The sequence below is a fragment of the Bradyrhizobium paxllaeri genome (assembly GCF_001693515.2).
Lineage (GTDB): Bacteria > Pseudomonadota > Alphaproteobacteria > Rhizobiales > Xanthobacteraceae > Bradyrhizobium > Bradyrhizobium paxllaeri.
Genome location: NZ_CP042968.1, coordinates 4,421,224 through 4,477,380, shown reverse-complemented (window position 1 = coordinate 4,477,380; position 56,157 = coordinate 4,421,224). Strand labels below are relative to the sequence as shown.

Annotated in this window: 50 protein-coding genes and 1 tRNA gene (2 of these 51 cut by a window edge); 24 read left to right on the top strand and 27 right to left on the bottom strand. The window is 62.9% G+C overall.

Going from position 1 to position 56,157, the window contains the following annotated elements; all coding sequences use genetic code 11:
* Positions 1 to 1,038, bottom strand: partial view of a 3-carboxy-cis,cis-muconate cycloisomerase gene (gene pcaB / locus LMTR21_RS21380; RefSeq protein WP_246175716.1) — the 5' portion only. Its footprint begins 333 nt before the window's first position; 1,038 of the gene's 1,371 nt are visible here — the first part of the coding sequence; it begins with the start codon at positions 1,036 to 1,038; the stop codon falls past the left edge of the window.
* 138 nt (positions 1,039 to 1,176) lie between these two features.
* Between pcaB and LMTR21_RS21375 the strand changes: the two genes are divergently transcribed.
* A complete protein-coding gene (locus tag LMTR21_RS21375) occupies positions 1,177 to 1,950 on the top strand; it encodes a GntR family transcriptional regulator (protein ID WP_065753871.1) in 774 nt (257 codons plus the stop codon).
* A 27-nt stretch (positions 1,951 to 1,977) separates the two neighbouring features.
* Here the strand turns inward: LMTR21_RS21375 and LMTR21_RS21370 are convergent, their stop codons facing one another.
* A complete protein-coding gene (locus LMTR21_RS21370; RefSeq protein WP_187399157.1) occupies positions 1,978 to 5,202 on the bottom strand; it encodes an alpha/beta fold hydrolase in 3,225 nt (1,074 codons plus the stop codon).
* 245 nt (positions 5,203 to 5,447) lie between these two features.
* Positions 5,448 to 5,705, bottom strand: coding sequence for a hypothetical protein (locus LMTR21_RS21365; RefSeq protein WP_065753872.1), 258 nt, complete (start codon positions 5,703 to 5,705; stop codon positions 5,448 to 5,450).
* A 278-nt stretch (positions 5,706 to 5,983) separates the two neighbouring features.
* Between LMTR21_RS21365 and coaD the strand changes: the two genes are divergently transcribed.
* The 6 genes from coaD to LMTR21_RS21335 all read left to right on the top strand — a co-directional run bounded on the left by coaD (position 5,984) and on the right by LMTR21_RS21335 (position 10,744).
* Positions 5,984 to 6,481 carry a pantetheine-phosphate adenylyltransferase gene (gene coaD / locus LMTR21_RS21360; RefSeq protein ID WP_065753836.1) on the top strand — a complete coding sequence of 166 codons (498 nt, stop codon included), beginning with the start codon at positions 5,984 to 5,986 and terminating at the stop codon, positions 6,479 to 6,481.
* A 43-nt stretch (positions 6,482 to 6,524) separates the two neighbouring features.
* On the top strand, positions 6,525 to 7,067 hold the full coding sequence (locus tag LMTR21_RS21355) for a peptidylprolyl isomerase (RefSeq protein WP_065753837.1): 543 nt from the start codon (positions 6,525 to 6,527) through the stop codon (positions 7,065 to 7,067).
* Between the two features lie 4 nt (positions 7,068 to 7,071).
* On the top strand, positions 7,072 to 7,512 hold the full coding sequence (locus LMTR21_RS21350; protein ID WP_148635992.1) for a hypothetical protein: 441 nt from the start codon (positions 7,072 to 7,074) through the stop codon (positions 7,510 to 7,512).
* Positions 7,488 to 7,949 (top strand): peptidylprolyl isomerase, encoded by a 462-nt coding sequence (locus LMTR21_RS21345; RefSeq protein ID WP_065753838.1) that lies wholly within the window; start codon positions 7,488 to 7,490, stop codon positions 7,947 to 7,949. Before LMTR21_RS21350 ends, LMTR21_RS21345 begins: the two co-directional genes overlap by 25 nt.
* 132 nt (positions 7,950 to 8,081) lie before the next feature.
* A complete protein-coding gene (gene queA / locus LMTR21_RS21340) occupies positions 8,082 to 9,158 on the top strand; it encodes a tRNA preQ1(34) S-adenosylmethionine ribosyltransferase-isomerase QueA (RefSeq protein ID WP_065753839.1) in 1,077 nt (358 codons plus the stop codon).
* Between the two features lie 284 nt (positions 9,159 to 9,442).
* On the top strand, positions 9,443 to 10,744 hold the full coding sequence (locus LMTR21_RS21335) for a PQQ-dependent sugar dehydrogenase (protein WP_065753840.1): 1,302 nt from the start codon (positions 9,443 to 9,445) through the stop codon (positions 10,742 to 10,744).
* 110 nt (positions 10,745 to 10,854) lie between these two features.
* Here the strand turns inward: LMTR21_RS21335 and LMTR21_RS21330 are convergent, their stop codons facing one another.
* The 4 genes from LMTR21_RS21330 to LMTR21_RS21315 all read right to left on the bottom strand — a co-directional run bounded on the left by LMTR21_RS21330 (position 10,855) and on the right by LMTR21_RS21315 (position 15,040).
* A complete protein-coding gene (locus LMTR21_RS21330) occupies positions 10,855 to 11,880 on the bottom strand; it encodes an aspartate-semialdehyde dehydrogenase (protein ID WP_065753841.1) in 1,026 nt (341 codons plus the stop codon).
* A 225-nt stretch (positions 11,881 to 12,105) separates the two neighbouring features.
* Positions 12,106 to 12,633, bottom strand: coding sequence for a PepSY domain-containing protein (locus LMTR21_RS21325; protein ID WP_084030683.1), 528 nt, complete (start codon positions 12,631 to 12,633; stop codon positions 12,106 to 12,108).
* 357 nt (positions 12,634 to 12,990) lie between these two features.
* Positions 12,991 to 13,731, bottom strand: a complete 741-nt coding sequence (locus tag LMTR21_RS21320; protein WP_065753874.1) for a TetR/AcrR family transcriptional regulator — start codon at positions 13,729 to 13,731, stop codon at positions 12,991 to 12,993.
* A 130-nt stretch (positions 13,732 to 13,861) separates the two neighbouring features.
* A complete protein-coding gene (locus tag LMTR21_RS21315; protein ID WP_065753843.1) occupies positions 13,862 to 15,040 on the bottom strand; it encodes a patatin-like phospholipase family protein in 1,179 nt (392 codons plus the stop codon).
* Between the two features lie 218 nt (positions 15,041 to 15,258).
* Here LMTR21_RS21315 and tgt point away from each other — a divergent pair, with 218 nt between their 5' ends.
* Positions 15,259 to 16,392 carry a tRNA guanosine(34) transglycosylase Tgt gene (gene tgt / locus LMTR21_RS21310; protein WP_065753844.1) on the top strand — a complete coding sequence of 378 codons (1,134 nt, stop codon included), beginning with the start codon at positions 15,259 to 15,261 and terminating at the stop codon, positions 16,390 to 16,392.
* Positions 16,393 to 16,398: 6 nt separating this feature from the next.
* Here tgt and LMTR21_RS21305 read toward each other — a convergent pair whose 3' ends face one another.
* Positions 16,399 to 16,614 (bottom strand): hypothetical protein, encoded by a 216-nt coding sequence (locus LMTR21_RS21305; protein ID WP_057840786.1) that lies wholly within the window; start codon positions 16,612 to 16,614, stop codon positions 16,399 to 16,401.
* Positions 16,615 to 16,849: 235 nt separating this feature from the next.
* Here LMTR21_RS21305 and cysK point away from each other — a divergent pair, with 235 nt between their 5' ends.
* Entirely contained in the window at positions 16,850 to 17,827 is a 978-nt protein-coding gene (gene cysK / locus LMTR21_RS21300) for a cysteine synthase A (protein WP_065753845.1), read from the top strand.
* Positions 17,828 to 17,829: 2 nt separating this feature from the next.
* On the top strand, positions 17,830 to 18,069 hold the full coding sequence (locus LMTR21_RS21295; RefSeq protein ID WP_057840788.1) for a BrnA antitoxin family protein: 240 nt from the start codon (positions 17,830 to 17,832) through the stop codon (positions 18,067 to 18,069).
* A gap of 87 nt (positions 18,070 to 18,156) precedes the next feature.
* On the opposite strand, the gene LMTR21_RS21290 is transcribed toward LMTR21_RS21295, so the two are convergent.
* Both LMTR21_RS21290 and LMTR21_RS21285 read right to left on the bottom strand, forming a co-directional pair.
* Positions 18,157 to 19,590, bottom strand: coding sequence for a caspase family protein (locus LMTR21_RS21290; protein ID WP_065753846.1), 1,434 nt, complete (start codon positions 19,588 to 19,590; stop codon positions 18,157 to 18,159).
* Positions 19,591 to 19,773: 183 nt separating this feature from the next.
* Entirely contained in the window at positions 19,774 to 20,646 is an 873-nt protein-coding gene (locus tag LMTR21_RS21285; protein WP_065753875.1) for a DMT family transporter, read from the bottom strand.
* 270 nt (positions 20,647 to 20,916) lie between these two features.
* Between LMTR21_RS21285 and LMTR21_RS21280 the strand changes: the two genes are divergently transcribed.
* Together LMTR21_RS21280 and LMTR21_RS21275 are read left to right on the top strand one after the other, a co-directional pair.
* Positions 20,917 to 21,315, top strand: coding sequence for a RidA family protein (locus LMTR21_RS21280; RefSeq protein ID WP_065753847.1), 399 nt, complete (start codon positions 20,917 to 20,919; stop codon positions 21,313 to 21,315).
* Between the two features lie 68 nt (positions 21,316 to 21,383).
* Entirely contained in the window at positions 21,384 to 21,584 is a 201-nt protein-coding gene (locus tag LMTR21_RS21275) for a hypothetical protein (RefSeq protein WP_057863096.1), read from the top strand.
* Between the two features lie 130 nt (positions 21,585 to 21,714).
* Here LMTR21_RS21275 and LMTR21_RS21270 read toward each other — a convergent pair whose 3' ends face one another.
* The 4 genes from LMTR21_RS21270 to LMTR21_RS21255 all read right to left on the bottom strand — a co-directional run bounded on the left by LMTR21_RS21270 (position 21,715) and on the right by LMTR21_RS21255 (position 23,737).
* Positions 21,715 to 22,269, bottom strand: coding sequence for a hypothetical protein (locus tag LMTR21_RS21270; protein ID WP_065753848.1), 555 nt, complete (start codon positions 22,267 to 22,269; stop codon positions 21,715 to 21,717).
* Positions 22,214 to 22,567 carry a hypothetical protein gene (locus LMTR21_RS21265; RefSeq protein WP_084030679.1) on the bottom strand — a complete coding sequence of 118 codons (354 nt, stop codon included), beginning with the start codon at positions 22,565 to 22,567 and terminating at the stop codon, positions 22,214 to 22,216. The genes LMTR21_RS21270 and LMTR21_RS21265 overlap by 56 nt, the downstream gene beginning before the upstream one ends.
* Positions 22,568 to 22,771: 204 nt before the next feature.
* Complete coding sequence (locus tag LMTR21_RS21260; protein ID WP_065753876.1) at positions 22,772 to 23,371, bottom strand: formyltransferase family protein; 600 nt, start codon at positions 23,369 to 23,371, stop codon at positions 22,772 to 22,774.
* Between the two features lie 120 nt (positions 23,372 to 23,491).
* On the bottom strand, positions 23,492 to 23,737 hold the full coding sequence (locus LMTR21_RS21255) for a hypothetical protein (protein WP_065753849.1): 246 nt from the start codon (positions 23,735 to 23,737) through the stop codon (positions 23,492 to 23,494).
* Between the two features lie 153 nt (positions 23,738 to 23,890).
* On the opposite strand from LMTR21_RS21255, the gene LMTR21_RS21250 reads away from it, so the two are divergent.
* From LMTR21_RS21250 to LMTR21_RS21240, 3 genes are all read left to right on the top strand, one after another.
* Positions 23,891 to 24,292 carry a hypothetical protein gene (locus tag LMTR21_RS21250; RefSeq protein WP_065753850.1) on the top strand — a complete coding sequence of 134 codons (402 nt, stop codon included), beginning with the start codon at positions 23,891 to 23,893 and terminating at the stop codon, positions 24,290 to 24,292.
* A gap of 192 nt (positions 24,293 to 24,484) precedes the next feature.
* Positions 24,485 to 26,818: a PAS domain S-box protein gene (locus LMTR21_RS21245; RefSeq protein WP_065753851.1), complete on the top strand. Its 2,334-nt coding sequence runs from the start codon at positions 24,485 to 24,487 to the stop codon at positions 26,816 to 26,818.
* Between the two features lie 11 nt (positions 26,819 to 26,829).
* Positions 26,830 to 27,306: a response regulator gene (locus tag LMTR21_RS21240; protein WP_141688366.1), complete on the top strand. Its 477-nt coding sequence runs from the start codon at positions 26,830 to 26,832 to the stop codon at positions 27,304 to 27,306.
* Between the two features lie 27 nt (positions 27,307 to 27,333).
* Here the strand turns inward: LMTR21_RS21240 and LMTR21_RS21235 are convergent, their stop codons facing one another.
* Positions 27,334 to 27,720 (bottom strand): hypothetical protein, encoded by a 387-nt coding sequence (locus LMTR21_RS21235; RefSeq protein WP_141688367.1) that lies wholly within the window; start codon positions 27,718 to 27,720, stop codon positions 27,334 to 27,336.
* 213 nt (positions 27,721 to 27,933) lie between these two features.
* A complete protein-coding gene (locus LMTR21_RS21230; RefSeq protein WP_065753853.1) occupies positions 27,934 to 28,311 on the bottom strand; it encodes a hypothetical protein in 378 nt (125 codons plus the stop codon).
* Between the two features lie 392 nt (positions 28,312 to 28,703).
* Between LMTR21_RS21230 and LMTR21_RS21225 the strand changes: the two genes are divergently transcribed.
* Complete coding sequence (locus LMTR21_RS21225) at positions 28,704 to 28,925, top strand: hypothetical protein (RefSeq protein ID WP_065753854.1); 222 nt, start codon at positions 28,704 to 28,706, stop codon at positions 28,923 to 28,925.
* A 2,341-nt stretch (positions 28,926 to 31,266) separates the two neighbouring features.
* Positions 31,267 to 31,524: a hypothetical protein gene (locus LMTR21_RS21220; RefSeq protein WP_141688368.1), complete on the top strand. Its 258-nt coding sequence runs from the start codon at positions 31,267 to 31,269 to the stop codon at positions 31,522 to 31,524.
* A gap of 883 nt (positions 31,525 to 32,407) precedes the next feature.
* Here LMTR21_RS21220 and LMTR21_RS21215 read toward each other — a convergent pair.
* The 4 genes from LMTR21_RS21215 to LMTR21_RS21200 form a co-directional block, all read right to left on the bottom strand.
* The gene (locus LMTR21_RS21215; RefSeq protein ID WP_347339183.1) at positions 32,408 to 32,653 is read right to left on the bottom strand and encodes a DUF3551 domain-containing protein; all 246 of its coding nucleotides are present in this window, start codon (positions 32,651 to 32,653) and stop codon (positions 32,408 to 32,410) included.
* A 1,459-nt stretch (positions 32,654 to 34,112) separates the two neighbouring features.
* Positions 34,113 to 34,188: transfer RNA gene (locus LMTR21_RS21210), tRNA-Lys, on the bottom strand.
* A gap of 144 nt (positions 34,189 to 34,332) precedes the next feature.
* Entirely contained in the window at positions 34,333 to 37,011 is a 2,679-nt protein-coding gene (locus LMTR21_RS21205) for a glycosyltransferase (protein WP_065753857.1), read from the bottom strand.
* A 201-nt stretch (positions 37,012 to 37,212) separates the two neighbouring features.
* Positions 37,213 to 37,791 carry a beta-1-3, beta-1-6-glucan biosynthesis protein gene (locus LMTR21_RS21200; protein ID WP_148635991.1) on the bottom strand — a complete coding sequence of 193 codons (579 nt, stop codon included), beginning with the start codon at positions 37,789 to 37,791 and terminating at the stop codon, positions 37,213 to 37,215.
* A 247-nt stretch (positions 37,792 to 38,038) separates the two neighbouring features.
* On the opposite strand from LMTR21_RS21200, the gene LMTR21_RS21195 reads away from it, so the two are divergent.
* Positions 38,039 to 39,664, top strand: a complete 1,626-nt coding sequence (locus LMTR21_RS21195) for a glycoside hydrolase family 17 protein (RefSeq protein WP_187399156.1) — start codon at positions 38,039 to 38,041, stop codon at positions 39,662 to 39,664.
* On the opposite strand, the gene LMTR21_RS21190 is transcribed toward LMTR21_RS21195, so the two are convergent.
* Together LMTR21_RS21190 and LMTR21_RS21185 are read right to left on the bottom strand one after the other, a co-directional pair.
* Complete coding sequence (locus tag LMTR21_RS21190; protein ID WP_065753859.1) at positions 39,624 to 40,004, bottom strand: hypothetical protein; 381 nt, start codon at positions 40,002 to 40,004, stop codon at positions 39,624 to 39,626. The two genes, LMTR21_RS21195 and LMTR21_RS21190, sit on opposite strands and share 41 nt — an antisense overlap.
* A gap of 96 nt (positions 40,005 to 40,100) precedes the next feature.
* Positions 40,101 to 41,333 (bottom strand): hypothetical protein, encoded by a 1,233-nt coding sequence (locus tag LMTR21_RS21185; RefSeq protein ID WP_065753860.1) that lies wholly within the window; start codon positions 41,331 to 41,333, stop codon positions 40,101 to 40,103.
* A 160-nt stretch (positions 41,334 to 41,493) separates the two neighbouring features.
* Between LMTR21_RS21185 and glmU the strand changes: the two genes are divergently transcribed.
* Entirely contained in the window at positions 41,494 to 42,852 is a 1,359-nt protein-coding gene (glmU, locus tag LMTR21_RS21180; protein WP_065753861.1) for a bifunctional UDP-N-acetylglucosamine diphosphorylase/glucosamine-1-phosphate N-acetyltransferase GlmU, read from the top strand.
* 51 nt (positions 42,853 to 42,903) lie between these two features.
* Here the strand turns inward: glmU and LMTR21_RS21175 are convergent, their stop codons facing one another.
* The gene (locus LMTR21_RS21175) at positions 42,904 to 44,703 is read right to left on the bottom strand and encodes a vanadium-dependent haloperoxidase (RefSeq protein ID WP_065753862.1); all 1,800 of its coding nucleotides are present in this window, start codon (positions 44,701 to 44,703) and stop codon (positions 42,904 to 42,906) included.
* Positions 44,704 to 45,049: 346 nt separating this feature from the next.
* Positions 45,050 to 47,398, bottom strand: coding sequence for a tetratricopeptide repeat protein (locus LMTR21_RS21170; protein WP_187399155.1), 2,349 nt, complete (start codon positions 47,396 to 47,398; stop codon positions 45,050 to 45,052).
* A 444-nt stretch (positions 47,399 to 47,842) separates the two neighbouring features.
* On the opposite strand from LMTR21_RS21170, the gene LMTR21_RS21165 reads away from it, so the two are divergent.
* The 3 genes from LMTR21_RS21165 to LMTR21_RS40150 all read left to right on the top strand — a co-directional run bounded on the left by LMTR21_RS21165 (position 47,843) and on the right by LMTR21_RS40150 (position 50,133).
* Positions 47,843 to 49,483 carry a GMC family oxidoreductase gene (locus LMTR21_RS21165; protein WP_084030682.1) on the top strand — a complete coding sequence of 547 codons (1,641 nt, stop codon included), beginning with the start codon at positions 47,843 to 47,845 and terminating at the stop codon, positions 49,481 to 49,483.
* Positions 49,484 to 49,706: 223 nt separating this feature from the next.
* Complete coding sequence (locus LMTR21_RS21160) at positions 49,707 to 49,865, top strand: bacteriocin (protein ID WP_141688369.1); 159 nt, start codon at positions 49,707 to 49,709, stop codon at positions 49,863 to 49,865.
* A gap of 100 nt (positions 49,866 to 49,965) precedes the next feature.
* Complete coding sequence (locus LMTR21_RS40150; RefSeq protein WP_187399154.1) at positions 49,966 to 50,133, top strand: hypothetical protein; 168 nt, start codon at positions 49,966 to 49,968, stop codon at positions 50,131 to 50,133.
* Positions 50,134 to 50,366: 233 nt separating this feature from the next.
* Here the strand turns inward: LMTR21_RS40150 and LMTR21_RS21155 are convergent, their stop codons facing one another.
* The 3 genes from LMTR21_RS21155 to LMTR21_RS21145 form a co-directional block, all read right to left on the bottom strand.
* Complete coding sequence (locus LMTR21_RS21155) at positions 50,367 to 50,663, bottom strand: HigA family addiction module antitoxin (RefSeq protein ID WP_065753864.1); 297 nt, start codon at positions 50,661 to 50,663, stop codon at positions 50,367 to 50,369.
* Positions 50,664 to 50,830: 167 nt separating this feature from the next.
* Positions 50,831 to 51,718, bottom strand: coding sequence for a hypothetical protein (locus tag LMTR21_RS21150; protein ID WP_065753865.1), 888 nt, complete (start codon positions 51,716 to 51,718; stop codon positions 50,831 to 50,833).
* 628 nt (positions 51,719 to 52,346) lie between these two features.
* On the bottom strand, positions 52,347 to 53,345 hold the full coding sequence (locus tag LMTR21_RS21145; protein ID WP_084030388.1) for an IS110 family RNA-guided transposase: 999 nt from the start codon (positions 53,343 to 53,345) through the stop codon (positions 52,347 to 52,349).
* Between the two features lie 563 nt (positions 53,346 to 53,908).
* On the opposite strand from LMTR21_RS21145, the gene glmS reads away from it, so the two are divergent.
* Entirely contained in the window at positions 53,909 to 55,735 is a 1,827-nt protein-coding gene (glmS, locus tag LMTR21_RS21140; protein WP_065755506.1) for a glutamine--fructose-6-phosphate transaminase (isomerizing), read from the top strand.
* 215 nt (positions 55,736 to 55,950) lie between these two features.
* On the top strand, positions 55,951 to 56,157 hold the beginning of the coding sequence (locus LMTR21_RS21135) for a DUF502 domain-containing protein (protein ID WP_065755507.1). Its footprint extends 579 nt past the window's final position; 207 of the gene's 786 nt are visible here — the first part of the coding sequence; its start codon is at positions 55,951 to 55,953; its stop codon lies beyond the right edge, outside the window.

The window sequence follows — 56,157 nt, the reverse complement described above, 5'->3', positions numbered from 1 at the left end:
GATCAGTCCGGACAGCATGAATTGCGCCTGCGAAAGCGAGCCGGAGGTCAGCAGACAGACCTGAGGCAAGGCCAGCCATTCGCAATGCCAGGGCCCGGTGGCGCGCTCGAGATCCTGCACCATGGCGTCCAGCATCAGCGAAGCGGCATCGCGCGAGGCCTTCGCGTTCGCCAGCAAAATTTCCGAGGAGATCGGGTTGCGCTTCTGCGGCATGGTCGAGGAGGCGCCGCGATGCGAGGAGAACGGCTCGAACACCTCACCAATCTCGGTCGCCATCAGGATCATGACGTCGTAGCCGATCTTGCCGAGCGCGCCGCAGATCACGGCCAGCGTCTGGACCAGCTCGACCAGCCCGTCGCGCGCGACGTGCCAGGTGATGTCGGGTTCAGCGAGACCGAGCGCGCGGGCGTAGGCTGCGCGTACATCGAGGCCGCGATCGCCGAGCGAAGCCAGCGTGCCCGCCGCGCCACCGAGCTGCGCCTGCAGGGCACGCGGCCTGGCCTGTTCGAGCCGTTCGGCCGAGCGTTGCAGCGCCGACAGCCAGATCGCGGCCTTGTGCCCGAACGTGATCGGCAGCGCCTGCTGCAGATGGGTTCGCCCCGCCATCGGCGTATCGCGGTGGAGGCGGGCGAGACCGGCGAGCGTCGTCATGACCTCGGCGAGCTGGGTTTCGATCAGCGCGACCGCGTCGCGCAGTTGCAGCACGGTCGCCGTGTCCATGATGTCCTGGGTGGTCGCGCCCCAATGGAGATAGCGGCCGGATTCGCCCAGCCGCTCCGATAGCTGGCGGACCAGGCCGACGATGGGATAGCCGACATTCTCAGTGTCGCGCTTCAGCTGCTCGCTATCGAGCGCGATCGTCGGGGCCTGCCGCGCGATCGCCTCGGCCGCCTGGCGCGGGATCACACCGGTTTCGCCTTGCGCAATGGCGAGCGCCACTTCGGCCTGCACATAGGCGTTGAGCTGCGCCTCGTCGGAAAATACCGCCCGCATCGAAGGCGTCGAGAAAACGTCGCGATAAAGGGCGCTATCGAACATCGTGCTGGCCACGCGCGTTGTTTCCTTCCTGTTAATATGTACGGCCATATGATTGATACGTACAAATTTGTCAAGCGTCGGTGCAGGGCCGCCGAAGCCGTGCTATGGCAGCGGCCCGACCCGCGAGAACCGTTCGACATGCCGATCTACGAGGACATCGCCCGCGATTTGCTGGAAGCGATCCAACGCGGCCAGTACCCGGTCGGCGGCCTGATCCCGACCGAGCTCGAGCTTGCCGCGCGCTACGATGTCAGCCGGCAGACGGTGCGGGCGGCGATGCGCCGGCTCACCGAACTCGGGGCGGTGTCGCGCCGCAAGGGCTCCGGCACACGGGTAGAGACGCGCGAGCGTCCGCAAGAGAGCTTTCAGCAGACGCTGGGCTCACTGAGCGACCTCGTTGAGCTCGCCGCGGCGACGGATCGCGATATCAGGCATATCGAGACCGTCGTGATGGATCGCCAGGCCGCAAGGCGCTTTGGCTGTCAGCCGGGGTCGCGCTGGCTGCGGATTCCGTATGTTCGTGCGTCGACCAAGCCCAAGAGCTCGCCGCTCGCCTGGGTCAATGTTTATGTCGAGGAGAGCTATGCGGATGCCGTAAGCGACATCCGAAAAGATCGCCGCCTGGTCTGCGACATGATTGCGGACAGCTACGGCGTGATCGCTTCCGAAGTACATCAGACCGTGGCGGCGACCGTGATCCCGACCGAATACGCCAAGGCGCTGGGGGCGGAAGCCGGATCGCCCGCGCTCGAAGTCATCAGGCGATATCTGGATTCGCACGGCCGCCTGTTCGAGATCTCCGAAAGCATCCATCCCGCGGGGCGCTACGTCGTGACGTCGGTGCTGAAGCGCGTCGGCAATGCAGATGGCCGCGCGACGCGATCTTCCGGCAAGGCGAAATCACGCGGCTGAGCGCGAACGGTTCGCCCCGGCTTTGCTTCACGCCGCCAACGGTCCCCGAGACGTTCTTTCCGCGCGTCCCGTGCGAATGAAATTGCGAAGAACGTCGCAAAACTCGTTGGTGGCCGAGAACATGGGGTTGTGTCCCTTGCCGTCAAAGATATAGAGTTGCGCTCCGGGGATGCGGGACGCAATGAATTCGCTCGCACTGTGGGGAATCAATTGGTCTTCTCGCCCGTGGGCGACGAGCGTTGGCACGGCGATTGATTCAAGCAATGGCGCGATGTCCAAGTCCGGATCCCGATCGTAGAAGCTGAGGATCGTCTCCATTGGCAGCCTGCAGACGCGCTCGGCGGCCATCCGCCGCAACTCGTCGGTATCTGGCTCGCTGTAGACGTAGCGATTGTGCACACGAATTAATTCCTCAATGGCACCCCGACTATACGCGTCCTCGCGAAGCGCCATCTCAGCACGAAACGCCATGTAATCCGGGTTAAGTATCGGGCGCCCGTCCGCTCCGATCAACGGCGTGCCCACCATCATGATCTTTCCGACGAGTTCCGGGTGCTTGTGGGCAAGCTGGATAAGCAGGTTGGAGCCGCGCGAGATGCCAACGCCAACGATCGGGGCGGCGTCGGCCGCCTGGATGATCGCCCGCAGGTCCTCCATGTGTTGCAGAGTCAAATACGGGCGCACCAGAGGGTCGGATCGTCCGGCGCCCCGGCAGTCGACGGTGATGACACGGAATTCCTGGCAAAGCTGCTCAAGAATGGGTTCAAAGGTCGCCAGCCCGTAGACGATCGGATTGATGAATACGATCGCCGGCTTGCCACTGCCGTGCTCGTAGAAGACGAGCCGCGCGCCGTCCCGCTCGGTGTCTCGGGCGCGGTGAATGCAGTTGAGCGCGCGGTTACGGTCGGCATCGGTTTCGCCGAGCGCCAGGGCGCGCTCATAATAGTTGTTCGCTCGATCAAGGTCGTCATCGACGCCGGCCAAGTCGCCCAGCATCAGGAGGCACTCGTGCTCGGTGCGCCGATCGGTCGGCGCCGCATCGTCCCGACCACGGGTGGTGAGCCGCAGGCACGTTTCAAGCTGTGAGACCGCTTCTCTGGCGGCGTGCCGCGCCTTTGCCAGCCGACCGGCGGCCAGCAGATAAATTGCTCCCTGGTCGGGGAGGCCGCCTTCGATGAAATGATGGGCAACGATCTCGGGCTGCCCCGTTGCAATCTCCGGCCGCAACCGCTCGATCGCCTGCGCGATCCGCGCATGCAGCTGCTGACGCGACGATTTGAGCAGGGTGGCGTAGGCCGCATCGCGGACGAGCGCGTGCTTGAAACTGTAGGCATGGTGCGGCGGCGTTCCACGTCGCTGTATAAGTCCCGCCTGGCACAGTTGACCGAGTGCCGCCGCCAGCTGCGGCCCTGCATATCCGGCGATCGCGGCCACGACATCCTCCTCGAACTCACGGCCGATGCACGCAGCGATCTGCGCGACCTCGCGCGCCGGAGCCAACCGATCGAGACGCGCCATCAGCGAATCCTGCAACGTCGCGGGGATAGCGAGTGGCGGAAGCGGACCGGCAAGCTCGCGATCGCCATCGCCGTCTGTCGCCTTCCAGATCGCCGCTTCAAGGACCGCTTTCGTCAACTCCTCGACGAACAGCGGAACGCCCTCCGTGCGGGAGAGAATGGTCTCGATCACTATTGGCGGCAGCGCCCGCTCACCCGCGGCCATCTGGATGAGCGTTCGGGACGCCGGGCGCCCGAGCCGGTTGAGGCTCAGCGATGTGACGTGCGGGAAATTCGTCCAGGGCGTCGGCCCGTCGGGCCGCAACGTTACGACGAGAAGTATTGGCAGCCCGCGGATCCTGTCCACCACGCGTTCGAACAACTCCTCCGAGGTCGGATCGAGCCAATGCGCGTCTTCCAGGACCATCAACATTGGGCGCTGCCGCGACAGCCTCTCCATCTGGGCCAGGAGAATGCCGAACAGTCGCGCCTTCTTTTCCTGCGGCGTTCCTCTTGGCGCTGCGTAGCTCCCGTCGAGCGGCGGCCCGATCAGCTCGGCAAGCAATGGCACGGCGTCCTCGCCAAACCCGCCGGCCTGGCCGAGAAGGTGCTCCAGCTTCTCGAGCTTCAATGACGGCGTGTCTTCGCGAAGGTACCCCGCCGCACGCTGGAGCTGGGCGATCACCGGCCAGAGCGCGCTGTTCAGATGGTGGGGCGAACAGTAATATCCGATGCGGAGGCGAGGTTCGTTTCGCAGGCGCTCACGAAGCGCGAGCACAATTCGCGACTTGCCGATTCCGGCCTCGCCGGACAGCAGCACGACCTGACCCTCACCGCCTTTCGCCATCTCCCATCGGTCGAAGAGCAAAGCGAGTTCGTTTTCGCGACCGATCAGCGGGCCAACATCGGACCGCCGCAGGGCCTCGAACCGTCCTTCGGCCGTCGCTTCGCCGACAACGCGGAAAGCGCTTACCGGGGCCTCGATCCCCTTGAGCTGTTGCGGTCCCAGATCATTGATTGTGAACCAGCCGCCAAGAAGCCGCCGTGTGCTCTCGGAGATCACCACAGTGCCGGGTTCGGCAAGCTGCTCCAGCCGTGCGGCGAGGTTGGGCGTCGCGCCCACCACGCCCTCTTCCTGGGCCGCGCCTTCCCCGATCAGGTCGCCGACCACGACCAGCCCGGTCGCAATCCCCACACGCGCCGACAGAGCTACGCCGGCTCGTTTCTCCAACCCCTCTACGGCTTCCACAATGGCAAGCCCGCTGCGCACTGCACGTTCGGCCTCGTCCTCATGTGCCTGCGGCCAGCCGAAATAGATCAGCACGCCATCGCCCATGAGCTTGGCGATGTATCCCTCGAAGCGGCCCACCTCGGCCGCTACGGCCTGGTGATAGGCGGCAAGGACGTCCCTCAATTCCTCAGGATCGAGGCGCACCGAAAGCGCGGTCGAACCGACGAGGTCGACGAACATAACCGTCAGATGGCGACGCTCGGCGGGCCGCGTTTTGGCCGACGGTCGTGAAGTGCTGACCTCCGCCGGCGGCGCGCGATCGCTCTCCGGAGCCCTGGCGGATGTCGGGGATAGTGCGGCGATGGCCGAGAGTAGTTTCTTGCGGTGGCCAAGCGATGTGATGCCGAGTTCACGAAGATCGTCTGCCGTCAAGCTGGGCAGGGTCTCCGTGTCTACATCGTTCTCGCGAAACACGCTCTCGTACTGATGCAACCCGAGGCGGCGCAGCCAATCCGCTATGTCCACATCGACCTCCCGCGGAAGAGGGGCGGTCACTCGTCGCAGGGAAAGTCTACTGCAGCCTTCGACAGCGCACCATCCCGCTCTTGCCAAGCGCCAAAGCCGTGGTCGGGGCCGGCTCGGGTTACCGGCGTAATCCCAGGCGACCTTCAATGAGTGACTGCAAAGCAAATGGCGAGCAGGAGGGGGGCCGGCCCTGCTCGCCATCACTGGGGTTCCTTGGAGGTGGGGGGCGGAACCAAATCTTGCCGTTACGGGGTGCGGTCGGCGGTCACCAGACGGGCTTCACGAACACCTGCATTGGAGCCAGCGGTGCGGAGGCAGGAGGCCTCGAAATTCGGCCAGGCCTGCTGCGAGCAATCCTTGCCGACGGTGCGGACCGGCAGGCGGTCGCCCTTGGCCAGCGCCTGCGGCACGCTGGCTTCGACCTGCGGGGCAAAGCCGGGCAGGACGGTCAGCGCGGCAGCGACGAAGGCGGCAGCAGCGACTGCAGAAAAAGCCTTGATCATGACGGTCCCCTGTCGTGGGCCTTCGCGGCCCGTCGTCGTTTCGTTGGATGGACTTGTAGCCAGCGCAAGTTTCCGGCCGTCTTCACCAAGTCCGAAAATGGTTTCGTCCCGGCCGAGTTTTGTTTCATCGGCCAATGGCGGACGAAACAATTCCGGCTCGCCTGAGGAGACGTCCGGCGCCCGGGACTGGTTCATTGGCCGATTTGAAATAAAAAGCCTGCTCCGCCGGGAACCGGGTCCGGCTTGCCGGGCCGCCCGGGGCGAGGTAGGAGGGTCCCATGCCCCGTATCGCGCTTTACCCCGGCTCTTTCGATCCCGTCACCAACGGCCATCTGGACGTGGTCCAGAACGCCGTCGGCCTTTGCGACCGTCTGATCGTCGCCATCGGTGTCCATCCCGGTAAAAAGCCGCTGTTTTCGACCGAGGAGCGCCTGGAGATGGTCCGGGCGGTGTTCGCACCCGTAGCGGCCAAGGCCGGCTGCGAGTTCGACTGCACGACCTATGACAATCTGACGGTCACCGCGGCCCAGAAGGCCGGGGCCACCATCATGATCAGGGGGCTGCGCGACGGCACCGACCTCGATTACGAAATGCAGATCGCAGGGATGAACGAGACCATGGCGCCCGAGGTGCATACGGTGTTCCTGCCGGCCTCGGTCGCGGTCCGCCCGATCACCGCCACACTGGTGCGCCAAATCGCGGCGATGGGTGGCGACGTATCGGCGTTCGTGCCGCCATCGGTCGCAGCCAGCCTGAAGGCCAAATTCGCCGGCTAACGCGAGCCTTACACGCTTTCCTGTTCACATCACCGGAGCTTTCATGATCCGAATTCTCGCCGTTCTCGCCGCGCTGTTCCTGGTGGCCCCCGCGATCGCGCAGCCGCTGCCCGCCAATCTCGACAAGGCGAATGCGATCGTGATCGACACCACCAAGGGCCGCATCGTGATCAAGCTCAGGTCCGATCTCGCGCCCCAGCATGCCGAGCGCATCAAGCTGCTCGCGCGTGAGGGCTACTACAACAACGTGCCGTTCCATCGCGTGATCGAGGGGTTCATGGCGCAGACCGGCGATGGCAAGAATTTCAACGGCACCGGCGGCTCGAAATATCCGAACCTGCCGGCTGAATTCTCCAACGTGCCGTACAAGCGCGGCATCGTCGGCATGGCGCGCACCAGCGATCCCAACTCCGCCAATTCGCAGTTCTTCATCATGTTCGCCGACGGCTCGTCGCTGAACGGCAAGTACACCGTGATCGGCGAAGTCGTGGCCGGCATGGATGTGGTCGACAAGATCAAGCGCGGCGAACCCGTCGCCGATCCCGACAAGATGGTGAAGGTGCAAGTCGCATCCGACATCAAGTGAGGCCATGAGACGGCCGCGCCGCAAGCCAGCGCTGTGGTTTGCCGCCGGTCTGGTGTGGCTGGCGTCGGCGGCGAATGCCCCGGCCCAGCCGCAGCAGCTCGATACCCTAAAGGACGTCTTCGCCAAGCTGTATTCGTGCTGGCAGCCGCCGTCCTATTCGCGCGCCGAGCCGATGGACATTACCGTCGTCGTCAGTTTCAACCGCGCAGGCGCCATTCTCGGTCAACCCAGGATTACCTATGAATCCGGAAATCCCAGCGAGAATGACCGGATTGCGTACCGGATTGCCGTCATGGAAACCTTGCAACGCTGTACGCCGTTGTCATTTACCGAGGGACTGGGCGGTGCGGTTGCCGGCCGGCCTTTCGCGGTCACCTTCAGAACCCGCAAACGTCCACCCAAACCAGAAGAGAAAAGAGCATGGCTGATACAGAAAATACTTTGATCCTTGAAACGACCCAGGGTCCCGTCACCATCGAGATGCGTCCCGATCTTGCGCCTGGCCATGTCGCCCAGATCCAGAAGCTGGTCCGCGACGGATTCTACGACGGCATCGTGTTCCATCGCGTGATCGAGGGCTTCATGGCGCAGACCGGCTGCCCGCATGGCACCGGCACCGGCGGTTCCGGCAACAAGCTGAAGGCCGAGTTCAACAAGGAGCCGCATGTGCGCGGCACCGTCTCGATGGCCCGCGCCCAGAACCCGGATTCCGGCGACAGCCAGTTCTTCATCTGCTTCGACGATGCCTCGTTCCTCAACGGCCAGTACACGGTCTGGGGCAAGGTCACGTCGGGCATGGAGAACGTCGACAAGATCAAGCGCGGCGAGCCGGTGCAGAACCCGGACAAGATCGTCAAGGCGCGGATGGCGCTGGACGCTTGATTTGACGCCGTCATTCCGGGGCACGCGAAGCGTGAACTGAGATGTGCAATTGCACATCTGAGAATCTCGAGATTCCGGGTTCGCATCTTCGATGCGCCCCGGAATGACGCCCAAGTGAGGCGCCGCCGCGCCATGCGCACCGATCTCTTCGATTTCGAACTTCCCCCAACCAGCATCGCGCTGCGGCCCGCAAGCCCGCGTGATGCCGCGCGCATGCTGGTCGTGCAGTCCGACGGCGTCCTGCACGACCGCACCGTCGACGAACTGCCGCAGTGGCTGCAGCCGGGCGATCAGCTCGTCGTCAACGACACCAAGGTGATCTCGGCCCAGCTCAAGGGCCGCCGCATCGGCCGCGAGACCGAGCCGAAGATCGAGGCGACCCTGATCAAGCGGCTCGACGGCTCGCGCTGGCGCGCGCTGGTCAAGCCGGCGAAGAAGCTCGCGCCCGGCGATATCGTTCGCTTCGGCAATGAGGGCAAGGTCTGCCTGCTCGGCCATCTCGACGCCGAGGTCGAGGCCAAGGGCGACGAGGGCGAGATCACGCTGTCGTTTTCGTTCCATGGCCCTACGCTCGATCAGGCCATTGCCGATCTCGGCACGCCGCCGCTGCCGCCCTACATCGCCTCCAAGCGAACGCCCGACGATCGCGATGCCGCCGACTACCAGACCATGTTCGCGGCGAACGAGGGCGCGGTTGCGGCGCCCACGGCGGGACTGCATTTCACGCCCGAGCTTGAAGCGGCACTACGCGGCCGCGGCGTCGAACTGCACCGGCTGACCCTGCATGTCGGGGCAGGGACCTTCCTGCCGGTCAAGGTCGAGGAGACCTCCGAGCACAGGATGCACGCCGAGTGGGGTTCGATCTCGGCCGAGACCGCTGCGTCATTGAACACCGCGCGCGCCAAGGGCGGACGCATCATCGCCGTCGGCACCACGTCGCTGCGGCTGCTCGAGAGCGCCACGGGCGAAGACGGCACCGTTCAGCCGTTCGACGGCGAGACCTCGATCTTCATCACGCCGGGCTATCGCTTTCGCGCGGTCGATATCCTCATGACCAATTTCCATTTGCCGCGCTCGACACTGTTCATGCTGGTGTCGGCGTTCTCCGGTCTCGACACCATGAAGCAGGCTTACGCGCATGCGATCGCCGCTGGCTACCGGTTCTATTCCTATGGCGACGCCTGCCTGCTGTTTCGCGCATCGGACTGAGCCGGGCTCCCTTCACTTGAAAAAGAGGCCCGCCGACCGGGCGGGCGCAAGGTTCAGGGAGGAAGCGCTTTGACAAAGAAGCGCCAAGATTGTGTTTCTGCGATTCGGCGGATGTCGCCAAGGTCGTAGTACTACCGTGTCTACATATCGACGCCGCGGCCGTCCGGCGGCATCCGCTGCTTACACGCGAAAACGCATAGGTGCCGGCGAGTTTGCGCGCTGACGACGAGGTTCCAACGCTTCCTGGCGTCGGATAGGGTGCGCGCGATCATCTGGAGAACTTCATGGACATGTCGGGTATTTTTGCGCGGTTCGTCGCGCTGGTCGGCGCCGTCGCGCTGCAATGGCGCCGTCTGCAGGGATCCGCGCCAGCGCCGGCCTGGGGCAATACCCCAGCGATCCCAGAGGCAAAGCCGCAAGGCCCGATACCGACGCTGAAGATGCCGACGGCGCAGGGCTGGAGCAAGGGCCAGAAGCCGACCGCCGCGCCCGGGCTCAAGGTCAACGCGTTTGCGACCGATCTCGATCACCCGCGCTGGATCAACGTGCTGCCGAATGGCGACGTCCTCATCGCCGAGGCGACACAGATCGCAGGGCCGCCCAGGAGCGTGTTCCACTATGCGATGCAGGCGACGATGCGGCGCGCCGCGGCGCTCGGCGTCAGCGCCGACCGCATCACGCTGTTGCGCGACCGCGACGGTGACGGCGTTGCAGAGGGGCGCGGGATCTTTATGGAAGGGCTGAGCCAACCGTTCGGCATGGCGCTCGTCGGCGACACTTTTTACGTCGGCAACACCGACGGCGTGGTGGCCTTCCCCTATGTGGCTGGCGCCGACCGCATCACCGCCGAGGGCAAGAAGCTCGTGGCGTTCAAGCCCGGCGGGCACTGGACGCGGAGCCTGTTGCCGAGCGCGGACGGCAAGAAGCTCTATGCCGGCGTCGGCTCGCTCAGCAACATCGCTGAGAGCGGCATGGAGGTGGAGGAGGGCCGCGCGGCGGTCTATGAACTCGATCTGGCCAAAGGCACGAACCGCATCTTCGCGAGCGGCCTGCGCAACGCCGTGGGCCTTGCGTGGGAGCCCGGCACAAGCGTGCTTTGGACGGTCGTCAACGAGCGCGACGGCCTCGGCGACGAGACGCCGCCGGACTATCTGACTTCGCTCCGCGACGGCGGCTTCTACGGCTGGCCTTATTGCTATTGGGGCCAGACGGTGGACGAGCGCGTGCCGCAGGATCCGGCCATGGTCGCGAAAGCGATTCAACCGGACTATGCGCTCGGCGGCCACACCGCCTCGCTCGGCCTGTGCTGGATGCCGGCTGGCACGCTGCCCGGCTTTCCGGACGGCATGGTGATCGGCCAGCACGGCTCCTGGAATCGCAGCACGCTGAGCGGCTATGCCGTCGTTTTCGTGCCGTTCGAGAACGGCCGCCCCTCGGGCCCGGCGCGCGATATCCTGACGGGCTTCCTCGCGCCCGACGAGAAGGTCTCCTACGGCCGACCGGTCGGCGTGACGCTCGGTCCCGACGGTTCGCTGCTGGTGGCCGACGATGTCGGCAACGTCATCTGGCGCGTGACGGGCGCGTGAGGGCCGTAGGGTGGGCAAAAGGCGCAAAGCGCCGTGCCCACCATCGATCCGCACCGTCAACCTGAATGGTGGACACGCTTCGCTTTGCCCACCCTACAAGTCTGCCACCTTCACGCCATGACGCGTTGCGGCAGCAGCTCCGCGATCTGGATCGCGTTCAGCGCCGCGCCCTTCAGCAACTGATCGGCCGAGACGAACATCGAGATCGAGTGGCCTGAGGCGTCGCTGAGATCCTTGCGGATGCGGCCGACGAGAACGTCATCCTGACCTGACGCATCGATCGGCATCGGGAAATAGTTCTTCGCCCGATCGTCGACGATGCGAACGCCCGGCGCCTTCGACAGGATTGCGCGCACGTCGGCTTCCGTGATCGGGTTCTCGCATTCGAAGGTGATGGCCTCGCAATGCGCGCGCAGCACCGGCACGCGGACGCAGGTGACGCCGATGGCGATCTTGTCGTCCTCGAAGATCTTTCGCGTCTCCTTGATCACCTTGGTCTCTTCGTCGTTGTAGCCGGTCTCGGGATCGATCGCCGTGTTGTGGCTGAAGACGTTGAAGGCGTAGGGCAGAGGGATCACCTTGGGCGTGAACGGCCGGCCGTCGAGATAGGCGCGGGTCGATTCCACCAGTTCTTCCATGGCGGCGGCGCCGGCGCCGCTCGCCGCCTGGTAGGTCGAAACGATCATGCGCTTGATGCGGTTCTGCCGGTGGATCGGCCATAGCGGCACCAGTGCCGTGATCGCCGAGCAATTCGGATTGGCGATGATGCCCTTGTGATCCCTGATGCGGCCGGCGTTGATCTCGGGGATCACCAGCGGCACGTTCGGATCCATCCGGAAGGCGGAGGAATTGTCGACCACGACGGCACCGGCCTTCACCGCGGCGGGTGCGAACTTCCGCGAAATACCGCCGCCGGCCGAGAACAGCGCGATGTCGACGCCCTCAAAGGACTTCTCGGTGAGCTCCTCGATCACGATCCTCTCGCCGCGGAAATCGATGGTCTTGCCGGCCGAGCGGGCGCTGGCCAGCGCCTTCAGCTTGCGGACGGGAAAGCCGCGCCGGTCCATGGTGGCGATGAATTCTGCGCCGACAGCGCCGGTCACGCCGGCAATGGCTACAACGGGTTCGTGGCTCACGGGTCTATCCTCCTGGTTCGCGCATGTTGCGGGCAATAAAAAAGCCCCGGTCCTTTTCAGGCGGGGCTCGGTTTGGATGATGCGGTCGTTCGACTACGCGCGCACGGCTCCCCAGCCCCCGGAGGGTGCTTTGGTTTTCGCGGTCGCTTTGGTCGAGATCGTCATGGCGCGGACTTATGCGGCAGCTTTGGGCTGCCGTCAACGGCTTTTAGCCTGAGAGCCCTGTCACCGCCGTCTGGCGGCGCCGGGAGGCTCGAGGACCACCGCCTTCAGGTCGTTGCCGCTCATGACGACGATCGCGAAATTCAGCCGGCCGCGCTCGCGGACCAAGCCGCCGCTGATGGCTTTGCCCGCCGCCGCACGCTCCGCCACCCGAACGGCATCCGCCAGGCCGTGCCGGACCGTCTTGAGTGCAGCGAGGTTGCTGCGGTCGTTCGCATCGAACTCCTTCAGGGGCAGGGCGGCTTCGCCGCCGACGGGCTTGCCCGTTGCGGCGTCGATAGCGTGGTGCCAGATGCGATCGTTGTGAAGGGTCTTTACCCGGTACACCGGTGCATCCGGCGCACCGTCGAAGCTGACATCGGCGGTGGTCGCGCCGGCATGCAAGGCTTCGGCTATGGCCATCGCCTGGCTCAGCGAGACTGCCGATCCGCGGAAAAGCTCGAGCTCGCGGTTGATCGCCCGCTGGTCGGACGCGGCGCTATCGTCGGCCTCATTGCGGAGCGAGGTCGGCTCGTCGGTCGACGACGCCATGGCATGGATCGGGGCAGGGAGGATGATCGCCAACAGGGCGACGGCAAGCAATGGTCTCCAACATCGGGGCACGCGCATGTTTGCAAGTCTCCGTGCTTGAGCCTGTCTTTGCCGGCGGACGCCGTCGGATCGTCTCGAAGAAACGCGGCCGACCCCCTGGAGGCATATGGGTCGGCCGCGGAACGTCGCAAACGGGCGGGACCGCCGTTTGCGGCGATCGAAGCGCGCGAGCCCCGCCGGGACTGGTAAGCGGGAACCCGCATGCTTCACTTGTAACAAAACCATACCGTATCGTTTTGTTTGGTCAAGCGCGCATCCAGCCCGTACCGCATGTAAAACTCCGTTCTCACGGAATTGTCAGCGGGAGGGACGTCGCCGGGTGGTTCCCTTGGGATTGGACTGGACGCGGCTCGGCGGGCCGAGTGCACCGGCCAGGAACAGCCTGATCGCCAGCCGCATCCGCTTTTCGGCGGACTTCATCTCGAGCGGCGTTCCGAACGTCGCCATCCGGTGGGTGTGGCCGACGACCACGTCGAGAAAGACCTCGGCCGCGATGCCGGTATCCTCGACGTCCATGGCGCCCTGGGCGACCAGATGATCGAAGAAACGCGCGGTCGTTGAAACGGCTTTCAGCCAGCCTTCTTCCTTGCCGAGCTTGGCGATGTCGGGAAAGTTGATGGCCTGTGACGTCATCATGCGGCTGAACGCGACGGCATCGGGCCCGCAGGTGAACATCAGCATCTCGCGGCCGACCTCGATCAGGCGCTGCTCGACCGAGATGTCCGAGGCCCGCGTCAGCTGCACTTCCGCCGCTTCGGCAAGCGGGGCAAGCCAGCGGTCGATCTCGCGCCTCAGCACTTCCGCAAACAGCCCGCGCTTGTCGCCGTAGCGCGCATAGACTGTGGGCTTGCTGACCCGGGCTGCTTCGGCCACCGCATCGAGCGAGGTCGCGTCATAGCCCCGGTCCAGGAAAAGACGGGTGGCAACTTCGATCAGCCGCTGATCGCGCTCGATGGCGGCGCTTTTTGTCGGCCGGCCGCCGCGCGACTTCGGGACGTCCCGTTTCGCCGGTCTGGCCTTGGTCGCAGTCAATCCCATGCCCAATGATTCCTGCGCGGTCGTGATAACAATCATTGCTCTATAACGCGCAGTGTGAGGGACGTCATCGCGAATCTGGCCGAATTGGCCATGTCGTCAACGGTTTGGGCAGGTTGTCGTTCCGGGTGGTTCACGGCAACGTCGAGGTCCAGGCTTGGCCCGACGCAGCCTTCTCATAGCCGTGCTGATAGAGGGCGCGCATATAGGCGGTGTCGAAGCCCTCTTTGGGCGACGCGGGATAGTCGCGCTCGATATAGGACAAATGGAAGCCCCATCGGTTGCGCTTGGCGAAATCGTAGGTCGAGAAGATCACCGAGCGGGTCTGGGACTGGGTGATCGACGACAGGCTGCGCGAGGCGACATCGAGCGTGCTGTTGGACACGAGCTCAAAGGTTCGTTCGAGCTTCTTGTTGACGAGGATGTAGATGTTCATCCGGCTGTTTCCGGGCAGACGTCCCTGGAAGAGCAGGGCATCCGGCAGCGTCAGGACCGGGGCGGTCACGCCGCCATCGACATGCATCTCCTGAAAGCGTCGGCCCTGGCCCTCGGCTTCGATCAGGATCGGCGGGAAGACCAGCGGAATGCTGGCGGAAGCCGCCATCACGTCGCGAAACAGCTGCAGCGCCTCGGGCGAGCCGACCGCGGCGATTTTCCCCATGTCCCAGACCACCGTGCGCTGGGTGTCGAGGTCGGTCGTCACCACAAGCAGTTTTCGGCCCCTGGCATTTTCGCGTGCAACGGCTTCCAGGATCTCCGGCCCGACATAGCGGGCCACCAGCTCGCGCAACCGCTTGTTGCCGAACAGGCCGGATCCGAACAGCACGCGGATGATGCTGGGATCGTCGAGCAGGCTCTCCGCGATGCCGCTGGTGTAGACCTCCCGCAGCGTGTCGTCGTACTGCGACCCGAGAAACGCAAACGGTGCGATCAGGCCGCCGGTGCTGACGCCCGAGACGACCGAGAAGGTCGGGCGGTTTCCGGCCGCGGTCCAGCCGTTCAACACGCCCACGCCATAGGCGCCATCGGCGCCGCCGCCGGAGAGCGCGAGATAGGTCCTGGTCGAGGAGGGAGCGTCTTTCTCGAAACGGAATTTGGTGACCGGCTCGTCGGCGTAGCGCCGCAGCCCGTCGATATCGAGCACGCGAGAGCTGGAGGCCTCCGCCGCGCTATAGGGCGTCCGCGGCAGCGACGTGCAGGCCGCCAGCGCGAGGCTGCACAGCAGGACGGCCGACCCGAGCAGGCGTGAGCCTGTCCTCCTGATCCGGCTGTCGGAGAGGATTGATCCAGTCAGGAAAGCGAGGAAGGGCATTCGCCGTCAGTTACCGTATACGCTACTGGCTGCCGCCGGGCCTCATCGCCCGCAGCGTCCCATTCCCCCGTTCATAAAACTATACGGTATCGTTTTATTTAACAAGCAAAAGGTCGAAGCGCTCGGGTAACTCAATTGTGTCCGGCGCGGGACGCGGGCCGCTGGGGAGCGCACTAGGCGGTTGATTGCCCGTTCTCGGCACGCAATAAGCAGTCGCCATGAGTCTTCCCAATCATTTCGAATTGATCGCCACCAACGGCAATGCCCGCACGGGCCGCCTCACCACGCCGCATGGCATGGTCCGCACACCCGCCTTCATGCCGGTCGGCACCGCGGGCGCGATGAAGGGCATGCACTGGCGCGAGGTGCGCGACGCCGGCGCCGATATCGTGCTTGGCAATACCTATCATCTGATGCTGCGGCCGGGCGCCGAGCGGATCGCTGCGTTGGGCGGCTTGCAGACCTTCACCGGCTGGAACGGGCCGATGCTGACGGACTCCGGCGGCTTCCAGGTGATGTCGCTGTCGGACCTGCGCAAGGTGACCGAGAAGGCGGTGACCTTCCGCTCGCATATCGACGGCGCCAAGGTCGAGCTGTCGCCGGAGCGTTCGATCGAGGTGCAGCGGCTGCTCGGCGCCGACATCGCGATGCAGATGGATGAATGCGTGCGGCTGCCGGCCGGGCGCGACGACATCGAGCGCGCAATGCGGCTGTCGTTGCGCTGGGCCGAGCGCAGCAAGCGCGCCTTCGAGAGCGCGCCCGACGGCTACATGCTGTTCGGCATCGTGCAGGGCGGCGACATTCCCGAGATGCGCCACGTCAGCGCGCGCGAACTGGTCGAGATCGGTTTCCACGGCTACGCGATCGGCGGACTTGCGGTTGGCGAGCCGCAGGCGGTGATGCTGGCGATGATCGAAGAGACCGCGCCGGCGCTGCCGGCCGATCGTCCGCGCTATCTGATGGGTGTCGGCACGCCCGAGGATTTGCTGGAAGCGGTGGCGCGCGGCATCGACATGTTCGATTGCGTGATGCCGACGCGGAACGGGCGACACGGCATGGCGTTCACGCGCTTCGGCCAGATCAATCTGCGCAACGCCCGCCATGCGGATGATCCACGGCCGCTCGACGAAGAAAGCGATTGGCCCTCGGCGCGCAACATCTCGCGCGCCTATCTGCATCATCTGGTCAGGTCGGGAGAGACGCTCGGCGCGATGCTGTTGTCGGAAATCAACGTGGCCTACTACCAGCATCTGATGCGGAGCGTGCGCGAGGCGATCGCGAGCGGAACGTTCGAGACGTTCCAAAAACAAACGCGCGCCGGTTGGGCGCGCGGTGACATTGCTCAAAGATAGTTTGAGTCAATTACAGGCGAACCTCTTCGCCGAATGCTTGGTCACGAAGCCGTAACCGCAGGTGTCACAGGTCCAGAGATAGCTGATTACGTTGTCGGTGAGGTAGGCGGAAGCTTCTGCGGCTACCATGGTGTCGGCACACACCGGACACGTGGGCAGATCAGATCCGCGCGGATCCGGCCTATAGGCAACGGTCGACAGGATTTCAGCGATTGCTCGCATCGTGACCCTCCCTGGCGATCTGAACCTCTGGCTCAGCTCACGACCAAAGTATAAGCAGAAATCTTTGACGATGTCGCAACACAAATGCGTTGATTTCGCGATATTTTGCGACAATTGCATTTTGCGATGCAGCGAATTCGCAACTTCGGCGTTTCTGGCTTGCGCATCGACGAGAGCGCCTCCTAAGTAGGAGAGCCGCCAGTTCCCCGCACATGATCACTTTGGGAGTGTTGAGATGGATGCGTCGTCAGCCGCGAGTGCAGTGCAACGTCCGGGGCGCGGAAAAGTCTACGACTCCATCGTCGATGCGATCGGCGACACACCGATTGTGCGCCTGCGCAAATTGCCGGAAGCGCATGGTGTTAGCGCAACCATCCTGGCCAAGCTGGAATATTTCAATCCCGCCGCGAGCGTGAAAGACCGCATTGGCGCGGCGATGGTGATCGCGATGGAAAAAGCCGGCGTGATCAATGCCGACACCGTGCTGATCGAACCGACCTCAGGCAATACCGGCATCGCGCTCGCCTTCGTCGCGGCCTCGCGCGGCTACCGGCTGAAACTGGTGATGCCGGAATCGATGTCGATCGAGCGGCGCAAGATGCTGGCCTTCCTCGGCGCCGAGATCATCCTGACGCCGGCGGCGCAGGGCATGAAGGGCTCGATCGCAACCGCGGAGGAACTGGTGCGGACGACGCCCAACGCGGTAATGCCGCAACAGTTCAAGAACCTTGCCAATCCCGACATTCACCGGCGCACCACGGCGGAAGAGATCTGGAACGACACCGGCGGCAACATCGATTACTTCGTCGCGGGCGTCGGCACCGGCGGCACCATCACCGGCGTCGGGCAGGTGCTTAAACCACGCAAGCCGAGCTTGCGGATCGTCGCGGTCGAACCGGAGGAAAGCCCGGTACTCGGCGGCGGGCAGCATACGCCGCACAAGATCCAGGGTATTGGCGCGGGTTTCATTCCGGACATTCTGGATCGTTCTGTCATCGACGAGATCGTCAGGGTCAACGGCCCGGCGGCGATCGAGATGTCGCGGGCGCTGGCGCGCATGGAAGGCATTTCCGGCGGCATCTCCTCGGGTGCTGCGATCGCGGCGGCGCTTGCGATCGGCAAGCGTCCGGAGAGCGCCGGCAAGACCATTCTCGCGGTCGTGCCGTCATTCTCCGAACGGTATCTATCGACCGCACTGTTTGAAGGAATATAGCGATGGCGGACCAGCCGAGGCGGCCGAGAACCCTGAACGATGCACGCACCGAAGCCGAGGCTGCGTTCAAGCGGACCACGACCAAGGTGGCGGAGGCGCCCCCCAAGCAAGCCGCCATTCCCGGCGTGCGCGAGCAGGTCACGCTGCGCATCGACCAGGACGTGCTGGAGTGGTTTCAGGAGGGCGGTCCGGGCTGGCAGGATCGCATCAACGAGGCGCTGCGAAAGGCTGCGGGCAAGTAGCACGCCGCCGAACTCACTTTGCGAAGCGCAAAATAAAAGGCCCGGGATCATCCCGGGCCTTTTTGCAGATTGCAGATGTGTTTGCCGTTAGCGCAGCATGCCGCCGACGACGCCGCCGATGAAGCGGCCGGCACCGGCCGGATCGGGGCCGGGGGCAGGGGCGCTGTATTGGCGCGGCGGCGGGGCCTGCTGCGGCTGAGGCTGGGCTTGGGCGGTACCGCTGCTCGGGGCGCGGCGCGGCTTCGGGCGCTCCTCGCCGGTGCTCGCGGTCGGCGCTGCCGCCACGATTTCCGTCAGCAGCGCCTTGTGCTGCAGCTTGTTGAGGTAGCCGCTCTTCGGATAGCCGCGGGCGGCCTGCCAGCGCGTGATCACGGCGCGGGTCGGGGCGTCGAACTGGCCGGTGGCTTTGACATCGAAGCCGAGCCCGGTCAGGCGGCGCTGCACGTCGCGGCGCTGGCCCTTGTCGAGGCCGATCTGGTCCTCGGTGGTCTGGTTGGCTTCGTCCTTGAAGGTCGCCGGATCGATCCCCGCGCTCAGATTGCGCGTCGCATCCTTCGCACCGCTCTCCAGCGACGCAATCCGCGACAAGGCCAGCGAGCGGAACTGACCGTTGGGATAATTGGTCAGATAGGCATTGAGTTCTTCCGGCTTGTTGGAATCCTTGATCGAACGCCAGAACTCGAGTTCCACGTCCGACGCCTTTGAAGAACCGGTCGCCGCCGGCGATGCTGCAGCCACGGCGCCTGGCGCGGGTGCGCCGTTCAGGTAGACCGCGCCGATCAGGTTGGTGTGACCCCAGGGCAGTTGACCCTTGTTGGTCTCCTCGTTGACCTGGGCACGGACCTTGGTCATCGCCTGCTGGATCTCCATCCCGGGCTGGGTGAGGTTGGCAAGCAAGGCGCGCGTGAACGGGCTGTTGCCGCCTTCCTGGCCGTCGAGTGCGGTTTGGCCGGGGCCGGTCGCGAACGCGATCAGCGTGCCTTCGCCGGACTTCATTTCAGCGAGACCGGTCTGCACGTTGACGCTGCGGGTGGCCGAGTTCGACTTGATCTTGGCTGCGAACGGATTGTCGCGGCAGGCATCGAGGAACACCAGCTTGACCTTGGCGTCGCCCATGGTCTGCTCGAGGGTGAGGTCGATGTTGATCGCAGCGCCGAGCTTGACGTCCATTTCGGATTTGATGTCGGCGTCGATCGGCAACAGATAGTTGGTTCCAGAGATGGCGATGCCGTGGCCGGCGTAGAAGAACAACGCAACGTCGGCGCCCTGCGCCTTCTTGCCGAAGTCGAGCAACCGCTCGGTCATCTTGTCGCGAGTGAGGTTGGAACCTTCGACCACCTCGAACCCGACATTGCGCAGCGCGCTCGCCATCGCCTTCGCGTCAACGGAAGGATTCGGAAGCGGCGCGACGTTCTTGTAGGTGCCGTTGCCGACGACAAAAGCGACACGCTTCTCGGCGCTGGCGGCGCCAGCCGTAAAGGCCAAGCAGATGACGGACAAAATGAGGGTAGGGTAACGCATAGGAATCCCCCTGCAGAAATCGACAAAAAGGCTTTGGTTGCAACGCTGGCGGGACATTACAAAGAATCGCCTGCTTCGCACCACAAAAAAGCAGGCGCACAACCAAATCCGGGACCATCCGTTACCGTCGCGACACGCGTCTTAGCGTGATCTAGATCACAGCCAGGGAAATAAAATTCAGCTTCAGGCCGATGCCTTAGTCGAAGGATTCGGCTTCAGGTTCAAAAGATTTCCGGTGAGGATCAGCGCGGCGCCGAGCACGGTGAACATGTCGAGCCGTTCCGAATAGATCAGCCAGCCTGCGGCGGCGCTCAAGGGAACCCGCAAGAAATCCATCGGGATCACGACGGTTGCATCCGCATGCAGCATCGCACGCGCCATGCAGTAATGCGAGAACGTGCCGCAAAATGCGATGATGATGACCCATCCCCAGAGATGGGCGGGCGGCCACTGCCAGACATAGAGGGCAGGGAATAATCCCACCGCCGACTGTATCACCAGCATCCAGAACATGATCGCGAGCGGCTGTTCGGTCCGCGTCAGCGACTTGACCATCGCGACCGCGATGCCGAACCCGACCGCGGCCGCCAGCGCGACCAGCTGTCCCGGGTTGACCTCGCTGGTCGCGGGGCGGACGATCACGACGACGCCGACGATGCCGAGCACAATCGCCGTGATCTTCCAGGTCGTCATGCGTTCGCCGAGAAAGCTTGCTGCCAAAATTGCGGTCCAGATCGGCATGGTGAACTCGATGGCCACCACCTGGCCGATCGGGATCAGCGTCAGCGCAAGGAACCAGCCGAGCTGCGCGCCGTAGTGGATGAGGTTGCGCGCGATATACAGCGGCAACCGCTTCGTCTTCATCATGCCAAATCCGCCGGCGGCGCGGATCAGCGGATACAGCATCAGAAAGCCCAGGATCGAGCGCATCTCCATCAGCTGGAACAGGTTGATCTCGCGCGCCGCCTCACGTCCGGCGATCGCGATGATCAGCATCAGGGTGAGCCAGCCGGCCATCCACAGCGCGGCCAGGGTTTTGGATTGTGTGCGGTCCATGCGTGCGGCGAGGGGTTGGGGCAGGCCGGTATCGGCGAGCGTGCCACAATTTGCAATGCGCAAATGCGCTGATACAGCGATGCGCGGCATGACAATTTCGCTGTGGGAGAGGCCGGCGGTTCAGTGCTAAGAGCGGCGAACTTTGCCGGTCATTCCGGACGTCGCGTAGCGACGATCCGGAATCTCGAGATTCCCCGGTGTGCTATTGCACACCTGAGGTCTGGTGCTCGCGCACCATCCCGGAATGACCACAGGAATTGAGGAGGAAACATGCGTATCCTGCAACCGGCCGAATGGTCGAAACCCCGCGGCTTCTCGCACGGCGTCGAGGTCGACGCTTCGGGTAAGTGGATCGTGCTGGCCGGCCAGACCGGCGGCGACGAGAAGGGCGACTATGCCCCTGACATGGCCGCCCAGGTCGGCACCGCGCTGAAGCGCATCGTCAAGCTGCTGGGGGAGGCCGGCGCCAGCCCCGAACACATCGTCCGCCTGACCTGGTATTTGACCAGCCGCAGCGAATACGAGGCCGCAGGGCCCGGCATCGGTGCCGCATGGAAGGAAACGCTCGGGCGCAATTTCCCGCCGTCGACGCTCCTCTACATCGACGGGCTGGTCGACCAGCGAGCGAAAGTCGAAATCGAAGTGACTGCCTTCGTGCCCAAGGTCTAACCAAGGCCTAACCGAACATCTCAAGCGCCAGGACACGGCGCTGTCCGACCAGAGGATATCGTGAGCCAATGACCAATCGATCGACTACCGCAGACTTCGTCACCGCTTTTGCGACCGGCTGGCCCGAGCACCAGCCCGACATCATGGTGCTGTCACTGACCACGCAGCGCGGCGTGCAGGATTTTGCATTTACCAAGGAGCAGGCCTTGCTGATCGCCAAGACGATGAAGCAGACGGCGGCGAAACTCGAGCAGCCGAAGACGGCTTAGGCCGCCCGATAACTGTCATCGCCCGCGAATGCGAATGCGGGCGATCCAGTATTCCAGAGAGGCCGGTATTTGATCCGAGAAGCCGCAGCGTACTGGATACCCGCTTTCGCGGGTATGACGATCGGGCAAGTTACTTCGACAGCGAGATATTGGCGGCGCGGAACTGGCTGTCGGCCCTCAGGGCGATCTGCTGCTTGTTGCCGGTGGTCTTCAGCGAAATGCTGGCGGCGAAGCCGGCCGCCTGGGCGACGACCTGGAAGCTGCCTCCCGCGCCACGGCCCTGGATGCTGCCGCCGATATTGCGGCTGGACTCAGTCCAGGTGCCGCTGACTTCGCCGCCCGCCGCGACCACGGCGGCCTGCAGGTTGAACCTGTAGGCGTCGCTGGCGCAGGTGAGGACCATCTCCATGTTGGATCCGCCCACCTTGTAGGTTGCGCGGCAGCGAATCCGCTCGCTCGAACCATCGTCGAGCGTCACGGTGCCGCCGCCGGACCAGTTGCCGGCCATGCCGGCGAAGGCGCTGGACTGGGCGTAGCTCGCAGGTGCTGCAAAAGTCGTCATAAAAAAAGCGACGGCTGCGAATGTCAGCCGCCGCGCTTTGGCGAAAAATTCAAAAGTCTGGCTTGCCTTACTGACGGGATGCTTCCCATCGACCGCTACACGCGACACCAGCTGAAGCCCCATTCCATTTCCCCGATCCGGAGTTGCCACTGAGTTGACCGTTCGCATATGCACCATTGATCGAGACTCGCACAAGTCCCCCGGAGCCGACGCTGCCGGAAACTGGGCCGCCCGAAATCTTGCCGCCGGTGACATTCACGGTCGACGTAGTCTGCGCGTCGCAACTGCCCGTTTTTGTGACAACGGTGACCTGCCAAAGCCCGTCATAGGGGTTCTGGGCGAAAGCGGGAGCGCTGGCAAAGGTTGCGGCGGAAGCCAGAAGCGAAACAAACAACAGGTTACGGATGCGGTTGGCGCGCATGGGTCAAATCCCCTGACATGTGTGTGATGGAGCGCCTTATCTTGTCACAATGTGTTCAAACTTGGGTGCGACGCAACACTGAGGAAAGTTCCTGAGGGCTCAAACACATCAAGGTGAATCCGGTTCCGCCCGGGAACGGAAAAATCCACCATTTTGGCGCGATTCGGGCCTGATTCTCGCAGTGTATAGGTATTATAGTAGAGTTCAGTGCTTGGCGTCAGACAGGCTTGGCGCCTTGGTCGCGAACTCCTCGTCCTGGGGGGTCGCCGGCAGGCTGCCGTGGGCTTTGGCGTGGTAGATGACATCGGCCAGCAGTTTCTGGCCAAGCGGCGCCAGTGCACGCTCCCACAGCTCCCGGGCCGTTTCGCCTTTCTTGACGAAAACCCACTCCTGCGCGGCGATGGCGCCGGCATCCATCCGGTCAGCGAGGTGGTAGACGGTGCCGCCGGCGATCGGATCGCCTTCCTTGATGGTCCATTCGACCGCGGCGATGCCGCGATGCCGGGGCAGCAGCGACGGGTGATAGCCAATGCCGCCGAGTTTGGATGTCGCCAAGGCGTCTCTGTCCACGCGGGCATGGCTGTGCGCGGTGACGATCAGGTCGGTATTCGGCGCGATTTCAGACGCGACGACGTGTTTCGGATCGGCCTGCACCACGACCTCGATCCCGGTTGCCCGCGCCGCAGCGGCAAGCCGGTCCTCGCCATCGTGAACGACGACGCGGGCGATATCGACCCCGTGTTGGCGCAGGGTGTTGAATGTCGTCACGCCAAAATGGCGGGAACCGACCAGGGTGATCCGCATGTGTTTTCTTCCGTCGTTGATCAGGCCGGTATGCCGATAGCACACCAAGGCGGCCTGTTTCGATGCCGGCTGGGGAGCTAGCGGGTTATCAACAGGGCGGGCTGGCCGGTTATGGCTCGGCTACCACGACAGGATTCGCAGTTCCGCCGTGGAATGGGCCGGCAACGGCGGCCGGAGCGGCTCAGCCTGCTGCTCGGCTGCCCTTTGCAGGCAGGCCCGCAAGTCGGCGTTGCATTGCTTCATCTGGTTGCGCAGCTCGCGCCGGGCGAAGGTGGTGAGGGCGGGATCGCCGAGCTGCTGCCAGGCGGCGCGCAGCCATTGCTGCAGGGCGCGGATATCGGAATCGAGCGCTTCGGGCTGGTTCATGCCGCCGGAATCTCAAAACGTGATCGCGCCTCAATTAGGCCTGATTCTCCCGCCGACGCCTACTCCGGAAGCAGGAAAAACAGGCAGATCTGGAAGCGAGGGAACGCGCGCCCTAGATGTTCGTTGGATGAGCTGCCTCCTGGAGAGACCTCGATGTCCCGCAATCCGGCGCTTGTTCTCTTCGTGGCGCTCGGCCTGATCATCCCCGCCAAGGCATTCGCGCAACTGACGCCGCCGGCCGGCTCGGCGGGCGCCGGCAATTCGTCGATATCGGGCGTGCCGTTCGGCCCGGCCAACCCCCGGTCGCTCTCCGATCCCAGCGGCATCGGCAATGCCGCGAGCACGCCGCCGCTCAGGCCCAATCCGCCGCCTCCGTCCATCTCCTCCGGCGCGATCGAATCTCCGAGACAGCGCACACGCCTCGTGACGCCGCCCTATCCGGGCGCCTCGCAGCGGATCATCAGCGCGCGTCAGGCCAAACCGCGCAAGCCGCCGCGCCGGCCGCGGGGGCGGCCGGAGGTGAGCTCGTTCACCGGGATCTGTCGCGGCTGCTAGCGATCAAATTGCGATCCATCCTGCCGGAAACGAAGTGCGCGGGAACGCGGTGCCCGGCCATCGCGGGGAACAATTTTCTCCTGCCGAACTTGTCCAAAGTTAAGTCCAGCGGTCATGCGTGCTGATTCCTGCATGTGCCGAAGCCGAGTATCGCGTGAGGCAGGTTTGCCCCTAAAGGCAGAGATGGCGGGAATGAACATCCAGCAGCGCACGGCCAAGACTCTCTCCAAGCCAGGCCGGTCCGCCGCGTCTGACGTCGCCTGCGCTCCCCCTGAGGAATGGTTGCCCGGGCAGGAAGAAAGGCTGGGTGTCACCTATGAACATGTCGGTGTGGGCATCATCGAGATCGATCAGGCCGGACGTGTCAGGCGCGTCAACCAGAAGGCCTGCGAGCTGGTGGGACGCGAACCGGACGACATGTTCGGTCGCTCCATTTTTGACGAGACCTCGCCCGAGGACGTCGTGCAGGATCTGGCGCAGTTCAGGCGACAGATTGCCGGAGAAGTCGATCGCTACACCATCGAGAAGCGTCTCGCCCGCAAGGACGGCTCGTACGTCTGGGCCGAGGTGACGTCTACCAGCGTCCGCGATCCCTCGGGCAATTTCCTTTACGCGGTGCGCGTTCAACATGACATCGGGCTGCGCAAGGCAGCCGAACAGGCGCTGGCGCGGCGAAGCGAAGAGCAGGCGGCGCTGTTCCGGTTCTCCGAAAGGCTCCAATATGCCACGTCGCTCCCGCAGGTTTACGATGCCGGCCTCGACGCCATCCTCGCCGCGCTTGCCTGCGAGCGCGCCTCCATTCTGCTGTTCGACGACAGCGACGTGATGCGCTTCGTCGGATGGCGGGGCCTGGCGGATGGATACCGGCAGGCCGTTGAAGGCCATTCGCCATGGAGCAGGGATGAGGCTAATCCGCGTCCGGTCTATTTCGAGGATGTTGCCGCTTCAGCTCTCCCAAACATGCTCAAGGAAACGGTGGCGCGAGAGAAGATCGCGGCCGTTGCCTTCATTCCGATCCTGATCGGCGGCCGGCTCGCCGGAAAATTCATGGCCTATTACGACAGGCCGCATCACTTCACTGGACCGGAGATCGACGTCGCGCTGACGCTCGCGCGGCAACTGGGCTTCGGCATCGCCAGACTGAGGGCGGAGCAGGCGCGGTGCGCCGCCGAGGAGCGCGCGCAGCAACTCGTGTCCATCGTGGAATACTCCGACGATGCGATTATCAGCAAGGATCTCGACGGGATCATCCGGACCTGGAATCCAGGCGCCGAGCGGCTGTTCGGCTATACCGCCACTGAGGCCATCGGCAAGCCCGTGACCATTCTTTTTCCGCCGGGACGCGAGGACGAGGGGCCCGGCATCCTGGCGCGCATACGGCGCGGCGAGCGCATCCACCATTACGAGACCGTCCGCCGGCGCAAGAACGGCCGCCTGCTCGACATTTCGCTGACCGTCTCGCCGGTGCGCGACAGCGCAGGAATGATTGTCGGCGCCTCGAAGATCGCCCGCGACATCACCGGCCGCAAGGAAGCAGAACGCAAGCTCCGGGAGAGCGAACGGCAGCTCACCGAATTGCTCGCGGCGATTCCGGCCGCGATCTACACGACCGACGCGCAGGGAAAAATCACCTATTTCAACCAGGCGGCGGTCGAATTCTCCGGCCGGACCCCCACGCTCGGCAGCGACGAGTGGTGTGTCACGTGGAAGCTGTTCATGCCGGACGGCACGCCGCTCCCGCACGATGCGTGTCCGATGGCGGTTGCGCTGAAGGAAGGCCGCGCCGTGCGCGGCGCCGAAGCGGTGGCCGAGCGGCCGGACGGCACGCGGGTGCCTTTCATTCCGTTCCCGACGCCGTTGCGGGACTCCCTGGGCAACGTCACCGGCGCCATCAACATGCTGGTTGATATCAGCGAGCGGCGGCAGGCGGAGACCCAGCAACGGCTGCTGCTCGATGAGCTCAACCATCGCACCAAGAACAACATCCAAATGCTGCAGGCGTTGCTGTTCTCCGCGGCAAGGACCGCGCACAGCGACGAAGCGCGGAAAGTGCTCAACGAAGCCAGCGCGCGGATCGCGGCCATGGCGGCGGCACAGCGCGTGCTGTACGGCCGAAGCGATGCCAGCCGCGTTGCGGCGGAAGAATTCCTGCCGGCGGTCTGCGAGACCATCCGGCAATTGCTGCCGGCGGATGCACGAATTGAGTGCGGCGCTGCTCGCGGCGTGCTTTCCAACGACGTGGCGATGCCGCTCGCCCTGATATTGAACGAGCTGCTGACCAATGCGGTCAAGCACGGCGTCACGGATCACGCGAGGCAGAGTGTCCGGGTCAGCCTGACCGGTCAGGACGGACGGCTGGCGCTCTGCGTCGAGGATGACGGCGAGGGGTTCGACCTGGAAGCCGTTCGCAAGACCTCGTCCGGGCTCCAGCTCGTGCTCGGCCTAGCGCGCCAGCTCCATGGAACACTTCACGTCACGAAAAATCCGTCGCGGGCATGCCTCGAGTTTCCCGCGGCGAAAATCTAGTGCGGCGATCAATGACGAATCCGCACCGCGTAGCGCATTTTGCGCCATCGTCCGAGCCGGACCGGAACGCGCCGCCGGCCGAAGAGACACGGCGGATGGAAGACAAGCAAGGCCCTCCGCGCGTTCTCGTCGTCGAAGATGATTTTCTGATCGCGATGCAGACAGAGATCGCGCTCACCTCAGCCGGCTTTCAAGTCGTAGGTCCGGCCACGACGGCGGAGGAAGCTGTTGCGCTGGCCGGTGAGGCACAGCCAACGCTTGCCGTGATGGACATTCGCCTCGCCAGCAGTCGTGACGGCATCGATGCCGCGCGCGAACTGTATCAGGACTTCGCCATTCGCTGTATCTTTGCGACCGCGCATGACGATGTGCACACGCGCGGGCGCGCCGAGCCCTATGCGCCGCTCGGATGGCTGCCGAAGCCATACACCATGGCTTCCCTCGTTGCGGTGGTTGCCGAAGCTCTCGCGCAGCTACGCCGGCCGTAGCGGGCGGCGTCAGCACGATCAGGAAACTCAGTATTCCCTGTAATAGCGGCGGGGACGGTCATATCCGCCACCGTAATAGCGCTGGCGCCCTTCCTGAAACTGCAGCGGGACCGTTCCGGTCGGGTAGCATTGACCGTCGCGGCTATCCAGATCCGTGCCATGCCCGCACGGGACGGGATAGCGGCCGCCGCGATGATAACGCGGATATTGGTAAGCGGCCTGATCCTGCGGCGCCAGATAGCCGTTCGGATAGCACATGCCGTCGCGCGCGCTCAGGTCCCAGCCATGGCCGCATGGCGGTGGACGCACGGGTACATGGTATTGCACCGTTTGAGGCGCGACAGGGGTAACAGCCTGCTCAGGCGCCATGCTCAACTGCGCGGCCAGTGCTGCGGCGGCAATGCTGACAATCATGTGGTCGGTCTCCAATCAAACCAGAAGCCGCCGGCGTTTTCTCGATGCGCTGACCGGTTTTCCGATCACGATCGAGGGGCTGCTGTTGGTCCGTGCAAATATATCAAAACACGCCCTGAATACCCGATGAACGCATTTCAGGTATTGGAAGTCAAATTCGCAACGTCCACCAGCGGCTGGCCGCGGATCGGCGAACCGACATGCCGCGCCGCGCTACCGCATCTCGTAATAGCCGTTTCGTCGCGTGTGATAACCTTTGCGGCCTGCCTGGTACTGCCGTGGCACCGTGCCGGTCCGATAGCAGAGCCCGTCGCGAATATCGCGATCTGCGCCATGGCCGCATGGGATGGGCCGCCGGCCGCCGCCATACTCCAGCGGATAGTACCGGCCCGACTGGTACTGCGGCGGCACCATTCCGTTCGGGTAGCACTTGCCGTCCCGTTCATCGAGATCGTAGCCGTCGCCGCATGGCGGCGGACGGCCGTGACGCCGGTAGCGGATTTCCTGGGCTGGGGGGACGCCCACGTCGTGCGGGTGGGCAGGTGCGCCCAATTGGAGCGCGAGGGCTATGCCGGCAATGCTGGCGAACATCTTTCAGTCCCTCCGATGAACACTGATCTCCAGCCGATCTTGCGGCCACGGCGGATTGTACGATTCCATATCGATGTTGTGTGTGAGCTGTCGGAAAGACTGGCGGCGAAAATTGGACGTCACGCAAAGCGACGTCCTGGCGGCAGTCGATACGGCGTCCAAGGGCAACAGGCACTGACAACAGGCATTGAACGGAAATCTCTTCAATCTACTGCGGGAGCCATTTGCGAGGATGACCGGATGAAACAGGGCCGGGGTGGCATTGTCTTGCGATTGCCTCTCGTTAGGTAGTTAGGTAGCTGCAGAAGCCCTCGCAATTTTGGTTTAACCGCAGTGGCCATGGAACTTTCCATTTTTTCCCGATTTAAAGCGCGGGAGCATGGAGGATCAGAATGGCCAAACGCTGGAGTGTCGAGGATATTCGAGACCTCAAGGGCCTTGCTCAGCAACATTCAGCCCAGGCAATTGCGGAAAAGATGGACCGGACCGTAGGCGGGGTGGCCTTCAAGGCCCGTCAACTGGGGTTATCTTTAAAACCGCGCTCGCGTCTCGCCGATACCGACGCCAACTGGATCTCGTCGGACAGCATTCGACGCGAGGCAGCAGACGCTTGACCATTGCCACTGCGGCGCTGCATCGATTGTGGCGACGTTTCGCCTGCGTGTCGTCGTCCTACGGCGGCGCGCTAGCCGGTGCGATAGGCATCCAGCGCGTGGGCAACGAAAATCCCCACGCTGACCAGAGCAAGGATTGCTGCTGAAAGCTCGATCATTGTCAGGCCTCCCGCTTGCCCATTGCAGCGAGGAATCTGCCGCGTGATTGGTTCCAGATCAGATCGAAAATGAATTGCATGACCGCATCCCTGTTTTGTTGATAACGGGGTATGCAGCCCTTTGTTTCAGGCCGGGCGAGCGATCTCGAAGGTGGGGTGGCGAGCCAGCGGATCTAAATGGAAAACGGCAGGACGTTTGGCCAGCGCTTTTTCATCCCGGCGGCGACCTGGAAGGCCAGGCGATTTTCGGGTCGCGTCGAGGGCGTAAATTTCGCGTGAGCGCGACGATCGGCCGCCTTCTGTCGTCCGCGCTGGCGCCTGACATATCGTTTGGATCGCGTATGCATCAGCATCATCGATCCAAGGTCTTGTGACCAATCATGAATCGTCCCACCGAATTTGAGGCTTGGCAACCAGACCAGCGCCAGAGGTGAGGGTGCAGCGCACAAACTGTTTCGCTTTTACCGAGCGCGAATCTAGGCAAAGCTTGAGCAACGACATGTCATTGGGGATGAGCATGGACGTTGTAGAGTTCGTCATCTACGGCTTACTGGCTTTGTGGGGACCGCCTTTGTTGTTTGCGGCGTACCTGTTGCGACCGATCAAATGAACTGCCGCACGATCCACACGATGAGGAAAAGCCAGCCGATCATCGCGATCACGACGGCGACGACGTAGTTCACTTTCAGCCATTGGTGGCGCACGATCATCCTTAAAACAAAGCCGCCGGGCGGAGTATGATCGCCCGACGGCTTTGCTGTGTGGGCCCGGACCACTTGGGGAAATTGTCCGGTGGCTGACCACTAGGCAGACTCTTGAAGCGTGGCAACCGAACTCGCAATTTAACCTAACCAGTCAACGTTACCGATCGCGACGCCATCGGACCTTGAGCTGTGGCCTCGGCGGCGCGGGTTGCTGCTCGAGCCTGTTGGTGCCGGAGGTCGCCGGTTCACGCCGGGGCTATCCCTTTAAATAATCGATTTCTTCTGTTCACTTTTGGGCAGACGTTACCGTTTTTTCCCGATTTAATGGGATCTTTCAGACTCAAATTGTATTTGCCTATCGCCCGGCGGTCGTAAATGTCCGCCGGGCTTTTGGCTCCTGTCGCATTTGCGTGCACGTTGAAGGAGTGATGCCGTGTGGGGTGGGGGCGGGGCCGCCCCGAGGGCGAAGCGGCCCCTAATCGCGCAGTACACAGGCGGGGGCAACTCTTGCCATCTGCGCGACCTGCAGCCACGCTAGACCTGTTTAGGCAGACCGCAACGAAACTCCCGCGTTAAGCTTGATGTTCGCCGCGGAGGTTAATTCTGGAACCGCTAACAAAAAGACCGCCCGAAAGCGGTCTCTCGGTAGATTCCAGTCTATTGTAACCGCAGATGCGTGTTTGCGACGACGGTAGGCGATGAATCCGGCACCAGCGTGTGAATTGCTTCCAGGCTTGCCGGTCTGTGTGATCGCCGGAACATTGCCTGAAGGGCGATCTCTATGGATCGTGCGGCCTCTCTTGTTGTCGGCCGCGTCTTTCAGCGCAACGCGTGCCGTGATCGGGTACCCCGAAAGATCCTGTTGGAGACCCTAAAGCGCAAGCGCGAGGTAGGCGCCATTTGCTATCAAGGGACGTGCCGAACCTAGTTTGTTTCTCGGCACAGACGCATATCCCTTACTTACGGCCCCAGTTCGCCCCCCTTCCAAGCCCCGCTGGGGCCGTATTTTAAGCACGCCGGATTCGTGCATTTCTCCGAAGATGATTTTCTGAGAGCGCTGCATCGCGCCCAATTCTGCCAAGAATCAGACCCAAGCTGCATGCGCCATTTAGGGAGTGACCCGGGGTGGCGGAGGCCCGACGCGTGTCGTCCGGAAGCGTCGTGCGTCGGGCCACCTTTGCACTGCCGGAGGCTTCCCCTGAGTCTTGGCGGGTCCTGAGTCTTGGCGGGTAAAGTCTCGGCGGTCTATCCGGGCATCCATGCATCAGGTATCGGGCGGGAAATAGAACCGCAAAGCCAGCCTTACCGCGATGTAAAGGCCCGCCGCGATCCCGAGACTGATGATCAGGATATCCATCCAGTAATCGTCGCTGCTCCCAGCCCGCAGGTTCAATCATCTATTAGTTTATTGTTAACCATCCGTGGCCCAAATCGATTAGGTATCGTGTTGCGATTCGCGACGGCGGTGGAGACCAAGCGATGCACCCAACAGACGGTCTGAAAATCGGAAAACTGTACCGGCTCGGTTTTCCTGGCATCGCAGCCCGAGTGATCGATCCGCCGGCCGGCGTCGAGCGATCCAGCGAATATTGCTACCTCGTCGAAAGCCTGGTCTTGAGAAGTCGCTGGTGGGTCAACAGGCGAGGGGAGCCGGACAACATTCATACACCTCGTTTGATCGTACCTGCCGCTCAGAAAACGCCAGACGCCTCGTGGAAGACGATAGCGCAGCACTAGTAGCCGGCGGACGCCGAGATCACGGCTGATACTGCAGCGCGATAGCCGCCTACCGCCTTACGATCCAGCCATCCACCAAAGGCATTCTAGATTGAGGCCGCCTCAGTGGGCGGCCTCTTTCATTAGAGTTATCAGTGAGGATCTCATATTCGAAGGCGAACCAATCCGGGTGGTCGTTCACTTCGGCCAAGCTGGGCTGTGCGCGTTTGGGTGTCGCCAGTTAGGGGAGAAACATAGTCCATATGCAGACAGGTTAATCTTCTGTCGCCATCGAACAGCACGGTAAGACTCGCAGTCCGGCGGCTGCTTCCGAAAACCGTGCCAACCTTGCCAGCCAAACTTGGGCAACGAGCGACGCCTAGCGTGTTGATTTTAAATCGCGTACCGATTGCAATCCCTTCGAATACTTTACTCATGCAGGTTGACCCCATTTTTAACTCTGGGTTTGCACATGTTTATTGCAGGCATGAAACGCCCATAGTCTGACATGCTGGCATGACGATCGTGTGATGTGTCGGAAACAGCATCCTTAGTCGTTCCATGTGCGGTCTCCGCACTGCCCGCATTCAAATACATGAATGACGTCTCCGCTTTCAGATTCCATGATCGTTTTGAGAAGGGTGAGCCTTCCTCCGCACAAACGGCAGTCATGGTTTGATTGGTCCTGAACGGTGGCAATCTTCTCAGCTCGAAATAGCTCCATGGCGCCCCCCGCCACAAAGGGTAGGGTACGAAGCACCGGTTTCGTGAGGCGTAATTGGGCAACGATTGATGTTACCAACAGTCTAGGCGGTCACCGTTGCGATCGATCAGTACGCAGAGAGAGCGCTGGGTGACCGCCCGGGCCGTGGCGTATGCGGTCCTGCGGCCAATGCGGTTCACTTTAGTAGACCCGTCGATGCCGCCAATAACCCGCTGGCTCTTGCGCGGTAGCGAAATATGGATTGATGACACACTGTGCCGAGCGACCGGATGCCGACGCGTTGCATTGAGGCAGAGACGTGTAGCGGCATTCGTAATAGTTAGTCCGGTCGTACAAGCGCAGACAAACCGGAAAAGCCGGATCGTAAGTCTGGGCGGACGCTGACCCTATTGAGACTATCCCGATTGCCAAAATCGCCAAGGCCATAATGCGCATCAGAGCCTCCTTTGGCATTCACTCCAACACCTCATACTCAAAGGCTACGCCTTCGGGATCGTTTTCCTCAAACCATTTTTCCGCGGCGTTCTGGGTTGGCGAACACGTTGATGTGCCCCGGATCGCCGACCTGCCTGCTGGTGTTGACGTAGACGAAAACGGTCGTTGGTGTCAGGCGGGAGGAAGTGCCGCAGCGCCAGCCGCACCGCGACGTAGAGGGCGACAACGATCGCCAAGCCGATGATGAGGCTAACGACGAACGGGCGCGGGACCGAGCCCCGCGCCCTAACGTGGAGCCAACCACAGGGCAGCTAGGATTATGATGACAGCTCCCACCACAAGGACCGTCACATCTAAAGTGAGCCACCGGGGGACGCGCTTAGCAGGTTTCGTCATGGCCTGGGCCCTCCGTAACCCGCATTCTCCGACGGGCCGGCGCGAGACGTTGTGATCCGGTTCACGCTATCGGGAAAAAATGGCAATTGGACCGCCGGTTAACGCTGGCGGACCTTTTCAGTGGTAACCCTGCGTTGATCTGGATCAAACGGGAATCACGTGCCCATTCGTAAGGCTGGAGAGGCCATTCCGGGGGTGACCGGCAGTGGCAAGGCCCGGCGTGTGTCGTCCGGAAAGCGTCGCGCGCCGGGCCAGCCGCCGCGGAACTGAACGATGAAGCCCAGCCTCGTCCTTCTGTTTGCCATTGCTAACCTGATCGCAGGATGTGCGACCAGCGGCAGCAATCCGGTCGCGGACATGCCGTCATGGATGGGTGGGCTGCCGGCCAACGCGCCTCCGAGACCCGGAACGGCCGCCTACGATGCTTGGCAAGCTGAGAGGGCTAAAGAAGCGGCACGGCCGAAGTGAAAGGATGCCGGTCGTTGACGCTCGGGCCGTTCACACGATTTTGCCGCTTTATCCCGGCATGTTGATTCGGCGCTCGAAAGGCGCATCTTGGGACGGCTCTGGCGCTATTAGCCCCCAGCCCCGCGCCAGAGCCGTTTCAGCAGGCGCCCATGGCGCAACACGGCCATGCGCTGGAAAGCGCAACCCCGGCAGCGCGCGGCTGGCGAATATGGAGCGTGGCGGAAATCAGCATTCGCCAATTGGCGAAACCTCCCAGGCAAGAGCCGCCGAGATGTTGAATGTGGGGAAAGCGGACAGTTGAGCGCGCGGCGGTGATGGCAAGCTCCGCTCGCAAAAAATGGGCCGCCGGCGTTCGGCGGCCCAAGTCTTGGGAGGAACGCGCTGAGAAGCAAAGCACCTCTTGAGCCCGTCACGAGCAAGAATGGCAAAAGATTGTTTCCGGCTGTCTTCACGCCAAAAGGAAAATGGCTGCGGGATCGTTTCTTCGGAACCGAGGCGGTGAAGTCAGTTCACGGGATTGAGAGGCCCCGCGTTCGGCGATGCCGCACAAATAGCCGAATGCTTTCAATAGGAGAGGTATCAATGATGGTGAGCGCGGAGGGACTCGAACCCTCGACCCCATGATTAAAAGTCACGTGCTCTACCGCCTGAGCTACGCGCTCACTTGCCGCGCTGTGTAGGGGGCGGGCCCCTGCGGGTCAATAGCGCCCGGGCGACAAATTCGTGGATCGCTTGACCCTAATTCTCCTTGAATAGCTATAGCTTAGTTCGGCTTCTTCAACGACCCGGTGCCAATCGATCCACGGTCAATTGACCTCGCGGCGGACTTCGGAGGCGACCGGCTGGGACTGGCTGGAGACCCTCGGCAGGCTGACCGGGCGCAGGCCGATCAGTTCCGCCGTCCGCACCGCGCTGTTGCGCCAGAAGGCGAAGGAATTGATGCGGGAGTTCTCCAGCAACGCGATCGAAACCGCCGCCAGGAACGGCAGGCTCTGCAGCACCAGGACGCCGGCGAAGATGTAGATCTCGCGCACTTCCTTGTAGCCGTTGGTGACGACCAGCACGGCAGCACCAATCAGCAGCAGCACGCCGATCACGGCTTCCCAGAACGCCTGAAATTCGATCGACATCCGCGACAGCCCGCCCTTGGAGGTGCGGGCGAAGGCGAGATGCTCGGTGATCAGGCCCTGGGCGACGGCGCGCGACACCGTCCATTGCACGCTCATCGCTGCGATCATCGCGCCCAGCATCTGGCCGGCCTTGATCTTCACCCGCAGCCGATAGAGCGCGATGAAATGCACCAGCGAGACGACGAAGGAGGCGATGATCGGCAGCGTCAGGATCTTGTCGGGGATGGCGATATCGGCAAACGCCACGATCGGCACCCAGATCAGATTGAGGATCGCGACCACCACGCCCAGGCTTTCGGCTCCCAGCCAGTTCAGCCAGCCAAGCGAGAATTCGCGGCGCTGGTCCGGCGTCAGCCGGCTGCCGCCGGGCAGGAAACGCCGCCAGTGCTTCTTGACGATCTGGAAGCCGCCATAGGCCCAGCGGTGACGCTGCTTCTTGAACGCTTCATAGGTGTCGGGCAGCAGGCCCTCGCCATAGCGGACGTTGGTGTAGTGCGTCAGCCAGCCCTGCTGCTGGATGGTCAGGCCGAGATCGGTGTCCTCGCAAATGGTGTCGCTGGACCAGCCGCCGGCCATGTCCATCGCGGAACGGCGGATCAGGCACATCGTGCCGTGCACGATGATCGAGTTGAACTCGTTGCGCTGGACCATGCCGATGTCGAAGAAGCCGGCATATTCGCCGTTCATGATGTAGTGCATCAGCGAGAGATCGCCGTCGCGATGCTCCTGCGGCGCCTGCACCAGGCCGACGCGCGGGTCGGCGAACACAGGCACGAGGTCCTTCAGCCAGTCCGGATGCACGACATAGTCGGCGTCGATGATGCCGATGATCTCGGCGTCGGCCGCGGTGCGGTCCATGGCGATGCGGAGCGCGCCGGCCTTGAAGCCCTGCACCTTCTCGGCGTTGATGAACTTGAAGCGTTCGCCGAGCGCGCGGCAGTGATCCTGGATCGGCCGCCAGAATTCCGGATCGGGCGTGTTGTTGATGATGCAGACGCATTCGAAATTCGGATAATCGAGCCGCGACACCGCATCCAGCGTCTGCTTCAGCATCTCGACCGGTTCGAAATACGCCGGGATATGGATCGACACCTTCGGGAAGGCGAGATTCTCGCCAATGGTGGCGGGCGCCAGCGGCGCGCTCTTGGTGATCAGCCGGCGCGGGCCGTGGCCGAAGGCAACGGCTGCGATCTCGTCGATCCGCGCCATCGCGATCAGGATCAGCGGCACCAGCAGGATCAGGCCGAGCGTCAGCGCGAACGCCGAGCCGAACACGAAATAATGTCCGGCCCAAAAGGCAAAGACGGTCGAAACCCAGGCGCCGACGCCGTTGGCCGCCACCGAAAGCACCAGCGCCTGCATAACGGTTGGCCGTTCCAGCCGCAGGATCGGCAGCGACATCAGGATGCCGACGAGCAGTGCGATCGCGGCGAGCTTCCAGTAGTTCTCGTTTACGATCGGGCCGGTCCAGGCGAATTTCGGTTCGCGGTTGGCGTCGAGAATGCCCCAATAGGGGCCGACGCCGCCTTCGAAGAACTTCCAGGGCTGATCGATCGCCTCGACGATGTTGTATTCCATGCCCATGGCTTCGGCACGGGTGACGAAGTCGCGCAGCACGGAGGCCTGCTCGAACGGGCCCGGCTCGGCGTTCCTTAAATTGTAGCCGGCGCTGGGCCAGCCGAATTCGGCGATGACGATGCGCTTGCCCGGGAATTTTTCGCGCAGCAGCCCGTAGAGGTAAACGGCCTGATCGACCGCCTGCTTGTCGGTGAAGTTTTCCCAATAGGGCAGCACGTGGGCTGCGACGAAATCGACGGAGGAGCCGAGTTCCGGATTGTCGCGCCAGATGTTCCAGATTTCACCTGTCGTGACGGGAACGTTGACCGACTTCTTCACCCGCTTGATCAAAGCAATCAGGTCTTCAACCTTCTGCTCGCCGCGAAACACGGTTTCGTTGCCGACGACGATGCCGATGACATTGCTGTTGCGCTTGGCAAGGTTGATGGCGGCGTCGATCTCGCGCTCGTTGCGATCGGCGTTCTTGTCGATCCATGCGCCGAGCGTGACCTTCAGGCCGAACTCGGCGGCGATCGGCGGAACCAGCTCGACGCCACCGGTCGACGAATAGAGACGGATCGCACGCGTCATCGTCGAGAGTTTCTTCAGGTCGGCACGAATCTTCTCGACCTGCGGCAGATTGTCGACGTCGGGATGTGCGCTGCCCTCGAACGGCGCATAGGAAACGCTCGGCAGGATGCCGCGGAAGTCGGGGGCGGGCAGCTTTTGCTGGAACAGGCCCCACAACCCGGCGTGAGCTGCGGTGACAAACAGCAGAACGGCGACGACGGCACGCATCGGCGGCTAAACCATACGGGGCTGAGATTTATGGAAAGCGAACCTGTCCCCTAGGCTCGACCGACATAGCGGCATCATTAGGATAGTCCCGCCGCGCGAATTCACAACTGGTATGACGCCCATGACTTTTTTAAGGGCGCGACCAATCGAACGCCGGATAAATAGGATCGTTCCGCTGAACGTATCCTGAATGCCCGACGGTTATTTTGTCGGCGGGGCAGGTGCGGGGCTGGGGGCAGGCGAGGGCGAAGCGGCCGGCGCAGGCGCCGCGCTGCCGGCGGTCGCAGGCGCTGCCGGCGCCGGGCCCTGGGCGGCGGCGGTCTGAGGCTGGGCGCCCGGATTGACCCAGCAGGCGTGAATGCGGCTGGAGAGGGTTTCGGCGACCTTGGGGTCGATCTGCCCGCCGAACCGGGTCAGGCAGCGGAAAGCGGCCTGGACGTGCCCGCCGGGGCAACCGAAGCGGTCGTACAGGTCGAGATGGCGAAACGCGGTATCGAGGTCGTCGCGCCACATCAGGCTGACCACGCGCCGGCCAAGCCAGACGCATTCGGGGTTGCCGGCCGGTCCGTTGATGGTCTGTGACGCCTCAGCGATTTCGTCGGCCTTGCGCTGGCTCTCCTTGGTGGCGTCCGGATTGGCGGCCTGCGGTTTGCCTTGATCCTGCGGGGCCGGGGTGCCGCTCTGGGCAAGCGCGCCAGCCGATCCGATCAGGAGGACCAGGCCGGCAGCGGCAAAACGCCTCAAAACCGCAACTTTTGGATCACGCACCCGTCGACGCATACATTCCCCGATCAGTTTCCTGCCGCAAAGCGCGGCTGTTGGACTGGCTTGTTGCCGCCCAAATTCGTCCCCAATGCGGCGGAGACATCAGCCGATTCAAATGACGGGTATTTCGGATTTTGTCCAGCAAAGTCACAACTTTATCGCATCGGTGGTAAAACTGCCGCAGGGGACGAGACGGAATAGGGCAGTCCTGCATCTTGGCAGGACGCCGATGAACGGGTAATCGACGGTCCCCGCCCGGAGGATGGAACCGATTTCACTTCGTACGCCGCTGGCGCTTCTCCTTTCATCGCTCGCCATGATTGCCGCCCTGTGGTGGTGGCTCGCCACGCCCATTACCCTTGCGCGCGCGCCGATCGATCCAAATGCAAAGCTGCAATGCGTTTCCTATGCGCCGTTCCGCGGCGCGCAGACACCACTGATTCCCACCACGCAAATTCCTCCCGAACAGATCGCGCAGGATCTGGCGCAGCTCGCCAAGATCACCGACTGCGTGCGGACCTATTCGATCGAGAACGGACTCGATCAGGTCCCGGCGCTGGCCGCCAAGGTGGGGCTGAAGGTGATCCAGGGCATCTGGCTCTCGAGCAACCGGACCAAGAACCTCGCCCAGATTGCAGTTGCGATCGAACTGACCAAGGAACATCCTGATGTCATCACCGCGCTGGTGGTCGGCAACGAGGTGCTGCTGCGCGGCGAGATGACGACTTCAGACCTCGCCGCCAATATCCGCTCGGTCAAGTCGCGGGTCACCGTACCCGTGACCTATGCCGACGTCTGGGAATTCTGGCTGCGCAACCGCGAAATCTATGAGGCGGTCGACTTCGTCACGATCCACATCCTGCCGTACTGGGAAGACATTCCGGTACGCGCAAAGTTTGCCGCAAGCCATGTCGACGACATCCGCAAGCGGATGGCGGTGGCGTTTCCGAACAAGGAAATCCTGATCGGCGAAACCGGCTGGCCGAGCGCCGGGCGGATGCGCGAAGGCGCGCTGCCCTCGCGCACCAACCAGGCACGCGTGGTGTCCGAAATCCTCGACCTCGCCAAGCGCGAAAAGTTTCGGGTCAATTTGATCGAGGCCTATGACCAGCCCTGGAAGCGCCAGCTCGAAGGCACTGTCGGCGGCTATTGGGGCATGATCAACGACGCGCAGCGGGCGTTGAAATACCCGCCCGGCGAGCCGATCAGCAATTTTCCGTTCTGGAAATTGCAGATGGGCTCCGGAATGGCGCTCAGTTTCTTCGTGTTCCTGGCGGGCTGGCTGACGCTGCGGCGGCGGCCGTGGAAGCCTGGGTTTTCCGCCTGGGTCGTGGTCGGGACGTCGGCGACGACATCAGGCATGCTGCTTGGGATCGCCGCCGACAAGATGTTTTACGAGAGCTACGGGGCCGGCGGCTGGCTGCAATGGGGTGCGCTGCTGGCGGCCGCCATCGCCTCGCCGATGTTGTGCGCGAACGCCGCGATGTCGGGCCGGCCGCTGCCGACCTTCCTCGAATTGCTCGGGCCGCGCGACTTCAGGACCAAGTCGGTGCTGACGGCGCTGCTCGGCTTCGTGCTTGTCGTCACCACGCTGATCGCGGCGGGGACCGCGCTCGGCTTTGCGTTCGATCCGCGCTACCGCGATTTTCCGTTCGCCTCGCTGACCATGGCGGTGGTGCCGTTCGCCGCGCTGATGCTGCTGAACCGGCCGAAGGCCGGCGCGCGCCCGATCGCCGAATCCGCGTTCGCCGGTCTGCTGGTTGTCGCCGCGCTGTTCATGGGCTTCAACGAGGGCGGACAGAACTGGCAGGCGATGTGGACCTGCGCGATCTATTTGCTGCTGGCGCTCACGCTGTGGCGGGCGCGGGCCGTGCAAATCCCAAAATGAGCAGGCCGATCGCAAGTCCCGACAGCACGATATTATAAAGCACGATCCCCAATCCCGCCGCGATCAGTCCGCCGGTCAACAGCACGATCGACGGCCGCATGACGTGAAGCACAGCGATCACCACCGCGGTGATGCCGAACACCGAATTCTTGAACAGGTAGGTCGCAAGCGTGCGCGACTTGCACAGCATGCTTTGCAAACCGGCGTCGCAGGCGAGCGCGACGGTCGAGAACTCGACCGCGAGGTAGCGCAGGTAAAGCGCGTAGCCGACGGTAACGAAGCCGACCACCAACAGGAACTGGACTTGATAGGGCGTAAGCCGGAACGGGGATTTTTTCATCGCGGCAATATGGTCGGGATTGGCTTTGGGGACAAGCGTTCCGCTGAGCCCAGAATGCGGGTCAAGGATTTCGTATAACGCTTTGTAGTCGCAGGTCTATTGCGTGTTCCTCCTGCCGAGGATGTTCGACAAAGTCGCCTGCGTCGCCGGCGGAGGTTGTTCCGGCTTCTTCTGCGCTTCCTCGACGACCGCCGGCCGCTTGGCAACGGCGCGTCGGCGCTGAAGCGGCTTGGCTGCGGTCGGCGCCTCATCGTCGGGTTTGAATGACAGCCGCTGGCCGTCAAAGATCGCGGTTTCGCAGGGACGGTTGTTTTCGGTCAGAACGGCGCAAATCTTCGCGGCGGCGCCGGCGTCGTTCAGCGGACCGGCGACCAGGCGAAGCTGCATGCCGAGGCCCGTCGTACTTTCCTTGATGACGATGATCGGGCGCAGCGCCGTCAGCGGCGCGTTCGACCTCGATTTCAACAGCCCGCGCCACAGCGCGCGCAGGCCGTTCACGGAATTGGCGGTGCCGAGATCGACGCCGAACTCGGTCCGCTGCAGGGAGACTTTCGGCGCAGTCTCTTCGTCCGCGTCCGCCTCTGATGGTGCCGACGCCACGACGTCGGGGATCGGGCTCGCGATAACCGAGTTCAGCGCCTTGCCCGGCTCAATCAGTCTGCTGGCCGCAGGATCCGGTGGGGCCATCATCGACTGCGTGGCCATCAGTGGCGTGGCAGGCGAGGGCTTGGCCGGCTCAACCTTGAGCAGGTCGGCCTTTGCCGTTTCCGGCTTGGCGCTATCGGCCTTGGCGGCCTCCTTTGCGGGAGGCGCCGGGGCTGGCGCCGGCTCGGCGACGGCGGGCGCTGCGGCCGGGGCGGTGGCGACCGGCGCGACGGATGGCGATGGCTGCGGGCTGGCCGGCGGTTCCGCATTCGCCACGGGCGGTGGCGGGGAAGCAGGACCCTGCTTGGCGATGGCGCCGGTGACGGACTCGAGCCCATGTTCCAGGCTGGTGACGCGGGCATACAGCCTGTCGCGGTCGCCATTGAGCGTCTCGATCGCGGCGGTGAGCCGCCGCGCCTCGTTCTGCGTCTCCCTGGCGACCGTCTGGATCTGCTGCGCCTGCCGGGTCAGGTCGGCGGAAGCGATCTGTTCGCGCTTCAATCCGAACGACGACTGGTTGGCCATGACAGCCAGAACCACCGCGCCGGTCGCGCCAAAACCCCAGGAGGCGATCCGCCACAGGGCGCGGCGGTCGAATTCGTCTTCGTCGGCCAGCAGGTTGCTGAGCACGCCGCCGCTGTCATCGGCCTCGAAGTCCGGAAGATGGTCTGGTTTTTTGGCCAAGCGCCCTCGGCCCTCCTCAAGGCCCGCCGAATCACCCGTCAAACATTAACAGGAAAAGCCCCGCCCACTGGTATCCGGCGGTTTTCGGGCGGCGAATCGGTTTCATCTCCGGGGGAAAACAATTAAGACGGCCCTCGCAGCCCTGTTCGCGAGGACCCGAATGACCGCTCGATCCAGCCTGACTGTCGTGCTTGCGGCCGGTGAGGGCACGCGCATGCGATCCTCGCTGCCGAAGGTGCTGCACCCCGTGGCCAGCCAGTCGCTGCTGGCGCATGTGCTGGACGCCGCCCCGCATGGCGCAGGCGCCTCGCTGGCCGTCGTGATCGGGCCGGACCACAAGGCGGTGGCCGACGAGGTCAAGCGGGTGCGGGCGGACGCTGCGACCTTTATTCAGGCCGAGCGCCTCGGCACCGCGCATGCCGTGCTGGCCGCGCGGGAGGCGATCGCGCGCGGCGCCGACGATTTGCTGGTGGCGTTCGGCGACACGCCGCTGATCTCGGCCGAGACGTTTGCGCGGCTGCGCGCGCCGCTGGCAAACGGCGCGGCACTGGCCGTGCTCGGCTTCCGCGCCGCCGACCCGACCGGTTACGGCCGGCTGCTGCTCGAAGGCGACCGCCTGATGGCGATCCGCGAACATGCCGACGCGACACCTGAAGAGCGCAAGGTCACGCTGTGCAATGCCGGCGTGATGGCGTTCGCGGGTGCCCGCGCGCTGGAAGTTCTCGACCGGATCGGCAACGCCAACAGCAAGGGCGAGTATTATCTGGTCGATGCCGTCGCCATCGTCAGGGAAATGGGATTGGAGGCCGTCGTGATCGAAACCAGCGAGGATGAAGTGCGCGGCATCAACAACAAGGCCCAGCTTGCGGAGGCCGAAGCGGTGATGCAGGCGCGACTGCGCCAGGCGGCGCTCGATGCCGGCGTGACGCTGATCGCGCCCGAGACGGTTCATCTCGCCGCCGACACCAAGTTCGGCAGCGACGTCACCATCGAGCCGTTCGTGGTGATCGGCCCGGGCGTCACCATCGCCGACGGCGCGGTGATCCATTCGTTCTCGCACATCGTGCAGACTTCAATTGGCAAGAAGGCGTCGATCGGTCCCTACGCGCGGCTGCGCCCGGGCACCGCGCTCGGCGATGGCGTCCGGATCGGCAATTTCGTCGAAACGAAAGCCGCGACGATCGAAGCGGGCGCCAAGGTCAACCATCTCTCCTATGTCGGCGACGCCCATGTCGGCGCCAATTCCAACCTCGGCGCCGGCACCATCACCTGCAACTATGACGGCTTCTTCAAGCACAAGACCACGATCGGCGAGGGCGCCTTCGTTGGCACCAACTCCTCGCTGGTGGCGCCGGTGAAGATCGGCAAGGGCGCCTATATCGGCTCGGGCTCCGTCATCACCAAGGACGTGCCTGATGACGCGATGGCGGTGGAACGCAGCCCGCAGACCAACCGCGACGGCGGGGCTGCGCGCTACCGCGAGATGAAGATGCGGGCGAAGGCTGCGAAAGAGGGGTAAGCGCCGGCTATGCCGCCGGCGCCTCTCGGCAGAGGCATCGCCCGGCTGCCGTCAGATCGTCACGCGGCTGCCGTCGAAGCGCGTGAATGAGAAGCCGTCGAACGGTTCGCGGAGCGTCGTGCGCTCGTCCCGCAGCATGCCGATGGCTACTTCCTCACCGATCGCCATGGAGGCGGCAGCGTCGGAACGCCAGTGGATGCCCGCCCAATTCCGTCCGAAACCGAAATTCACCGCGAGCTTGTTCAACTCGCCACCGATCGTGAGCGGTGGGCCGTCATAGGGCACGAGCTTCGTCGGGTCGGCCGGATCGGGCTGTACGGGGTTGGCGACGACGCGGGTCTCGTCGAAAAACGCCTTCAATATGGTCGCCGTGACGGCACCAACGCCGGTGGCGCCGCCGGGATAGGTGGAGTGAAGCGGCGCCGCCTCCGGATAGGTTTGCGACAAAAGGTAGGTGCCGTATTTGGCCTTGCTGCGATCGAGCGCTTCCGATTTCAGGAAGTTCTCATGCAGCGGGTAGTCGCTCACGCCATTGGCGAGGCGATGGTGCGCCAGACCGCCATAGGCTTCCGGTCGCACCGTCCGGTGCACGAAATACTTCTGCCAGTAGACCGCGCGGACGGAGTTACTGATCCCCGTGGCGAGCAGCGCCTGCACATAGGGCAATCCGAAGGTGCCACCCGCAGGTCCCTGGGTCTTCGATTTCCGGTACGGGTTCGATGGGTAGGATGCGGGCTCCGTCGGTGGATACATGCCGGTGTAGCGTTTGTCCGCTCCGCCGCCGGGGGTGGCAAGGAGCAATGCTGCCGCCCACCCAAGTGCGGGACCAGCGTGGATATACTCCGCGAGATCTCTTCCTGTCGTGATGTATCGCGGCGTCGGGTTGAACTCCAACCGGCGTTTCGGTGCAGCGCCGTTCTGGGTCGCCAGCCACTCCTCATAATCGGTCAGGAATTCGCTTGTCGGCAACGCGGTGCGAATTTGAGCGCTGATCCACTGTGCGGCATAGGGCACGTCGCGGAGCAGGAATTGCGAGATCAGCGGCCCGTCCAGAACGCCTGGAGGCGTGACCGAGCGGCCCTTCGGATCAGTCGGGTCGAAATAAAGCGCATTGGCGCGGAACAGCGTACCGGGCGTGACCCGCCCGCCGGACTTCGGCCCGCGGAAATCGGCAAGCTTGTTGATCTCCTCGGTTGCGGCGAGCACCTCGCGATGGGTGGTGTCGTCGCGCAATTCGGTCAACGGAACGTCACGCAGCAGGGATTGCCAATAGACCTCGACCGCCTCGCCGCCGCGCTCCGCACTTGCAAGCTCCGGCGCCGGCGGTATCGCAATCTGGGTAGGGTTGATGCCGCTCAGGCTGACGGCCTGCGTGCCGATGGGGTTGACCAGTTTGCGCGTGCCGCCGAGCGGGATCTTCTCGAAATCGGCTGCTTCACCCGACTGGCATGCCGCATAGAGGGCCTGCCATGCAGCTTGCTCCACTTCACCGCGCTTGTCGTGCGGCAGGCCCCGTGAATCGGAACCGATCTTGTTGGTGTAGCGTGCCTCATCGCCATTCGCCGGGTGGGGCGCGATGGGAATTTTCTCGGTGTTGTTCGCGCAGGCCTGTCGGACTTCGACAGCGCGGCGCTTGAACGCCGCATCGAGCGGGCGCGCGTCCACGCCCACGCCCACAGTCTGCGCCGCAGCCGGGGCTATTCCGGGCATGCCCGGCGGCGACGCCAGCACGGCGGCGCCAACAGCGATGCCGGCCCCGCCGAGCAGCGACCGGCGCGTGACCGCGGCGGTATGCAGGGCCGGCGATGTCAGATTGGATTCAGTCGAAGAAATGGTGGGGTGGTCGGCCATGGGGATGTCCTCCCTCGCAGGCGAATCCAGGATTGCGCCGGAGCCTTCCACTCTCTTGTGCGCCTGTCCTAGACGCGAAATGATTCAATCAGAAGGAAGCGGGAGAGGAGATTGATGTAGATCAATAAGAGAGTCCTGCAGACCAATTGAAAAGATCGGTACACCGGTGGAGCTGCTGATGAACCGACATGATGTGCTTTTCTGGATTTCGCTTACCTGGTCTGCCACGCTGTTCGGCGTGGCGATCGGGCTGCTTGTTTTCAGGTGACCGGGCCAGTGCCCATGGAATTACGGCGACCCTGCACTTGATGCGGCACACCATGTCGCCACAGCGCCGCCGGGCGCCTCATTTTCCCAGCCCTCGGGTTATCTTGCCCTCGATCTTCTTCGCCTCCGCCGGATCGGGCTTGAGCGATAATGCCTGCTGCCAGGATTTGCGCGCCTCGCCCTCACGTCCCGTCCGCCAGTACGCATCGCCGAGATGATCTCTGGTTTCGTAGCTGTTCGGGTCGAGAGCGGCCGCGCGCTCCATCAGCTTGATCGCCTCCTGATAGTCGCCGAGGCGGAAGTGCGCCCAGCCGAGGCTGTCGAGCAGATTGCCGTCGTCCGGTTTGAGCCTGACGGCCTTCTCGATCAGCGCCAGGCCCTCTTTCAGCCTGAGATTCCGATCGACCCAGCTAAAGCCGAGACTATTGAGAACCGCGGGCTGATCGGGATCGAGCTCCATCGCCTTGAGATAATCCGCCTCGGCCTGAGGCCATTTGCCGAGCTGCTCGTAGCTGAAGCCGCGAAGGTGCCAGTAGGCCCAGTGCGCCTTCTCCGGCTTGCCGGCCAGCTCGATCGCCCTGGCGTAGTCCTTCACCGCGCGTTCGAAATCGCGCATGCCGCGATACGCATCGGCGCGAATGCCATAGGCCCACGCATTTTTCGGGTTGAGGCGGATCGCCTCGCTGCAATCCGTGATGGCGCGGTCGTTGTCGCCCTTGCTGGAGTAGGCGCTGCCGCGGCTGTAATAAGCCTTCACATTTTTCGGATCGAGGCGGATTGCCTCGTTGAAATCCGTGACGGCGCGGTCGTAATCGCCCTTGCTGGAATAGGCGCTGCCGCGATTGTAATAGCCTTGCGCATCCTTCGGATCGAGCCGGATCGCCTCGTCGAATTCCCTGATAGCGCGGTCGTAATCGCTCTTGCCGAAATAAACCGCCCCGCGATTGAAATAGGCAACCGCATATTTCGGGTCGAGGCGGATCGCCTCGCTGTAATCCTCGATGGCGCGGTCGCCATCGCCTTTTTCCCTGCGGGCATTGCCGCGATTGTACCAGGCGGCCACATATTTCGGATCGAGCCGGATGGCCTCGTCGAAATCCGTGATGGCGCGATCGTTGTCGCCCTTGTGGGAGTAGGCGGTGCCGCGAGTGTACCAGGCCATCGCATCTTTCGGATCGAGGCGGATCGCCTCGTCGAGCTCCTTGATGGCACGGTCGCGATCGCCCTTGTGCGAGTAGGCAACGCCACGATTGTACCAGGCCGCCGCATATTTCGGGTCGAGGCGGATCACCTCGCTGTAATCCCTGATCGCGCGGTCGTTGTCGCCCTTGCCCTTGTGGATATTGCCGCGGTCGAAATAGGCAACGACATATTTCGGATCGAGACGGATCGCCTGGTCGAAATCCTTGATGGCCCGGTCGTTGTCGCGCTTGCTGGAGTAGGCGCTCCCGCGAATGTAATGGGCCACCGCATCTTTCGGATCTGATCGGATTGCTTCGTCGAGCGTCTTGATGGCGCCGTCGTAATCGCCGCTTTCGAAGGAGGCTTTGACGCGATCGATAAAAGACGTTGGCGCGGTTTGACTTGCGCTCCGCCGCAGCCGCGCCGCCTCGTCGTAATCCTTCCTGGCCCGGGCGGTATCTCCCTTGGTTTCATAGGCCCGCCCGCGAATCTCATAGGCAAGCGCATATTTCGGATCGAGCCGGATCGCCTCGTCGTAATCCCTGATGGCGTGGTCGTTATCGCTTTTGAAGAAGTACGCACCGCCGCGATGCAAATAGGCGCTCGCATTCTTGGGATCGTGGCGGATCGCCTCGCTGTAATCCTTGATGGCGCGGTCGTGATCGCGCTTGCCGGTGTAGGCTAGCCCGCGATTGAAATAGGCATCCGCAAAATTCGGGTCGAGGCGGATCGCCTCGTCATGATCCCTGATGGCCCGGTCGTGGTCGCCCTTGCCGGAGTAGACATTGCCGCGATTGCTATAGGCGTCCGCAAAATTCGGATTCAGGCGGATAGCCTCGTCGAAATCCCTGATGGCGCGGTCGTGATCACCCTTGCTGTGATAGACTTTGCCGCGCCCCTCATAGCCGAGCGCATATTGCGGATTGAGGCGGATCGCCTCGTCCAGATCCGCGATGGCGCGGTCGTAATCGCCCTTCATGTGGTATGCGCGGCCGCGCGCGTTGTAGGCACGCACCGCCTTCGGATCGAGCCGGATCGCCTCGTCATAATCCTTGATGGCAAGGTCGTAATTGCGCCTGCTGTAGGCATAGCCGCGATTGACATGGGCGTTGGCGCGGTTTGTCTCGCTCTCCGCCGCGCCGCGCGCCAGTACCGCCGTGCATCCGGCGATCTTGCGATCCTCATCGCCGATTTGCCCGCAATCCTCCCACGCCTTGTCAGCCGCGCGGGCCGGCGGCGCGAGCATGGTCAGGGACGCCAAAGCCAGGAAAAGGCAACGCCGGAACATTTCATTTCCATTCAAAACGCGTGGGCGAAGGCCGCACGGCGAATATTGTCGTCACGGCGCGGGTCGCTCCGCCGGGGCAGGCGCGGCATAGCCTGCGACGAAGAATGAGCCCGCCCAGAAAGGGCTTTTCCATGACTATGTGCAGTCCTTCGCGTCAAAGCAGATATCAGCCCAAGCCGGAAGCGATGTCCGCTTTGGGTTAAACCAGTAAGTCGCGGCGCCCCGCTTCCGGGTTCAAAATGGTCCAGCGCTCGGTCTTGCCGGTGTAATGGCGCCGCCGGAGATCGTGAGCAGACCGCCGCCAATGCGCATTGGGGTGATGCGGAATTACGGTGATGCTGGACTGCACCCCTGGAATGAGACACGCTAATTTCTGTGACAGGCTCATTTGGAGAATGACCTGTGGCAGGACGATCGACGAGCCGGCAAGTCAATCGGCGCAAGGCGCTTGCGGCGACGATCGGCGGTGGCCTGGCGCTGTCCGGTCTGGCCCGGTCCGCCGGCGCCGTGTCCGGCGCGCATATACTCGGTTCGCCCGAACAGCTTCGTTCAGCCTATGACTATGTAATCGTCGGCGCGGGATCAGCCGGTTGCGTTCTGGCGCATCGGCTTGGTCTCGCAGGACGACGGGTACTCGTTGTCGAGGCCGGCGGCCAAGCAGGCGGCCAAGCGAAGCTGGCTGATATCACAGATCCGCCGGAATGGCCCAAGCTCCAGGGCAGCCAGTTCGACTGGCGCTATCAGACAATCCCGCAACCGGGACTGGGAGGCCGCATCATTCGCTGCCCGCGCGGGAAGGTTGTGGGTGGCTCAAGCACCATCAATGCGCTCGCCTATCAGCGCGGCCATCCGGCCGCTTATGATCGCTGGCCCGAGGGGTGGCGCGCTGCGGACCTTCTGCCTTACTTTAAGCGCGCTGAGACTTTTTCCGGAGGCGCCAGCGCATGGCGGGGCGGCAACGGTCCTCTGCATGTGCTGTCGCTCGCAGACGTCACGGATCGCACGCATGTGGCATCCGCCTTCGTCAAGGCGTCGCAAGACCTCGGGTTCTCGATGACTTCAGACATCGGAGGGGAGGTCACGACAGGCGTCGGCTGGAATCAACTCAGTATCAAAAGAGGGGTTCGCGACGATGCCGCGACAGCTTATCTCGACAGTCTCGAGAACGTGGCCGTGGATCTCTTGGTGAACACGGAAGTGCTCGGTCTTGCGATCGAAGGCGGACGGTGCATCGGCCTGCGACTTTTCGAACGAACAGTGCGGGTGGACGGCGAACTCCTGCTTTGCGCCGGCGCAATCGATTCACCACGCCTCCTGATGCTGTCCGGAATAGGCCCTGCCGACCAACTCCGATCCCTCGGTATTCCCGTTGTCCGGGATCTGCCGGATGTCGGCCGCCATCTTGAAGACCATCTGCTGGTCGCGGGCGTGGCCTATGCGGCACGTCGCGACGTGCCGCGCTCGCATTATAACCATGCCGATGCTCTTCTCTACGTGCCGCCCAGTGACCCCAGGGAAAGTCCCGATCACCTTGTGATGTGCCTTTCCTTGCCGTTCGTCCTGCCAGGCGTCGGGGCGTTGCCTTCACCGGCTTACGTTCTTGTGCCTTGCCTGATGCGACCCCGGAGCCGCGGGAGCGTGCAACTTGCCTCCGGCAATCCTCGGGTCCCGGCCCTGATTGATCCGAACTACCTCTCCGAGCCGGCCGATCTCGACCTTCTTGTCGAGGGCGTTTCTCTCGCGCGCGAAATCGGGGCCGGTGCTGTCTTTGCCGACTGGCGCATGCGGGAGGTTTATCCGGGGCCCGATGCAACAACCACGACCGACCTACGCAAGTTCATTCTTTGTGCGGCGGATTCGTTCCATCACCCTGTCGGCACCTGCCGCGTGGGCGCCGTCGTCGATAATGCCTTGCGTGTAAAAGGCGTCTCGGCCCTGCGCGTCATCGACGCGTCAGTATTTCCGGGGATCCCGCAGGCAATGACCAACGCCGCCACAATTGCGCTGGCCGAGAAGGCGAGCGATCTGGTGCTGGCTGGGTAAATGATGCGTCGGCACATCAATTTTGACGGCGATTAACGCCTGGGGCAAAAGTCTTCATGTGTCGTGAGGACCACCGCGCCACGATCGCCAGCCGTCGACGCGCATCGCGCCACCACGACCGACGACGACAACAGCGAAATGTGTGACTAGGGTCACAGTGGCGGCGAGAGCGTTGGGCCAGTGTGGCGGCACCAGCGACGGATGGTCCGCGCTGGCTTGGATCATGAGCACGCCCCCCATGCACAATTCCGAAGCCAGCCCCGAAGTGCACGAACTGACCGACGACCAACTCGAACAGGTCTCAGGCGGAAAGCCGAGCGCGGTCCGCGATAGGCCAGTGGAGTACCTCGTCATCACACTGAAAGATGTGATCATCACGTAGTTTGGCCACGCTCTCGGCTCGTCGCGGCGGCGAGAGCGTTGCGCCAGTGTGGCCGCGCCCAGCGACGGATGGTCCGCGCTAGTTCGGATGGAGAGAAATCATGAACAAGACAGACGATGCATCGCAGGATCGAGAGCACGACAGAGTGTTGCAGGACCGTGAACTCGATGTCGTTGCTGGTGGCTTTCCCGCTTTCCTGAGTTTTTCAACTAGCACCAGCATCAGCTCAGTCGGCGCGGCGCTGGAGACCATGGCCAGGAAGCAGTAAGAGTTTAGTTCGATTTCATTTTTTGCGGCGCGTCGCCGTCCATCAGCGCCCGCCGCAGCCTTCGCTTTTCGTTCGCGGTCAGGCGGCGCCGTTGAAACCGCGACCAGGTCCGCGCCGAAATATCGGACCTGCTATTATGGTGACAGTGCTGGACTGCACCGTCACCGCAATTCGAACTCGCATTGGAGAATATTTGCCTGCGCGAGTGTAGTAAAGTGCACTAGCCGTAGCTCTCACGCCGCCTCGTAGGACGCAATCTTTTTGATCTGCGGGGCGAGCACGTCTTCGGCCTTTTCGAGGTCGTAGCGCGCCTGAATGTTCATCCAGAACGCAGCGCCGGTCTTGAAGAACTTGCCGAGCCGCAGCGCGGTGTCAGCCGTAATGGGCTTTTCTTCGCGCGCGATGCGTTCGATCCGGGTGCGCGGCACGTGCAGCGCCGCTGCGACGGCGTAGGGCGTCAGCTTGAGCGGAACGAGAAACTCTTCCCGCAAGATTTCGCCGGGGTGAATCGGCGGAAGTTTCTTTGCCATCTGCAAACTCCTAATGATAGCGAGCGTAGCCAGGATGAATGCAGCGACATCCGAGGGTATCCCCGCATATCGCTGTGCTCATGCGGGCTACTTGCTCGGTTGGTTGTGATCGAAGAGAGGTTGCACATCTCGTTGCGTGGCCTTCGCTAGAAGGCATCGTTTGTTTGTTAAGTTGGTCCGACCAAATTCATGCCATACTCTTTGGCTGCCAGTTCGATAAACGACTGAATGGTTTCTGCCGTCTCCTTACGGCACGTTTCGGCATCGCCGACGATCATCAAGAAACCTAGCTTTCCGGACTTATAATATATTCCAACCCCTCTTGTCCCTGTGCTGGACGAAAGAAGAGAATAGCCCGATTGGCCCTCTTCTGGACTAAGAGAGGCCATGCCGATTTGCATGTATTCCAAATTGCCCGACGGCCACGCGTCGCGGACCCGAATGACGTTGCCGCCGATCGCGCCTACAGCCTTATTTCTTTGCTGGACCAGTTCCTCCAATGCCAGGCTTATTTCCATAAATTCGATCTGACCTTTACTGTCGTTCGCCTTTTCTACCTTGAAGCTTCCATCAGGCTGCTGCACGTATGCTTCCGTTGGAAGGTACGGCTTTCTAAGGGCGTTCAATTGCTTATATTGAGCCTGATCGCCGATGTAACATCGCTCGCAAGGCCGTATTCCCTCAGCGGTGACATGGACTAACTGATTGCCTTTCTCGTCCAGTTGCAGAACTAGAAATTCACAGTCCGGCTTTTCATTGCCCGATGATTCTAAATTTTTCTGGTAGTGCTCCAATAGCTCGACGCAGATGTCCGTTTGAGAATTGCTCTGCAACTTGCGCCATACCTCCGCGATGATGTTTAGAGCGATGTCGACAGCGTTTGAGGAGGAAAACGCAATCGCTACTTGATCATTCAGGATTTGAATTTTGAGGCCATGGAATTCGCCGTTTACTACCCCCGCTGGATTGCCCTTAACTTCCAGCAAGGGGGTTAGCAACGTGTCTCCCACCAGGAACCCTATTTCAGCATTCGCCATCCCGACAATGAGCGTCATGTTCTCGTCTCCGGCTCTACTCACCGTTCTGCTGGCCACCATATTGACGGCGGGGGGAGTCAGCTACTTGCCCCTTGCGCGCCAAGCTAATTTGCTGAACCAAATCAACCTGATGCTACCAGTCCAGTCGTCTCCGAAAAAATATTCCGCTTCCACGCGCGCCCAAATCACCGCTATCAATCTGCCCATCCACCCCGGCAAGAGGGGCGTATCGCGATCGTCACGGACGCGGGGTTGGATGCGGTGGACGCAGCGGCGTCGGGCGCGATCGTGGTCGCAGGGCGGGTTCTCCCGTGAGTGATCTTACGCCAGCGCAGACGACCGGCGTTTCAAGGCCTTCGCCAGAATTTTGGTCGGCATCTCGCCGATCGAAGTGAAGGGTGAGGGCGCTGCGTACGGCGAAGTCGCGTGGTTCTGGCATCCGTGGCTGATGTTAAACCAGCGGAGATGCGTCGGCCCGACCGGGCTCAAGACAAATCTCAATCCGCTGGTGACGGTGACAAAAAGGAATTCGTCGCCGGGGAGCAACTGTGTTGATGTAGCCCTGTGATCGGCTGGCCTCAAGGCTGGCGCTACGCGCCACCGCCTCCGGCGGCTGACGGCCTTGACCCCATCCGCTCACCGGTCTTTAGGCTGGGCATGCGCTCGGCGGAAGCCGAGCGGGGTCGCTCACTTTGTAGCGGTTGGCGTCCCATTTTTGGCGTCGCGCGATCATGGTGTTGAGGATGACGATGAGCTTGCGCATACAGGCGGTGAGCGCAACCTTCGGCTCCTTTCCCTTGGCGATCAGGCGGTCATAGAACGCCTTGAGCACGGGGTTGTGCTGGGTCGCAGCTCCCATGCAAGGCATGTAGAAGAGGTTGCGGGCCTTTCGGCGTCCGCCCTTGATGTGGCGGTTGCCCCGCCGTTGGCCACTATCGTCATCGTAAGGTGCTACCCCCAACAAGGCCGCGACGATATTGTCGTTCACCTGGCCCAGTTCCGGCATCGTCGCGATCAGTCCGGCGGAAGTGATCTTGCCAAGTCCCGGCACGCTCTCGATGATCTCGGCGAGCTCGGCAAAATGCGGTGTCGCTTTGACCTGGGCTGCGATCGCAGTATCGAGCTTGGCGACTTCGACGGCAATCTTCTTCAAGAGCCGCGCCTGCATTTTCTGCACGACGTCCGGCACGGAATGCTCGCCACTGTTTTTCAAGCTAGTCTGTAGATCGAGCAGTCCTTGGCGTGCATTGACGATCTTGACCAACCTCTCGCGTGCCGCGTCGTAGGCTTGGCCCGGTGCTTCGGTGAAGGTCTCGGCGAACCAGGCGATCATCTCCGCATCGATCGGATCGTTCTTGGCGAGGCGTCCGGCCGAGCGGGCGAAGCTGCGCACCCGCTTCGGGTCGACGATCCGGACTTCGATGCGGGCCTCGCGCAGCGCCTTGGCCCAGTCCTGCTCATAACCGCCGGAAGCCTCCATGGCTGCCTTGCCGCCCCTGTGTTTGCGAAGCCAGCGGATCAGGGCACGCTGCCCCTCCGCGGTACTTGGGAACGTCTGCCATTGAGACAGCGAGCGAATGCACGCATCCACCTTGTCCTTGGCCACATCAATACCGACGACAACGACCTCATCTTGTGCCATCATCCACTCCCTTCCTTGCTCGGTTCGGGCTCGAAGCCCGTGCAACTGTTCGGGTTGAGGAAGACCACCGGATCTGTCCCTCGCTCCCCGACAGGCTCTCGGCCTTTGAGCACGAACGGGATCAGATCCAGCGACGGGCGGTTGGTCAGAACCGCCCGTTCGCACATTCTGGCAGATTTTGCGGACACAAGAGCGCGTTATAAGCCGTAAAGCCATTGCGCAGGGAATGCCGGATTGCCTCCGCTGAACCTGTATGCTCGTGTGCGTTTCCTTCTACCCATTGCACGCGAGACCGCGGGTGCAGCGCGCATCCGGCATTCCCTGCTCCCTCTTTCTTCGAGGGAACCACGGCCAAGCCTCGGGCAAATCATGCCGCGAGATCGCGGACCCGTATTCCGCACGCCTTGCGGATATGACAGGTTAATCCCCGGTTGAGCTACCCATTAAGCTTTCCGCTTAAGACTGTCTCAATCCGCAATAATTATTGAGTATCTGTCGGACTTCATTTCTCGTTAAGAGATGAACGGGTTGCGACGCTATTCGTCGATTTGGGGAAATTGAACCGCATGTGCGGCATTGTCGGCATTCTTGGGAAAGCTCCGGTCGCGGAGCTCCTGGTAGACTCACTCAAGCGGCTTGAATATCGCGGCTATGATTCCGCAGGGGTCGCCACGCTGGAAGGCGATCACCTCGCGCGCCGGCGCGCCGAGGGCAAGCTGAAGAACCTGGAAAAGCGGCTGCAGGCCGAACCGCTCGGCGGTCACACCGGCATCGGGCACACGCGCTGGGCGACCCACGGCAAGCCGACCGAGAACAATGCGCATCCGCACGCGACCGAACGCGTCGCCGTGGTCCACAACGGCATCATCGAGAACTTCCGCGAGCTGCGCGAGGCGCTGGAGAAGAAGGGGGCTGACTTCAAGACCGAAACCGACACCGAGATCGTGCTCCACCTCGTCGACAGCTTTCTGCAAAAGGGCGTCAAGCCGGTCGAGGCGGTGAGGGCGGCGCTGTCGGAATTGCGCGGCGCGTTCGCGCTCGGCTTCATCTTCGCCGGCGATGATGACCTGATGATCGGCGCCCGCAACGGCCCGCCGCTTGCCATTGGTCATGGCGATGGCGAGATGTATCTGGGCTCGGATGCGATCGCGCTCGGGCCGTTCACCGATACGATCAGCTACCTCGAAGACGGCGACTGGGTGGTGCTGACGCGCAAGGGCGCGGTCATCTACGACAAGAACAACGCCATCGTGCACCGCGACGCGGTCAAGCACTCAGCCTCGACCTCGCTGGTCGACAAGGCGAACTACCGCCACTTCATGGCCAAGGAAATCCACGAGCAGCCGGAAGTGGTCGGGCACACGCTGGCGCGCTATATCGACATGGCGAGCGAGCGCGTCATGCTGCCGGTCACGCTGCCGTTCGACTTCAAGGACATCCAGCGCGTTTCGATCACGGCCTGCGGCACCGCGAACCTTGCCGGTTACGTCGCCAAATACTGGTTCGAGCGGCTGGCGCGCATTCCGGTCGAAATCGATATCGCCTCCGAATTCCGCTACCGCGAGGCGCCGTTGCGCAAGGGCGATCTTGCGATCTTCATCTCGCAGTCCGGCGAGACCGCCGATACGCTGGCCGCGCTGCGCTACGCCAAGGGCGAGGGCGCTCACACGCTGTCTGTCGTGAACGTGCCGACCTCGACGATCGCGCGCGAAAGCGAGACCGTGCTGCAGACGCTGGCCGGTCCCGAAATCGGCGTCGCCTCGACCAAGGCGTTCACCTGCCAGTTGATGGTGCTGGCCTCGCTCGCGGTCGCCGCCGGCAAGGCGCGCGGCGAACTGTCCGAGGAGGACGAAACCAAGCTCGTGCATGGTCTGGTCGAGATCCCGCGGCTGATGGCGGCGGCGCTGACCATCGAGCCGCAGATCGAGAAGCTGGCGCGCGACATCTCGAAATCCAAGGACGTGCTCTATCTCGGCCGCGGCACCAGCTATCCGCTGGCGCTGGAGGGCGCGCTGAAGCTGAAGGAAATTTCGTACATTCACGCCGAAGGCTATGCCGCCGGCGAACTCAAGCACGGGCCGATCGCGCTGATTGACGAAAACATGCCGGTCGTGGTGATCGCGCCGCATGACCGGGTGTTCGAAAAGACCGTCTCCAACATGCAGGAAGTCGCGGCCCGCGGCGGCAACATCATCCTGATGACCGACGCCAAGGGGGCGGCGGAAGCCACCATCGAATCGCTGGTCACGATCGTGCTGCCCGACATGGCCTCGGCGTTCACCCCGATGGTCTATGCCGTCCCGGTGCAACTGCTGGCCTATCATACCGCCGTGGTGATGGGCACGGACGTGGATCAGCCGCGAAATCTCGCCAAATCGGTAACGGTCGAATAGAACGTTTTCGAGCGAAAGCTTGCCCCGGACTTGATCCGGGGTGGACCCGGTTCGCGTCAAGAAAACGCGTCAAAATAGGAATCTAGGGCCCCGTTTCGATTCCATCGAAACGGAAAAGGCTCTAGTCAAGTCCATTGGCTGTCACGCCGGGTCTTCAAAAACCTGCTAGGATGGCTTAGCTGGCATAGGCCGGCTTGCCCTGATCTGGAACCACGATGAACCGCGAAGAACTGCCCCCGACCGCGCCTCCGGAGGAACCCCTTCTGGAAGAGCATCACGCCGGGCTGGTCGCCCGTTTCCGGAACTATTTCCTGACCGGACTGATTGTCGCAGGGCCGGTCGCCATCACCCTGTATCTGACCTGGTGGTTCGTGAACTGGGTGGACAACCTGGTCCGCCCGTTCGTGCCGACGGCCTACCGG

Excerpts from the sequence above, each read along its gene's own strand:
- glmU (WP_065753861.1), top strand. The coding sequence starts at position 41,494 with ATGACCGCTCGATCCAGCCTGACTGTCGTGCTTGCGGCCGGTGAGGGC.
- coaD (WP_065753836.1), top strand. The coding sequence starts at position 5,984 with ATGCCCCGTATCGCGCTTTACCCCGGCTCTTTCGATCCCGTCACCAAC.
- LMTR21_RS21255 (WP_065753849.1), bottom strand. The coding sequence starts at position 23,737 with ATGAACCAGCCCGAAGCGCTCGATTCCGATATCCGCGCCCTGCAGCAA.
- LMTR21_RS21305 (WP_057840786.1), bottom strand. The coding sequence starts at position 16,614 with ATGCGAGCAATCGCTGAAATCCTGTCGACCGTTGCCTATAGGCCGGAT.
- LMTR21_RS21145 (WP_084030388.1), bottom strand. The coding sequence starts at position 53,345 with ATGATGGCACAAGATGAGGTCGTTGTCGTCGGTATTGATGTGGCCAAG.
- LMTR21_RS21225 (WP_065753854.1), top strand. The coding sequence starts at position 28,704 with ATGGCCAAACGCTGGAGTGTCGAGGATATTCGAGACCTCAAGGGCCTT.
- LMTR21_RS21150 (WP_065753865.1), bottom strand. The coding sequence starts at position 51,718 with ATGACGCTCATTGTCGGGATGGCGAATGCTGAAATAGGGTTCCTGGTG.
- LMTR21_RS21270 (WP_065753848.1), bottom strand. The coding sequence starts at position 22,269 with ATGGGGCTTCAGCTGGTGTCGCGTGTAGCGGTCGATGGGAAGCATCCC.
- tgt (WP_065753844.1), top strand. The coding sequence starts at position 15,259 with ATGAGTCTTCCCAATCATTTCGAATTGATCGCCACCAACGGCAATGCC.
- LMTR21_RS21230 (WP_065753853.1), bottom strand. The coding sequence starts at position 28,311 with ATGTTCGCCAGCATTGCCGGCATAGCCCTCGCGCTCCAATTGGGCGCA.
- LMTR21_RS21160 (WP_141688369.1), top strand. The coding sequence starts at position 49,707 with ATGAGCACGCCCCCCATGCACAATTCCGAAGCCAGCCCCGAAGTGCAC.
- LMTR21_RS21245 (WP_065753851.1), top strand. The coding sequence starts at position 24,485 with ATGAACATCCAGCAGCGCACGGCCAAGACTCTCTCCAAGCCAGGCCGG.
- LMTR21_RS21320 (WP_065753874.1), bottom strand. The coding sequence starts at position 13,731 with ATGGGATTGACTGCGACCAAGGCCAGACCGGCGAAACGGGACGTCCCG.
- LMTR21_RS21375 (WP_065753871.1), top strand. The coding sequence starts at position 1,177 with ATGCCGATCTACGAGGACATCGCCCGCGATTTGCTGGAAGCGATCCAA.
- LMTR21_RS21215 (WP_347339183.1), bottom strand. The coding sequence starts at position 32,653 with ATGGCCTTGGCGATTTTGGCAATCGGGATAGTCTCAATAGGGTCAGCG.
- LMTR21_RS21265 (WP_084030679.1), bottom strand. The coding sequence starts at position 22,567 with ATGCGCGCCAACCGCATCCGTAACCTGTTGTTTGTTTCGCTTCTGGCT.
- glmS (WP_065755506.1), top strand. The coding sequence starts at position 53,909 with ATGTGCGGCATTGTCGGCATTCTTGGGAAAGCTCCGGTCGCGGAGCTC.
- LMTR21_RS21275 (WP_057863096.1), top strand. The coding sequence starts at position 21,384 with ATGACCAATCGATCGACTACCGCAGACTTCGTCACCGCTTTTGCGACC.
- LMTR21_RS21335 (WP_065753840.1), top strand. The coding sequence starts at position 9,443 with ATGGACATGTCGGGTATTTTTGCGCGGTTCGTCGCGCTGGTCGGCGCC.
- LMTR21_RS21195 (WP_187399156.1), top strand. The coding sequence starts at position 38,039 with ATGGAACCGATTTCACTTCGTACGCCGCTGGCGCTTCTCCTTTCATCG.
- LMTR21_RS21285 (WP_065753875.1), bottom strand. The coding sequence starts at position 20,646 with ATGGACCGCACACAATCCAAAACCCTGGCCGCGCTGTGGATGGCCGGC.
- LMTR21_RS21200 (WP_148635991.1), bottom strand. The coding sequence starts at position 37,791 with ATGCGTCGACGGGTGCGTGATCCAAAAGTTGCGGTTTTGAGGCGTTTT.
- LMTR21_RS21350 (WP_148635992.1), top strand. The coding sequence starts at position 7,072 with ATGAGACGGCCGCGCCGCAAGCCAGCGCTGTGGTTTGCCGCCGGTCTG.
- LMTR21_RS21290 (WP_065753846.1), bottom strand. The coding sequence starts at position 19,590 with ATGCGTTACCCTACCCTCATTTTGTCCGTCATCTGCTTGGCCTTTACG.
- LMTR21_RS21175 (WP_065753862.1), bottom strand. The coding sequence starts at position 44,703 with ATGGCCGACCACCCCACCATTTCTTCGACTGAATCCAATCTGACATCG.
- LMTR21_RS40150 (WP_187399154.1), top strand. The coding sequence starts at position 49,966 with ATGAACAAGACAGACGATGCATCGCAGGATCGAGAGCACGACAGAGTG.
- LMTR21_RS21315 (WP_065753843.1), bottom strand. The coding sequence starts at position 15,040 with ATGCCCTTCCTCGCTTTCCTGACTGGATCAATCCTCTCCGACAGCCGG.
- LMTR21_RS21295 (WP_057840788.1), top strand. The coding sequence starts at position 17,830 with ATGGCGGACCAGCCGAGGCGGCCGAGAACCCTGAACGATGCACGCACC.
- LMTR21_RS21220 (WP_141688368.1), top strand. The coding sequence starts at position 31,267 with ATGCACCCAACAGACGGTCTGAAAATCGGAAAACTGTACCGGCTCGGT.
- LMTR21_RS21345 (WP_065753838.1), top strand. The coding sequence starts at position 7,488 with ATGGCTGATACAGAAAATACTTTGATCCTTGAAACGACCCAGGGTCCC.
- LMTR21_RS21355 (WP_065753837.1), top strand. The coding sequence starts at position 6,525 with ATGATCCGAATTCTCGCCGTTCTCGCCGCGCTGTTCCTGGTGGCCCCC.
- LMTR21_RS21365 (WP_065753872.1), bottom strand. The coding sequence starts at position 5,705 with ATGATCAAGGCTTTTTCTGCAGTCGCTGCTGCCGCCTTCGTCGCTGCC.
- LMTR21_RS21170 (WP_187399155.1), bottom strand. The coding sequence starts at position 47,398 with ATGCTCGCGCCGCCGGCCCGCGCGGCTGACAAGGCGTGGGAGGATTGC.
- queA (WP_065753839.1), top strand. The coding sequence starts at position 8,082 with ATGCGCACCGATCTCTTCGATTTCGAACTTCCCCCAACCAGCATCGCG.
- LMTR21_RS21235 (WP_141688367.1), bottom strand. The coding sequence starts at position 27,720 with ATGATTGTCAGCATTGCCGCCGCAGCACTGGCCGCGCAGTTGAGCATG.
- LMTR21_RS21190 (WP_065753859.1), bottom strand. The coding sequence starts at position 40,004 with ATGAAAAAATCCCCGTTCCGGCTTACGCCCTATCAAGTCCAGTTCCTG.
- LMTR21_RS21205 (WP_065753857.1), bottom strand. The coding sequence starts at position 37,011 with ATGCGTGCCGTCGTCGCCGTTCTGCTGTTTGTCACCGCAGCTCACGCC.
- LMTR21_RS21325 (WP_084030683.1), bottom strand. The coding sequence starts at position 12,633 with ATGGCGTCGTCGACCGACGAGCCGACCTCGCTCCGCAATGAGGCCGAC.
- LMTR21_RS21280 (WP_065753847.1), top strand. The coding sequence starts at position 20,917 with ATGCGTATCCTGCAACCGGCCGAATGGTCGAAACCCCGCGGCTTCTCG.
- cysK (WP_065753845.1), top strand. The coding sequence starts at position 16,850 with ATGGATGCGTCGTCAGCCGCGAGTGCAGTGCAACGTCCGGGGCGCGGA.
- LMTR21_RS21260 (WP_065753876.1), bottom strand. The coding sequence starts at position 23,371 with ATGCGGATCACCCTGGTCGGTTCCCGCCATTTTGGCGTGACGACATTC.
- LMTR21_RS21240 (WP_141688366.1), top strand. The coding sequence starts at position 26,830 with ATGACGAATCCGCACCGCGTAGCGCATTTTGCGCCATCGTCCGAGCCG.
- LMTR21_RS21250 (WP_065753850.1), top strand. The coding sequence starts at position 23,891 with ATGTCCCGCAATCCGGCGCTTGTTCTCTTCGTGGCGCTCGGCCTGATC.
- LMTR21_RS21155 (WP_065753864.1), bottom strand. The coding sequence starts at position 50,663 with ATGGCAAAGAAACTTCCGCCGATTCACCCCGGCGAAATCTTGCGGGAA.